We start from the raw sequence: 57,671 nt of genomic DNA, 5'->3' as shown, positions 1-57,671 counted from the left end.
TGAAAAAGTTATTGCTTATCTTAAACAGAAAGGCTTTACTAAAATTTACAAAGTTCCTGATTGGCCAGATACTCAACGTCAAACTCAAATTATTGTCCAAAAAGGCAATCGGCGAGTTGGAGTTGATTTGCAAAAAGTCTTAGGCTTAGGTCAAATTGAGGTGGCGGCTATTGGTGATTTAGAATCTGACCTCACAATTCGGATTGGTAAAGATTGGAAATAGTCATTGGTCATTAGTCATTAGTCATTAGTCATTGGTAAATGACAAGGGACTAATGACAAAGGACTACTGAAAAATAATAAAGTTATGAAAAAGATTTTACTGCGATTTTTGGGTTTGATTGGGATTTTGATACTGGCATTTTGCTGGATAATACTTAATCCCAAACCAGCGTTTGCTCAACTCAACACAATCAACTACAACAATATAAATTTAGAAAATCGTGATTTCTCTAATGCTGATTTGGCAGGTGTAACTTTTGTTGCAGCAGAAATGCGAGGGACAAATTTTCAAGGAGCGAATTTAAGCAACGCAATTCTTACTAAAGGAGTTTTATTAAAAGCAAATTTGGAAGGCGCGAATCTGACAGGTGCTTTAGTCGATCGCGTCACTATGGATAGTGCTAATCTAAAAAATGCCATTTTTACAGAAGCAACTTTGACGAGTAGCCGTTTTTACGATGCGGAAATTACAGGTGCTGATTTTACCGACGCTTTGATTGACCGTTATCAAGTGTCGCTAATGTGTGAAAGGGCGGATGGGGTAAATCCGGTTACGGGTATGTCAACGCGAGATAGTTTAGGTTGTAAGTAAAACTGCGGTTACTTATTCCGTAATTCGTGCGTGAAATGCTATTCAAACAGAAAAGTTGTGTAAAGCAAACAGTTAATCCTCAGACATTCTTGACTGTATTTGAGTGTATACCCTGATGACGTAGGATGCTCTAACGGTGAAAATTTGGTATAGGTAAATGCGTATCTTTCCTGACTCCAGATTTGTGACAAACATTTCTGGAGTTTTTTAATTAGAGAGTAGCGATCGCTCTTGAATAAAAGAATTATGAACACACACGCTATAACTGTGCGGGAAAATTACAGCGTATTGCAGGTAAATGAAGTACACGGGTAGGGGCACAACATGTTGTGCCCCTACGATGATCTGTACCTCACGCCTGTTGCAATCTGCTGTAATATAATGATTTACCTCTTCTATTGGACTACATTCTTAGTAATCCTTTAGATAGAGCTTATGAGGAGGATAATTTATTTGTCAGTAGTAAAAACCGTAAATATTTTCGATAAAGTTAGAGCAAAACTTTCAAGTATATAGTTAGATATTGAGAATTTTATCTAAGTAAATTTTGGGTCATGTAAAGAGAAAAACATGAAAAATTATATATAAAAACTTGTAAAATATGAAGGAAATAAACAGTGCGATCGCATCTAGCCTTATTTATTCGACTCAGCCGCAGGATGTTCCCCCATCGTATATAATATTAGGCGCAAATTAACTACACCATCTCGATTTAATTGTTTTCATTAAAGCAGTGAGTGAAATCCCGCGCAGACGGGCTAAATCTGCTAAATATTCAATGCGTTGTGTTTGCAGTTGTTCTATCTGTTCAGTTAAGTATAATAACTCTTTATGCTCATTATTTGTTAGATTTTCAGGCTCTCTTTTAGCAATTAATTCGTTGTAAGGGACTTCCAAATAAAAAAATATCCCAAATTTTCTTGTGGGATGGGCATCTTGCCCGTCCCCAATATTAGGACGGGCAAGATGCCCATCCCACAAAATGGATAATTTATTTCTTGGAAAGCCCTAATGCTATTGAATATCTGAAGGAATACCTTGATTAATTTTGAGTAATAATTCAGCTTCTGTCTGTGGTAAACTAGAAGCTTTTCTTTGCGCTTGAAGGTTGATAACTTGATATACAAAGCGCTCTAAGTCTACTTGGTTTAACTGCTGAACAGCCTTTATTAGTTCTTCAGAAGATAGTTGTACTTCAAGTTTTACTATTGACATTTTTTAGATTTCACCAGCTAACTTATTGATATTCTATCAACTTACTCATGTAAGTAAGACAAGTCAGATAGTTAAGCGATCGCACTTTAAATCTTGACTCAATCAAAGTGCGACACACTTAACCTCAATGCTTATTTAGTTGTATACGTCACAAAAATATCCTTTTTCATTTCAACTTCGGCTGGAGCATCGGGATTATAAGTTGGTGATAATAAAAAACTAGCAAATGAGGGTAAAGGAACTCCAGTTTTAGAACTACATGAGGGATAGAATAATGTGTAAAATGGTTCGGCTACAGAAGGGGTATCAAGTTTAACGCTCATAGCAGTTGCTAAAGCCTGAGCGCGACTTTGAGCGTCTTTCATCGCTGACAGATAAACTGAACTCTGCAAAGCCTGACAATCATTAACTGCGTACTCAACGCCCACACTCTTAACGGAAATATTTTCAAGTTGGATCGTGGCTTTCTTCGCTGTAGCAACAATTTCCTGAACGCGATCGCGTGTGGGCTTTTCCAGTCTCACCAGTATTTTGGCGTTATTTTCACTGGTATCAGGGCTAATTTGCACTTGAATTTTATCAGTACTAATCCCTTTGGCAACTAGGCTATTAACTACAGGCTGAAGAGTTGCTTTAGTTAAAGATTTTTTGCTTGGTGAAGATTCTGCTGCTGTTTTGTAATTTAAGAATAAAGTCCGTGAGGCAGCCCGGTTTTGTTGTTCCAGACTGCCGTTCGCCTTTGGCGTGCCGGAGGCATACCCGGAGGGTGAGGATATGCGACGGGTTTGCGGTAGAGATGAGGGTTGGGTTTCTAACTCATCATTGCTACTTGCGCTACTGAATACCAATTCAATATCGGCTGTATCTGCTGCTACTCTCACTACCCCTTGACCAATTACCATTAATGAATGGCGATCGCTTGCTGGTGGATAAAATAGTTGGGCATTAGTGACTTTGGGTGTTAATGCTCCCAGCCCGACAGTGACGGTAATACTGACTAACATTAGGGTAGTTATTTTTCTCATATCCTGGGAATGTCCTTTGAACCTAGTAATTGTCAAAGTTTACACTTCAAAAGCAGGATACTTAAAAAATATAGGACTTACGCAAAACTACACGCGGTAGGGGCACAACATGTTGTGCCCCTACGATGATCTGTACCTCACCAAGTTTCAATCTGCTGTATTTGTTGCACATTGATTTAGACAAATATAGACTCGCTAGAGCGCAAAATCAGTCTAGCGACTGATGAAATGATTGGGTAAAAACGTTTAGAAAGTTCACATTATCTAAAGGTAAACGACGCAACTGATGATTAATTTCATCCGCCGCAGCTAATCCAGAAAGCATCGCACCTTCCGCAAGATTGCCGCCACACCAATCACCACAGCAAACTAAAGGTAAGGGAGTTCTGGCAGACAAAAAAGCTTCGTGCCAAGGACGGCTAGGAAAGGCATAACGCCAACGATGTACTTGCATCCATTCAGAAGTATTCAGCCAAGGAAGGGACAGAGATTCAGCTGCTTGTTGCAACATAAGCTCTCCAACGGGTTGTAAATCCTGGATTTCTAGATGACGTTGGGCGAAATCAGCGCTACTTTGGACTACAAAATGTGGTTGTTGAGGGTTAGAACGCTTGCTACTGTCCAAACCAATCCATGCTAAATCAGCATGATCGACAAAAGTTAGGGCTTTCCACTGAGGGAGTGGTTGGGATGTGGGAGGATATCCCGCGATCGCACTAATTGAGGGATAAAATTCTACAGAACGCAAGTTATCAAGAAAAGCTTTATCCAATCCACTTTCACCCAAGGGTTCTAACAGCATGACCGCTTGGGGTGCAGGAATAGCAACCACTATAGCTTTTGCAGTTAATTCTTCATTGCCAGATTCGAGAGTCAAGCACCAACTATTTTCGGGAGTTGGGGTAATAGCAATGACACGCTGATTCAGTAATATTTCTAAACCTGGGGCGAGGGATTTAGCGATCGCACTCATTCCCGCAGGTGCAACATATCGCGGACTGCGGTTTTTTGGTTCAGATAAAGGAACGCCTGGGGTGAGTTCATAAACCTCCTCTGTCCAAACTTCGAGGATATGGCGCGATCGCAATATCTCCACAAAATGTCTAAATAATTCACCCTTTGGCTTCAGATAACAAGCCCCATGATCCGCGCAAGTTCCATGCAAGCGGCGTGTAGCTAATCTTCCTCCCAAACCACGGGACTTATCCACCACTCGCACCGAATACCCAGCTTGACTTAATTGCTGGGCGCAGACTAAACCGGCCATTCCGGCACCAATCACTACAATATCAGTCATGAGTCCATAGTCCTTAGTCATTGGTTATTGGTCATTAGGTTATTATCAAAGGACAAAATTACTACTAATGAGTGCTGAAAGCTAATAGTAGAATAAGGTACAGAAAGCTGCATGGAAGGGAGGAAGGGAAATTGGATGAAATGAGGGCGGCGCTAGAGTTAGCGACCGAAGAAGAATTGCAAGATTTAACGGCAATTCTATTTAGTCGTAAGTTCAATCCCCTAGACTATGTACATACACCCGAACCTATCGAAGTGCAAAGCCAAGACCGTAAAGCTTGGTTAGATTCACTAGAAGGACGCTTTCGTTTTTTGGCGGCAGATGGGATAACGGTATTACGGGGACGTACAGGCCAGGTAACTTACCGACAAGCTTTAGTTCAAGTATGTAAGTATCTAAAAATTCCCTATTCTCATCAGCTGCCAACCATTGATTTAGAAGCAGAAGTATTTTTGCATCTGCTGGGACAGGTATGGAAAAAATTACCTGAACAGGAAAAACAAAAATTGACTCTTGGAGTGCAGCGTCACCTTGTGCAATCAGAACTAAAAGAACCACTACCAATTTTGTTGCAGCCTGACCCCTTGGGGTTGCTTTTCAAAGGCGGTAGTGCGATCGCGGTTACTTCACTTCTCCAGCCACTTCTACTTAAGCAAATTGCCCGTCAATTTGCTATCCACTTTGCTACTTATGAAGTAGCTAGACAAGCGGCAATTACAGGCACAGAAGTAGCTACAACGCAATTCCAAAGCTATGTAGCTATGCAAATGGCGCAACGGGGTATGACAGTTAGTGCTGCTCGTTATGGGGCAACCCGCACGATGTTTGCTGTGATTGGCCCCATGATGTGGACTTGGTTTTTTGCAGATTTAGGTTGGAGAGCGATCGCCACTAACTATGGTCGGATCATTCCGACTATTTTCGCCCTAGCTCAAATTCGCCTCACCCGTGAGGAATGTTGGGAGCCAGCTTGAACAAAGTTTCTGACTATTTCAAGTCTCGTTGGCAATCTTCTTGGAACTACTCTCTATGGGCAATATTAATCTTCCCATTAAGTCCATTGTTGGGGGCTGTAACTATCGGTTTTGTCTCATTAATCACTTGGTTGAAACAATCCCGCAAAATTAATCGCCGCCCCCTCAACTGGGGATTTGCTCTTTTGAGTGCATTGCTGATCGTGAGTGCTGCATTTGCCGATGACAAGACAACAGCTTTCCTCGGCTTATTTAATTTATTACCATTCTTTTTACTTTTCGTTGCCCATAGCGCTCTCATTCAAACCTTTGTCCAATTGCGGCAAATGGCTTGGGTTTTAGCGATCGGTTCCATGCCGGTAATAATTCTTGGCTTGGGGCAGTTATTTTTAGGCTGGAGTTTTAAATTAGAGATTTTCTGGGTTGTATTGAGTTGGACGATCGCACCAGGAGGAAATCCACCAGGTCGCATAGCCTCATTCTTCTTGCACGCTAACACCTTCGCAGCTTATCTAACAATAGTTTTCATCCTTAGTTTAGGTTTGTGGTTAGAACAATGGCGATTGTTTATTGGGCATCGGGCATCGGGCATCGGGCATCGGGCATTGGGCATTGGGCATTGGGCATCGGGCATCGGGCATCGGGCATCGGCATCGGGTATTAGTTATTCTACCCCTACTCCCTCATCTCCCTCATCTCCCCCACTCCCTACTCCCTACTCCCCACTCCCCTTTCTCTTCCTAACCATTGCAGTGATTACAAATTTCATTGCCTTGATTTTCACTAACTCGCGCAATGGGTGGGCGATCGCTATTTTTGCCTGTTTAGCTTATGCACTCTACCAAGGCTGGCGCATTCTTGTGGGAGGTGTCGCTGCGATCGTTTCTAGTGTGCTTTTGGCAGCTTTTGCTCCCTCGCCAGTCGCTCAAATTTTTCGCCGCGTAGTTCCTGCCTTCTTTTGGGCAAGATTAAATGATGATATGTATCCAAATAGACCAGTCGCTTTAATGCGAAAAACTCAATGGGAGTTTGCCTGGTCTTTAGCTCAAGAACGTCCTTGGACTGGCTGGGGGTTACGCAGTTTTGGTAAACTCTACAGAGCGCAGATGCACATTGGCCTGGGTCATCCCCATAACTTTTTTTTAATGTTATCTGCCGAAACTGGTTTTCCCACTACTCTTTTATTTTGCAGCTTACTTGGTTGGATTTTGATTACAGGTATTCAATTACTACGAAAGTCAAAATATATAAATACAGAAGATAGATTAATCTTTTTCAGTTATCTTCTGGCTTTTGTTGGGTGGGTTCTATTGAATACAGTAGATGTAACTCTATTCGATTTTCGTTTGAATGTAATTTCATGGTTAGTTTTAGCTGCCATTTGTGGAGTATTACATCGTTATAACGAAGAAGACAGGTTTACATCTCGTTCAAATTAGTTAGGAAATGACAAACAGCAACTTAGAATATCATCAGTTCATTTTCAGTGTATGCACTGGAGACGTTTAGAGTTTGAAGTTAATAAGATTACTATATTCACGTCTGTGAGTGTGACTAATACCTAATTAGTCACTGTTGCTGATTGTTGGGAAGGTGTAGGGACAACCCTTTGGGGTTTTCCTGCATGACGGGCATCTCTTATAGATGCCCTTTTGTATATTTATTATTTTTCTTCAGTTAATTAAGCATAAATAAAACATGATTACTGAAATTAAATTAGGTCTTTGTAACCCGCCAGAACCTATTTATTTGCATGTCAAAAGCGGAGAAATAAACGGGGAATCTTACTTGTGGTATAACTACGATATCAATAACGATCAAACTATTCCTGTCCACAAAACAGGGCTAACTGGGTATATATCTGAACTGAAATTAAAATCGGGAGAATTTAAGGGAAATATAAACAATAAATTACACATCGTTGTTAGAGCGGATGAAGTTTATATTGTTAGGACTGGTATAGAAACGAACTTTGCTAAAACTTTCCTTTTAGCTATATCCCAAGTCCAGGACTTTTCCAAGCCCCTGATTATTGCTGCCATTGCTGGAAAAGAGAATGTGGTTTTTTGTAACCTCTACGATGCAGAAACTAAAACCAGGATTCGCTCTGAGTGGAACAAAGATGCTGATTGGCTAGAGATTATTGATAGTGTTCAAACTAAGCTGCAAACATCTAAAAATTCCCATCTCGTCTCTGGCGAGCAAATACTGTTTTGAACCAGTTTATTCATCCGCCACTCGTATAGAATTCAGAATGAATTCTGACTCCTGAATTCTGTTTGATAAACTTTCATTCCCAAAATCTTCAAAGCCACAGCTTCAGAGACAGGCATCACCGATAATCGATTTCCTTGTCTTACTAATATTAACTCTTCAGCGCTAAACTTTTCCTTGAGTATTGATAGCGAGATTGGGTTAGAAAAAGTCTCAACAAATTCTACTAAAACTGTTTGCCAGCGAGGAGATTCGGAGGTTGATTTGGGGTCGTAGTATTGACTTTCTGGCTCAAACTGTGTCGGGTCGGCAATATCTTTTTTTACCACACGCATTAACCCAGCAATCCCAGGAGTATTTGTGTTTGAATGATAGAAAAAAGCTAAGTCACCTTCATGCATAAGACGCAAAAAGTTGCGAGCTTGATAATTGCGAACACCATCCCAGATAGTCTGATTTTGCTGCTTAAGGTCAGTAATGCTATAGGATTCTGGTTCTGATTTCATTAGCCAATAATTCATCTAGAGAAATTATGTATATACAAAACTATTTTAATTTTGAGCAGGTAAGTAAGCTCGTAGTAAGGACTTTAGTCCTTATTTTCTAAGCGTTAAAGTCCTTATAGCGGTTCCCATTCAAATGCGGTACAAAATTATATCGCTTGGTGTAAGGGCACAGCATTGCTGTGCCCCTACGGGTGTACCTCACGCTTGTCGAGAAACGCTATACTACAAACCCTCTTGCACTATCTTAGACATTGTACTAGTAAATATTTGGCTTAACTACGGTAAGCTATAACTGCATAAAATGGATCTCCTCCAGCTGCACCCAACCACTGTAAAAAATTCGGTAATGTTGACTTATGAGCTATAACTTCTGCGGTTGTAAATCCTGGAACTGAGGCAAAGTAGGCTTTGACTAATTCTACTCGCTGTGCTTCTGAAACCTCACGCCAAGCTTGAATTGCTTTTTCAAAGAACATTCGATTAGAAAAACTGATAATTGCAACACCGCCAGGTTTCAATATGCGGTAAATTTCGGAAAATATTGCTTCTGGATATTGCATATACTGCACAGATACGCAATTGAGAACAGCATCAAAATCTTCATCTGGTAAAGGTAGCTGCGGGTTTTCGTTAAGATTTTGCACAAAGTAATGATTTAAGCGGGGATTTCGTGCCAATTCCTCAGCGTTGAGTCCATGTCCTTCTACATGCTCAAACTGCATCTCTTGTGGCAGATGGGATACCCAACTGCTCATCATATCAAAAATGCGGGTGTTGGGTTTGAGGCGATCGCTATATAAATCCGTTAGCTGTTGAATAAATCCTTCATCCACATGGGTAACAAAGCGAGGATAGGCATAAAATAGCTTATCGTCTTTGTCATCTAACTTCAGGCGTTGATTTGGTCTTAACTGCATAAATCTCTGTTTTGGAGAACTTCTTCGGAAAAATACGGCAATTGTAGGTATTTTTCAACAATCCCTATGTAAGATATTTTAATAACAACAGGACACATAAGAATTTGTAATTCGTAATTACGTTTTGCATCTGGGTTTAAATCTCTATCCATAATGGAGCGATTTATAGAGAGAGGTCTTTTATTATTACCCATTTTTTAATCCCGTTAGCGAATCTGTTTACTCTCATAGATAAGTAAGTTCAACACAGCATCATTCCGAATTACGAATTAATAAATGTTCTATCAACTACACTTCTTGCAGCATATTTGGCGACAAATCCGCCTAGTCGGATTATTACCATATTTTAGTTTGTTAGTTTTGATACTGCCCTTATTATTATTTACTTCTGGGCACAATAGTTTGATAGCACATGATGAAGGGCTTTACGCATCACGCGCACGTCTAATGTTTGATTCTGGCGATTGGATAGCTCCTTGGGATAAAGCACATCATAAAACTCCCGGCCCTTATTGGTTAATCGCCAGCTTCTACAAAGTTTTTGGTATCAGTGAAACTACTGCGCGTCTTCCTAGTATGATTGCTGGCATTTTTAGTTTATTGCTTGTGTATGAAATCGGCAAAATTATGCTGGGCAAAAAATTAGCTTGGCTAGCTACTGTAATTTTAAGTATGGAGTTTCTCTGGTTGCAATACTGCCGCTTAAGTACACCTGATGTGCCGATGGTTTTGTTGGTTCTTCTAGCTATTTGGTCTTTAATAAAAACAGAACTAAACCCTAAATATCATTATTTTTGGAGTTTTATAGCTGGTTTAAGTTTAGGTTTAGGCTTTTTAATCAGAAGCTTTATGATTTTTTTGCCAATTATAGCTTTATTACCTTATTTAATTTGGGAACATGGCCGTCATCGTCATCTTACTAACCCATTTTTGTATTTAGGTTTTTTTGTAGGTTTAATACCTACCTGTGTTTGGCTGTGGTTAAGCCAGTTGCACTACGGAAATCAAAGTTTTGAGGAGTTGTTAAAATTTGTTGTGCAGCAAGGTTCTAATGACCATTATGATAATGGCCTATTTTTCTATATATGGAATATTCTTTTAAAAGCATTTCCTTGGGCTTTTTTCGGAATTTTAGGTTTATTGTTGACTGTTCAGCGTCCTATTGAGCGTTACCATTTGATATTAGTTGGCTTTCCAATTGTCTTATTTGTAGAACTTAGTTTTTTTACTACTCGTTTATCTCACTATAGTCTTTGTATTTACCCGTTTATAGCTTTATTTGCATCTGTAGGTTTGAACTGGTTAGGTAATATTTACCGAACAGAAATGCACTCACAATTACCTCTTAAAAAAGCTAGAATAAATCTATTAAATATTTTTGCAAATAAGAATCTTCCCCGAAATTTGAGCTATACTTTTGGCGGATTAGGCGTTTTACTTGTAATAGCCAGTATTGTCGTTCTTAGCTGGGCTGGTTTTGACATCCGCAAGTATGCAATTATTGGCTTGGCTATGGGCTTAGGTTGGTTAATTTTGCCTGTGGTGTGGATTGGCCGTTACCACTTTGGCAAAAAGTTTCTCACAACTCGTTACTGGATTGCAGGTTGGTTAATTCCCTGTTGGCTAGCTTTGGCGGCGATGGGTAGTATAGGACTGTTGAGCGATTATAATCCTGTTTTGAGAACTTTTTTACAACAACCTGCGATCGCTTCAATTCTCCAAACTAATCCTATCTACTTTGTGCAAATAGACGCTAAAACCAAAGTACTGCTTAATTTTTATCTTTCTAGTCGCCCCCAACAGGTAGCTTCTATCTCCCAATTACCCGCTTTGAGCTATGCTTTAATCTATGCTAACCAGTTCTCTACATTATCTCGACCTTACCGCATTCTGGCTACAGTCAAAGAGTATTTGTTTATTCAAATCCTTTCCTAAGAGAGATTGAAATTTAGGTAGGGGTAATTCATGAATTACCCCTACATAGCTATATATAAAAAACTGCTGTAATTAAGCATTGTGTTCAATTCTTAGTTGCAAACTTGATACATTCTGCTTTGAGAAGGACTAAATTATCAGTCTCAAAAACTGTACAAGAGTTAATTAATGTTGCTAAAACAGGTAGAGAGTTATTCTGTAACTTGGTCTTTGCTTGTCGTGCTGCTGGCTGATATTGTTGTAGCCAAGTGTTTTTAGCTATATATTCTGGAACAAATGCAGAACGTTCTAATAACCAAAAAGTGACGTTGTATTTTTGGATAAAGTCTTTAATTTGGTTAATATCTTCACTATATTGGGCATTAATCAGGTCAAGCATCCGCTTACTAAATTGAGCATAATATTTTGTATGAATTGGTAAAGCGTATTCTTTACCCACCAAAATTGTTCTTTGAGCAAAGATAGGGATGTTATCTGCTTCTTCAGAAGTAGAGGCTATGACAATATTTTGTGGTTGCTTTTGCAAAAAATCATATAATGTTGGGGCTTGACCGACTACATAAGGAGTTTTAGGAAAAACTTTTAAGCTGAAGTTGCTAGGGTAAAAAACGAGTCCTGCACCAAGGATTATAATAGTTCCGAAGATTAAAATTTGTTTCCCATTTTCTCTTGACCATCGCAATGTAGCATCTAAAATCAAGATAATAGAGATTGCTGCTGCAACAGCAAGTACCATCTTAAAAGTATGATGCGTGTAGCGGCTAGGCCAGTGCAGTTTAAAAGCTAAAGCATGGGCAATAAAAAACATTATTAAACTAGCTATTGCTGTCTGTAGTAATAGTTTGACTTCATCCTTTAGTTCCTTAGTTAGGAAAAAGTGAGATTTAAATTTCAGGATTATTGGTAATAATAAACCTAATAATAACTGCGGAGGTGAAATTAAAGCAAAAAAACCGCTATCTCTACCATCAAACCAATAACTAATAATATTATGGCTAAAATAGCTAAATCTTCCTCCATGCCAGTATTCTGGCATAGTTCTCGCAACAGCAGCAGTAATTGTTGGGCCAAATTGTGATGATTGAATAGCATAAGGTAAAATTACAATTCCAGCAATCATTATGCTGGCTGTAAATAAAATAAAATCTTTTCGGTTCTGAGAAATAGTTATCTGCCCATTTTGCCAACGAAATAATCTCATTAATAAAATTAATAACTCGATAAAAGCTATTAAAGGGTATATTAAAGCTTGGAGTGCAAGGACAATTAATATACCAAACCTAGAAGACCGGATTAAATAATATAAAAAAGCTAAAAATAGAGGATAAATAAAATCTCTAGGAGTAGCAGAAAATAGGTCATCATGCATACAAAGACTTTGATTTAAAAGTAAGGATGCGATAAACCCCACTATTGGTACTGGTAATATCTCCATACAGAGAACAAAGCAATAGCTAGTTGTAATTAGTCCCAGTAGTATTGGAAAAATTTTGCTAAATAAAATTAAATCGATATTTAAAGCCGCAATTATTTTATAAAGAATACCATATCCAATTGGTGTCACTGACTGAAAATAATCAGCGATTAAATCCCCAGGAAATAAATCTGGGTTAATATAACGATACATCCAAGAAATATATTCTCGTGCATCGTCGCTTACGATATATTTACTGCTGAAAGCTTTTTGAAGCCCTATAAGAATATAAGCAATAGCAAAAGTTAGACTTAGAATGTACCAGAAGATGACGGTAAATCTATATCTATTGTGTCTACTTTTTTGATTAATAGGTGTTGTTAAAAGTTTTTGTAATTGTGGAATTAGCATTGTGCGCTTCTCTATCTAAATAAATCGTGTTAATGAGAAAAGTTAAGCTTGTAGCTTATCATATACACAAGAGGGAAGAGGATTCTACAAGTTTTTTAAAAATCGAATATAGGAGTCCTATTTGATTTTTGTAAAGTTAGGTATAATTCAATGAGCCTTCTTTACTGTTGCTTCTTGCCTATCTACGCAAAGAAATTTAGAAATCAAAGTGGACTACTGTAGCTTATTTAGTATCGGTGCTTCTTTTTACCACATTCTCGTACTATCAAAAATTTAAATTGATTCAATTTATTTCCTAAGACAGATGCAAAGAAACTATTGCTAAAAGAAGCTAAATTAGCTATGATAATAGTACGTACGCTAAGTATTATGTGAAATGGTTTCTACATCTAATCATTCCCCAGCTTTAGATTCGTGGCAGCAAAATCTGGCACCATACAATTTGGGCTACAGAATCAAATTAGTCTCACAACTGCTTGGACGCAAGTTTACCGAGAGGCTAGAACCTTTTGGACTTACGCCTTTTCACTGGCTGGTGTTGTGCTGTTTGTGGCAAGAAGATGGTTTACCTACCTCTTGCATTGGAGACAAACTCAAACAAGTAGGAGGGACTTTAACAGGTGTATTAGATCGCATGGAAGAACGCGGTTTAGTGCGTCGAGAACGCGACACTCACGATCGCCGCATCTGGCGAATTTGGTTAACGGATGCAGGTAAGGAACTCGAAACCATCTTACCGCCAATCGCCGCCGCAGTTCGTGATGAAGCGATGGATGGTGTTTCTTTTACCGATCGCGAACTGTTTTCCCAAATCTTGAATCGAGCGATCGCTAACCTCTCCTAAAGATAGTCTCACAATCACCCGACCGGGGGAAGTGACATCAATATTTGTTTTGAGATAATATTACGCATACTAAGGAAATAAGATTTTTTTCAGGAAATATTACGCATCCTAAATAAACGACTATCAATCAAAATTATCGAACGAGTGAGTTAAGGATCATGAAGGCTAACACTTTTAACGGACGCAACCAAAACAAAACCATAATTATAGAGAAAGAATTGATTCCTAATTCCGAAACTTTAGAAGCTGTAAGCACAGAAGCACCTGTTGTAACTCCTGACATCGAGAAAGAAGTTCCACCGAAGCGGAAAAAACCGACTGGTTTAATTTTGGCAGGATTAGGCGTAGGTGCGATCGCAGCAGGTGCTTTTGGTTATCACTATTGGCAATACGCCTCCACCCATCAGGAAACAGACAACGCCACTGTTGCTGGAAACATTCACCAAGTTAGTAGCCGCATTCCCGGAACTGTAAGCCAGGTGCTTGTGAATGATAACCAACTCGTGCAACCGGGACAGTTGTTAGTGCAATTAGATCCACGTGACTATGAAAGTAAAGTACAGCAAGCAGCAGCAGCCCTAGAAAATGCTCGTGGACAGGCGCAAGCCGCCCAAGCAAATATTGCCTTAACTTCACAAACCACCACTGGTAAGACAACTCAAGCGCAGGGAGATGTTAGCGGTGCGGTAGCAGCAATTTCTACAGCCCAAGCAGCAGTACAAGAAGCCCAAGCTGGGATACCAGCAGCGCAGGCTGAAGTTAGACTAGCCCAAGCAGGGATTCCCGCCGCCCAAGCCCAGGTAGCGCAAACAAATGCGAATTTGAAAAATGCCCAAGCAGATTACAATCGCTACAACCAATTGTATAAAAACGGTGCGATCGCTCGTCAGCAATTAGACACAGCCAAGGCAGCTTATGACGTGGCTACAGCACAAAAAAACGCCGCCATTCAGGGAGTAGAACAAGCTCAAGCTAAATTAGCCTCCGCCAAAGTTGGTGTCGCCAAAGCCCAGTCTCAACTAGCACAAGCGCAAGAAAATGTCACTAATGCCCAAGCTAAATTAGCAGCATCCAAGGGCGGATTACAACAAGCCACCGCAGGCGGACAAGATACAACAGTAAAACGTAGTCAATACGAAGCGGCAAAAGCTGCGATCGCGCAATCGGAAGCATCGCTAAAAGACGCGCAATTGCAACTATCCTATGCCAATGTTACCGCCCCCAGTGCTGGACGAGTCGGTAGAAAAAACGTGGAAATTGGCAACCGAGTAGCATCGGGAACACCATTAATGGCGATCGTTGATAACGAGTATTGGGTAATTGCGAACTTCAAAGAAACCCAATTAGAAAAGATGCGCCCAGGAGAACCAGTAGAAATTAAGTTGGATTCTTTCCCTCATCACACCTTTATTGGCCGTGTTGATAGTCTTTCACCAGCTTCCGGCGCTCAGTTTGCCTTATTGCCACCTGATAACGCCACAGGTAACTTTACCAAAGTTGTCCAACGCATCCCAGTAAAAGTAGTTTTTGATCAAAAGAGCATTCAAGGATACGAATCGCGGATTACTCCGGGGATGTCTGCGGAAGTTGTTGTGGAAGTTAAGTAGGGCATAGGGCATGGGGCATTGCTTACAATCAACAAATGACAAATAATGAAACAACACTATGGCTAATACAGGTGTAATTCGTCAGCAAGCACCACCAGAACGTGTACCGCTAAAAACCTGGATTGGTGTATTAGCCAGTATGCTTGGTGCATTTATGGCGGTATTAGATATTCAAATAACTAATGCTTCACTGCAAGATATTCAAGCAAGTTTAGGAGCAACCCTAGAAGAAGGTTCTTGGATTTCTACAGCGTATCTCGTAGCAGAAATTGTGGTAATTCCTCTAACAGGATGGTTATCACGGGTGTTTTCTCTCCGACGTTATTTGATAGTAAATACTGCACTATTTATTTTCTTTTCTATATGCTGCGCTTGGTCGTGGAACCTCAATTCCATGATTTTCTTTCGCGCCTTACAAGGTTTTAGTGGAGGAGTATTAATTCCCACTGCTATGACAGTTGTATTAACGACTTTACCCCAATCTAAGCAATCAATTGGACTGGCTGCATTTGGCTTTAGTGCAGTTTTTGCACCTTCAATTGGCCCGACATTGGGAGGTTGGTTAACAGAAAATTTTGGTTGGGAATACAACTTTTATATAAATGTAATTCCAGGGGCATTAATGCTAGCTGGTATTTGGTACGGAATTAAGGAAGAAAAACCCCAAATTAATTTACTGAAACAAGGTGATTGGTGGGGAATTATTACAATGGCTATTGGATTAGCTTCTCTACAAGTTGTTTTAGAAGAAGGTAGCCGCAAAGATTGGTTTAGTTCAGCGCTGATTGTCCGCTTAAGTGTGATTGCGGTAATTTTTTTGGCAATATTTTTCTATATTGAATTAACTCGTAAGCAACCATTTATTAATTTACGACTTGTGTTTAGGCGTAACTTTGGTTTAGCGAGTATTGTCAATGTGTCCCTGGGGGTAGGGTTGTATGGTTCAATTTATATTTTACCGTTGTATCTCACCCAAATTCAAAAATACAATGCGCTACAAATTGGTGAAGTGTTGATTTGGGCTGGTATTCCCCAACTGTTTATTATTCCCCTCATCCCCAAATTGATGCAACGCATTGATGTGCGTTTAATGGTGGCTGTTGGTGTAACTTTGTTTTCCATCAGTGCATTTATGAACTCTGGAATGACTAATCAAACTGGATTAGAGCAGTTACGATGGTCGCAATTTGTGCGTGCAATGGGACAACCCTTAATTATGGTGCCGCTAACGTCTATCGCCACTGCTGGATTGAGTCCAAAAGAAGCAGGATCGGCGAGTGGTTTATTTAATATGATGCGGAATCTGGGCGGTTCTATAGGAATTGCATCTTTAGCAACTTTATTAAGTAATAGAGAGCAATTTCACTCGAATAGATTGGGTGATGCAGTATCTTTATATAATCCAGAAACTCAACAGCGAATTGACCAAATGACACAGTATTTTGTCAGTCGAGGAGCCGATTTAAGTACCGCTCAAAATCAAGCGATCGCATCCATATCTAATATAGTCCGTCAGGAAGCTTATGTGATGGCTTTTAACGATTGTTTCTATTTTATTGGCATTGCTTTATTACTCAGCGGCCTTGCTGTTTTATTCTTCAAAAAGGTGAAAGCAACTGGTGGCGCTGTCGCTCATTAGATTTGTTCTAAGCTGATGTGTATTTAATTTGTATAATTAGGGCGGGCAAGATGCCCACCCCACAAGAGTTTTATTTGGGTTTTTATTAATCATTCATTAATGTTAAAGAGACCCGCATCGTAGGGGCAATTCATGAATTGCCCCTACGACGGATGTCGTTTTTCTAACGATGCATCAAAACGCGAAAGCGCTAAGAAAGCTTTGCCTCTTAGCGCCTTTGCATGAAATATTTTCTCTAGCTAGCTTTTTACACCATCTCAGATGATGCTTGCATCATCTGCTGTGGCTGCGGCTGGAACATAAACAACGAATAGACCACATCTCGGCGGATGTTCACCATCATATCCAAGAAGAGTTCGTAACCCTCGCTCTTATACTCAATCAACGGGTCTTTTTGACCATAACCACGCAATCCTACCGATTCGCGTAAGGCATCCATTTGTTGCAGGTGTTCCCGCCACAAAGTATCAATGCGTTGCAAAATAAAGAAGCGTTCAGCTTGGCGCATCAGTCCGGGTTGAACTTGGTCAATTTGCGCTTCTTTGAGATCGTAAGCAATTCGCACCTGTTCATGGAGGAAGGCTTTAATCTCGCCGACTGCCATATCTTCTAATTGATTTGGCTGCAAATCTGCTAGCAGATAGACGAATTCTTTGACTTTTTCGACCAACTTTTCTAACTCCCACTCTTCGGAGGGTAATTCTATGTTGATATAGTAGTCAACGATGTCATCCATCGTTTTTTCAGCGTACTTGATTACTTGTTCTTTCAAATCTTGGCCTTCTAACACCCGGCGGCGTTCGGCGTAAATAGCACGACGTTGATTATTCATCACCTCGTCATACTCAAACACCTGCTTCCGAATATCGTAGTAGTAGGTTTCAACTTTTTTCTGTGCGCCTTCCAAACTGCGGGTAAGCATCCCCGATTCGATGGGCATATCTTCTTCCACTTGGAAGGCTTCCATTAAACCAGCAACGCGATCGCCACCAAAAATCCGCAGTAGGTTATCCTCTAAACTGAGGAAGAATCTCGTGGTTCCAGGGTCGCCTTGTCTTCCTGCACGTCCGCGCAACTGGTTGTCAATCCGCCGCGATTCGTGGCGTTCTGTACCAATTACGTGCAAACCACCGATTCCCACTACCTCATCATGTTCGCGGGTAGTAAATTGTTCGTATTCTTGCTTAATCCGCTTGTAAGCTTCCCGTAATTTAAGAATCACCGCATCGTCTATGGGAGCTTTTTCTGCGGCTACCGCTACCTTGTCTTCTGCTTCGAGTTCCGGTAAACTGCGATCGCCATACTCACGAACTGCAACTTCTACTGCATCTTTGAGTAGTTTCTCTGTCTCTTTTGTCAATTGAGTAGGGAAAATTTCTGGTGAAGCCCGCCAAGTTCTAACTTTTTTACCAGGGACAAAGCCTTGACCACCACCATGTCCTGTAGGCAATCCGGCTGCTCTTTGAACGCCAAAGCTATCCTCATCTTCTGGCATGACGATGCGGGGCATGAAGTATTCCCGCAGCTTCAAACGTGCCATGTATTCGGAGTTCCCACCCAAGATTATATCTGTACCTCTACCAGCCATGTTGGTAGCAATAGTAACAGCACCTTTCCGTCCAGCTTGGGCGACAATTTCCGCTTCCCGCTCGACGTTTTCCGGTCTGGCATTGAGTAATTCGTGGGGAATCTCTAGCTGCTTCAGCAATCGGCTAAGAAGTTCAGATTTTTCTACACTAGTGGTTCCTACTAACACAGGTCTGCCGAGTTCGTGCATTTCGGCACATTCTTTAGCGATCGCACCCCACTTACCTGGTTCTGTCTTAAAGACCATATCAGATAAGTCTTCCCGTCTTCTGGTTTGGTTGGTGGGAATTACGGCAACTTCTAGTTTGTAAATTTTTTCAAATTCTGGTTCTTCCGTTTTTGCTGTTCCGGTCATTCCGCCCAATTTGGGATACAGCAAGAACATATTTTGATAAGTAATTGTCGCTAGAGTTTGAGTTTCTGGCTGAATTTCTACGTGTTCTTTAGCTTCAATAGCCTGGTGTAATCCATCACTCCAGCGCCGTCCGAGTAGCACCCGACCGGTAAATTCATCCACAATTACCACTTCCCCATTGCTATTGACGATATAGTTTGTGTCCTTAAGGAAAAGTTCTTTGGCTTTAATCGCATTAAAAACGAAATGTGCCCAAGGATCTTCTGGATCAAATAAATCTGTGACTCCCAAAAGATTTTCCGATTCTGCAAAGCCTTCATCTGTCAATAGCACGTTCCGGGCTTTTTCATCTACATCATAATGCTCGTCTTTTTTGAGCGTAAATGCGATTTCAGCCGCTTGCACATACTTTTCTGTAGGTCTTTCAACCTGCCCAGAAATAATCAGAGGTGTCCGCGCCTCATCAACTAAAATCGAGTCTACCTCGTCAATTACGCAATAATTGAACGGGCGTTGCACCACATCTGCCATAGATGTCGCCATGTTATCCCGCAGGTAGTCGAAACCGACTTCGCTGTTGGTGACATAAGTGATATCGCAATCGTAGTTTTTCTGGCGTTCACTAGGAGTCATGGTTGACTGGATTAGCCCCACACTCAGCCCCAAAAACCGATGCACCTGTCCCATCCATTCAGCATCCCGACGAGCCAGGTAATCGTTTACAGTGATGACGTGTACACCTTTACCAGTGAGGGCATTTAAATAACTTGGTAAGGTTGCTACGAGGGTTTTGCCCTCACCGGTTTTCATTTCGGCAATTTGCCCTACATGTAAAATGATACCGCCAAGCATTTGGACATCAAAGTGCCGTAAGCCTAACACACGCCGTCCTGCTTCCCGAACAACGGCGTAAGCTTCTGGCAAAAGGTCATCCAAGGCTTCACCTTTGGCAAGCCTTTGTTTAAATTCAACAGTTTTACCTTTTAACTCTTCATCAGAAAGAACTTTAATGTCTTCTTCTAAAAGGTTAATTTCAGTAACAGAAGGCTGGTATTTTTTAAGCTTACGAGCGTTGGGGTCGCCCAACAAAAATTTTAACATGGCAGGTTATAGAACTGAATCAAGGGGGATGGGGATTAAAGGGTCGGCATTGATTATAAACATTTAACCCAACCCAACCGTCTTGGTCGTGGATGGGTGTGTAATGAGAATTACCTCAAAAACAGGAGAAAAACTAGCCAATCAGTGCCTTAGATGATTGGTTTTAACTCTTATCTTATATTTACTCTTTCTTCATAGTATCATTTTGCCCCCAACTGGGACAGAGATAGGGGAATAGGTGAAAGAGTTACGAACAAAAAGATCCCCGACTTCTTGAAGAAGTCGGGGATCTGAGCCTCTCTCAAATAGGATTGCTATAAATTCTCACTTCCATTCTGCTGATAGGCGGCGAAAATTGTAGTCGCTAGCGCTGGGATGACAACTGACACAGCTGCCAATTTGGACGGGACGTGGTAACTTAACTCCTGGATGTAAAGCTTTGAAATAACGCGAGTTGTTGAGGCGATATGGTGTTTCTTCATCGTCTAGCTGGACACGGGAGAAAGTCGAAAGATATTTCCACACCAAAATACGTGGCGGATCGACTAAAGGCTTGAGTTGTGCGCCGTAGTGCTGCGAGTCTTGCAGGAGATTTTTCCACGTTTGGGTGGGTAAAACGGCTGGTGGTAAGGCAATGTGGCAGGTGGCGCAGTTTTCTAAGTACAGTTGTTGCGCTAGCTGATACTGTGCAGGCACTACGTCAACAGTACCAATTTCGGTGGGAGGAGTAGCACTTTGAGCATTAGTTGCCAAAGCTAGAAGCCAACCCATAGCTAGACTCCACGTTACAATTACCAAAAGTAAACCGAAAAATTGGCGTTTGAACTGGCGTTCGGCACTTTGATGTAATGTTTGGCGATCGCGGGTTTTGCGCTTAACAAAAATTGACATTCCTCACATTCCCAGATATTTACAAGTGGCGCTTGTGCTAATCATAGGACTTACGCAGTATTGGTAGTGTTTCTGTTACCCAATCAACACGATCCTTTCTCCAAAATCTCCCACCTTGGACTACCCAAGTCGGAACTCCAGGACAGCCAAACTGTTCGTATTCAGTTTTGCTGCTTCACTGTAGATTAACTCAAGAATGCGATCGCCATTCAACCCGACATCATTTGCAATTTTCCTAATCACAGACTCATCATTAACATCAAGAAGATCGATATACGTCGCTCGAAAAAAAGCTGCATCCAGCAGATGAGATTTATATCGTTTACAACGTCTACAACGTTGTTCATTTACCATACTTCTCGTTGGTGTTGAGTTAAGTCGAGGGGGAGCATTATCTCCACCCCTCCCAATTAGTTTTAAGTTAAATAAGTATTTTTACTAGTATTGTTTATATCCAAAATGTAATAGAATTAACAAGTTAAAACACAAAAATAAAATATGTCAAGTAAAGAATCGAGAGAATGGCATTTAACCGCCAATGGATGGGTTGCCGGAACATTGCAACATGATAGTGGACGTAATCCCATTTCGCTACCTGACAATAAAGTTCTAACTTGTATTTATAAAGAGACTATAGTTCCTGATGCTATGGCATTATCAGGTTATGGTGAGCCAGACTTTAATCTATCTAGTGATGTTAGCGTCATTTGGCGTTGTTCAGATCATCAGCTTACATCTGAGCTTTTAGATCAATTTGGTTCATGTCCTAAGCGTATATAAATTATCAAGTATTTATTTTTTTATAAACATATATGGATATATGGGTCAATTTATATTTGAAACCCTTCTTATTAGTGTTTTTTTAATTCCACTAGCTTTAGGTTTAGGTCATTTTTTAGATTTTGACAAAGTTCAAGGGATGAGCCAGAAAGAATATAATAATTATATGCAAATTATTATTTTTAAATGTTGGATAATTTTATTCTTACCTCTCATTCTGTGGCTACGATTCCAAGCAACTCATGAATGTACTAGAAATTTATTTTAAACAATAACATGAGTTAACTAATTCAAACAGAGATAAATAATATCTAGTTAAAATTGTAAACGTATTTTTGTAGCGCTATAGTTAATCATTTTTCTTTAGTTTCAAACTTTCTAGTGGGGACTGAGAAACCATTTCTTCAAAAGGAATCCATTCTCCTTCAGGTGTACAAACGTGCAACACTCCTTCAATTTTGGTTGAAGCTAAAACTAGTCTTTTAGATTGAGCAAGTCGGAACCATTCATTAAAAATATCTACTCCTGCTTTTTCCTCATACCCTTCATTAGGTATCCAAGTATTTCTGATAGCTTCTGCTAAAAACCCTGCTGGATTGCGTACCTTGGTGGTGGATAAAGCTTCTTTGAGCGTATTAATCGCTTTTAGTACTACCTCCTCTGGAACCTGTTCTATCAACTTTGACAAGGTTGCATTCATTTTTATTTTCAGTGCGTCGAGTTCAGATTTAATGTTGTCGCTGTTGTTGTTATTTAAAATTTGATAAGACATAATGCTCCTTCCCAGTTCCACAAGCAGCGTAATACGCTCTCGCAGGAAGTTCTTCCCTACCAAATTTCATTTTCTCCCAGCGCTTGACCCACCGACTAAATTCTTCTATTTCCTTGAGCCGAATTTCAATGCCGTACTTTTTCGCCCACCGCAGACAATCTTCTTTGTGATACGACGATAACAAAGCGCTTTCACTTCGTCCTTGTAAGTCGGCTACCTTTATACCTCGCTCCTTCGGTATGTAGATTGGTCTTCGTTCAATATCAACAGGTAAACCCTGTAAAGCTTTTTCGGCAAGAGCAATACCAATGTATGAATTTGACGAGTGGTATATCGAGTATGAATATACTTTGATTCGCTGCGACATCTGTCTAATTAACTCGCTATTTTGATATTAAATTTGGTTTCTAACCCATTGACGAAATTCTTTAACTAATTCCAAATAATCTTTTTCTCCCACTTGCTCTAAAAAGTTAGAAATCTCTGTTAATGGCAGATTGGGAAATGCTAAACTCTGTTCAACAGATATATATTTATGATTTTGTAAAACGTTAATACTAAAATCATTACCATCATATCGCCAGATTTCAGGCACACCCATATCAGCATAGACTTGAAAGCGATTTATAGAACTGCTAGTAATATCAATTTCTACTACCAAATCTGGCGGCGGATCTTGGGCTAAATCTATTCTTTTTTTGCCTTTTATGAAATTAATATTTTCAATGTAAAAGCATTCATCTGGTTCTGCACCACTCAGTTCTGGACGCTTGAAAGTAGTAGAACCAAGGCAGTCAATTCTAACTTCTAGTTCTTCTGCGAGAGTTTCAACAAATCGACCCGCAATTCTTTTGTATCGTTCATGTTCAGGTGAAGGAGCCATGATTTCTAGACTACCTCGATTGTATGTGAGCCGGAGGCGGCGACTAGCACTAAGTTCAGTTAGCAAGTTTTCATAAGTTTGCCAACTGATACCCGATAAGTGGATGATTTCTGTGGGTTGAAGCAGTGTGTTGCTAGTCATAGCGATATGTAATGTAGGTTCTCGCTGTACAATAGCCGTTCTTGCCCTCATTGTACTTTAAGCTGAATCTTCTATAAAGCTAGGTATCTGGTTGCTACAGTCGCGGTGAAAACTACTAAGCTGGTAAATAGCACGTTTAAAATTTAGCGGAAATTCCGAATCGCATTCATCGGCGGTTCAAGATTCCTCATTGGCGAACTACCTGTAATTACATTATGTTTGATGCTCTATCTGACCGTTTAGAATCCGCCTGGAAAAAACTGCGGGGACAGGACAAAATTTCTCAATCTAACATTCAAGACGCATTGCGCGAAGTACGCCGCGCCTTGTTGGAGGCAGATGTTAACCTCCAGGTAGTCAAAGATTTTATTAGCGAAGTTGAAACCAAAGCACAGGGAGCCGAGGTAGTTACCGGCGTGCGACCTGACCAACAGTTCATCAAAATTGTTCACGATGAACTGGTGGAGGTAATGGGAGAAGAAAATGTTCCCCTTGCAGAAGCACAGGAAAAGCCGACTATTATCTTGATGGCTGGGTTGCAAGGTACTGGTAAAACCACAGCGACCGCTAAGTTAGCCTTACATTTGAGAAAATTAGATCGTAGCTGTTTGTTGGTGGCAACAGACGTATATCGCCCAGCCGCGATCGACCAGTTGCTGACGTTGGGTAAGCAAATTGATGTACCAGTATTTGAACTAGGAAGCGACGCAGATCCCGTAGAAATCGCTCGACAAGGTGTAGAACGCGCTAGGGCAGAAGGGATAAATACAGTAATTATTGATACTGCTGGTCGGCTGCAAATTGACGAACTGATGATGGCGGAATTAGCCCGCATCAAGGCAACTGTTCAACCACATGAAACTCTGTTGGTGGTGGACGCAATGACTGGTCAAGAGGCAGCAAATCTGACTCGCACCTTCCACGATCAAATCGGAATTACTGGGGCAATTCTCACCAAAATGGATGGTGATAGCCGTGGTGGTGCAGCGCTGTCGGTGCGGAAGATTTCGGGAGCGCCGATTAAGTTTGTGGGCGTGGGTGAGAAAGTCGAGGCACTGCAACCCTTTTATCCCGATCGCATGGCATCCCGAATTTTGGGAATGGGCGATGTGCTAACCCTGGTAGAAAAAGCCCAGGAAGAGTTTGATTTAGCCGATGCTGAGAAAATGCAGGAGAAAATTTTGTCAGCAAAGTTTGACTTTACTGACTTTCTCAAGCAGTTACGGATGCTGAAGAATATGGGATCTCTGGGAGGCTTCATCAAGATGATCCCAGGGATGAACAAGCTTTCAGACGATCAACTCAAGCAGGGAGAAACCCAGCTAAAGCGCTGCGAGGCGATGATTAACTCCATGACTCGCCAAGAACGCCACGACCCCGATTTACTAGCCAGTTCTCCTAGTCGGCGACGGCGGATTGCTTCAGGTGCCGGTTATCGAGAGTCAGATGTGACTAAACTGGTGGGTGATTTCCAAAAAATGCGATCGCTCATGCAGCAAATGAGTCAAGGCGGCTTCCCTGGAATGCCGGGAATGTTTGGTGGTGGTGGCGGTATGGGCAACGCCTTCGCCGGTGCTGGCAATCGTCCCGCAGCCCCCGGATGGCGTGGCTATGGTGGTGATGCCGGTACGAAAAAGAAAAAACCCAAAGAGAAAAAGAAAAAAGGCTTCGGTAGTCTTTAATTATTGGGCATGGGGCATTGGGCATTGGGCATTGGGCATTGGGCATTGGGCATGGGGCATGGGGCATTGGTAATTTACAAATGACAAATGACCAATGACTAATAGCAGCAAATGCTAGGCAGTGCTAAAATTAGCATTTCGACCTCAGAATTTATCAGCAGAGGAAACTAACCCTCAATTTCTTGGCAACAGCCAGATTTAGGTTGCTTCCTCGCCGACTAGTTGCTAATTAATATCAAACAACAGGAGAATGATTCTTCAACCATGATCAAACTGCGCTTGAAGCGATTCGGTAAAAAACGGGAAGCAAGTTACCGTATTGTCGCCATTAACAACCTCGCTCGCCGTGATGGCCGTCCCTTAGAAGAATTGGGATTTTATAACCCCAGAACCGATGAAGTGCGATTAGACGTTCCTGGTATCGTCAAGCGACTACAACAAGGCGCTCAACCCACTGACACCGTACGTCGCATTCTAGTAAAAGCTAATGTTTTTGAACAGGTCAGTGCAACAACAGCCGCATCATAATTTCGGAACAAAATTGCCAACAGCCAGTCCCAACTATGTTGATCTGGTTCTATTTTTGGTACAGCCGTTTTTGGAATCTCCAGAGACTTTAAGCGTCGATTGTGAAATTTCTCAGGCCCTAAACCGGGTTTGGGTTCGCATCGCTTTTGAAAGCACAGATAAAGGGAAAGTGTTTGGTCGAGGGGGACGCAATATTCAGGCGATTCGGACAGTAATTGCCGCAGCCGCAGCCGCAGCTGGACAATCGGCATACCTGGATATCTACGGCAGTACCACTCCTGGCCGCGAGGGTATGTCTTTTGATGAAGACACAGAAGAGCGATCGCCACCGCCAAAAATGAGAGAAGCGCGTGGAAATGATGGGCCCAAACCCATTGTTAAACCCCGCCTCCGCTAGGTTAAAACTAGAGAGCAAATCTGAGCGGTTGTTGTTACCTCCGCTCAGAATTTTTGTAAAGATGGAAAGTAGCAAAAAGATTTTTGGATCTTTTTTTTAACTCTTCACCAGTAGGGGCATAAATCTTTATGCCCCTACAGATGATTAATTTGTTGCAAAGATTTTTCTAAAATGTAAGTAAAAAAGCGTAATTTCGCCTTTAGCGAGAAAGTATTAACCTTTGTCAAAAATAGATCCTTACGAATTAAAAAATACTATGGCAGGTGCATTCACAATTCAGCTGCCGAATGTTCCTAGCGCGATCGCTCTTGGGGGAGATGGAGAAGAAAATCTCAAAATCCTATCTCGCCAAACAGGAGCCACTTTAGTGTTACGCGGGCAAGAATTAGTGATTTCTGGTACGCAAGAGCAAATCGATCTGGCTTCTCGATTAGTGCGATCGCTTGAAAACCTCTGGATTAAAGGCAATACCATCACCAGTGCTGATATTTTAACAGCCCGTCAAGCCATAGATAGCGATCGCCAAGGAGAACTACAAGATTTACAGCGAGATGTTCTTGCCAAAAGTCGCCGAGGTGAAGAAGTCCGTGCTAAAACCTTCCGCCAGCGTCAATATATTGACGCACTCCGTAGGCGCGATCTTACCTTTGGGATTGGGCCTGCTGGTACTGGTAAGACTTATCTTGCCGTTGTTGTCGCTGTACAAGCACTCCTTGCCAACCAGATTGAAAAGCTAATTTTAACTCGCCCTGCCGTCGAAGCCGGTGAAAAACTCGGTTTTTTGCCTGGAGACTTACAGCAGAAAGTTAATCCTTATCTTCGCCCACTTTACGATGCTATTTATGAATTCATCGACCCAGAAAAAGTACCCAGTTTAATGGAACGCGGGGTGATTGAAGTCGCACCCCTCGCCTATATGCGGGGACGCACCCTTAATAACGCTTTTATCATTGTCGATGAAGCTCAAAATACTACACCCGCTCAGATGAAAATGGTTTTGACTCGTTTGGGTTTCCGTTCGCGGATGGTGATTACAGGCGACATGACACAAACTGATTTACCACTTCACCAACAATCGGGTTTAGGAGTGGCTTTACAAATTTTAAAACACGTTGAAGGCATTGCTTTTTGCGAATTCACTCAAAAAGATGTCGTGCGTCATCCTCTAGTTCAGCGCATTGTTGCGGCTTATGAACAATACGAAAAATAGGAATTGGGAATTGGGCATTGGGCATTGGGCATTGGGCATTGGGCATTGGGAATTGGGGATTGGGAATTGGGAATCAACAAATAACAAAGGATAATAATTTATGAGTACTACTTTGAAAGAATTTTTAGAAGCTTGCGAGAGTCTGGGAACCTTGCGTCTAATTGTTACTAGCAGCGCGGCTGTATTAGAAGCACGGGGCAAGATTGAAAAGCTATTTTATGCAGAATTACCAAAGGGTAAGTACGCGAATATGCACACCGAAGGTTTTGAATTTCACTTGAATATGGACAGAATTATTCAAGTAAAATTTGAAACAGGTGAAGCGAAAAGAGGCAATTTTACAACCTATGCTATTCGGTTTTTAGATGATAAACACGAATCCGCTTTAAGCTTATTTTTGCAATGGGGTAAACCTGGAGAATATGAACCAGGACAAGTAGAAGCTTGGCAGACTCTAAAAGAGAAGTATGGGGAAGTTTGGGAACCTTTACCAGCAGAGATTTAAATTAAAAAAATAAACTTGATTTAGGGTTTCCCAGATACCCGACTTCTTGAAGAAGTCGGGTGTCTAAATATGAAAAAATCAACAAAAAACTACTGATGCTTGTAATGAAGGTAATTTGGAGTTGTTGCTTGTTGGTTTTATTCCTGCTGTTTAGTGGTGAAGCGATCGCAGGAGAGTTATCTGAACGGTTAGCAAATTTTCCTCAGTGGGAAAAATTAACTTCAGTGCAACCGGCTTCGGGTGATTTGGTTTACCCGGAATGGATAGCTGGTAAATGGAAAGTTACGAGTACTTTAGTAGATTTAGCTGCGCCTTTAGCACCAGATATCGTAACTCCAGGGTTTGAAGGTAATCGCCGACAATTAAATCAGCCTGTGAGTTTTGTAGTAAGATTTGTAAAGGCTCAACCACATATATCCAGTTTAAAAATACTCCCTCAGATAGATTACAAATCTCCAAGCTTAGTAGCAGACAGAGCATTTAATAGTTTGAATTTGGCACGAGCTTATTTAGGGGATGAAGCAGTGTTGTCAGTCAAAGTAGATCCAGATTCACCTAATCGTCAGATTACATTCTTGCGTAGCAGTCGCCAATTAGTCTCCATTGTGACTGCACGGACTACAGAAACTATCCCTAATGGCAAATTTATCACTACAGAAGTGTTTCAACAATTATTTAAAGGTGGTTCACGCCCCTATTTAAACTCTGTAGAATCTACCACCGCCTATCATAAACTGCTAACAGCGAATCCGGCGATTGAGGCAGATCAAGTTACTGCTGTCTATCTTTCACCCCAAGATCCAGATTACTTTAAAGCTGGTTCTCGACCAGTTGCTCTCTATCGCTATCGCCTAGAGTTTGTTGCAGTACAAATGCCTAATATTCAGAAAGAATGATTTAAACTTAATAGACCTTGACTAATTTGTATTACGTTTGTAGTATATAAATTCCAAGCTCACGATCGCGCTCTTGGACGGTGTGTATCATGGCCAAATTTCAAGATATTGTCAATTATTTTCGCTATGACTGGAAACTGAGTCTTTTTAGTATTACGATATCCAGCATTTACGAAATTATTGATTTGGTTGTTCCTTATGCGATTGGGCAGATTTTAAACGTTTTGTCTGCTCAACCTTTGGATAAACCACTTCAAAGTGCGATCGCAACTTTTTCGCACTTTAGCAATTACCCAGTTAGTAAAACTCTATCTTTGGGTATATTACTGAGTTTAATATTTGTTGTCACAGTAGTGAAAGCGCCTGCACAGCCTTGGTTAACCCATTGGTTTCACTGGGATATAACCTTAAGGATGCGTCGCCAGAAAGCCCAAACAGCCATAGAAAAAATTCTCACTCTTCCACTAGAATTTTATGATGAAAATAACCCCGGACGCATTGCGGGAAGAATAGCTAGAGGTATTTCTAACCACACTTTTACTTATCCCGAAATTGCCGGACAGTTGATTCCTAGATTAGTTCGAGTACTCGCAATTTTTGGATTTATCTTGCTAATTGAGTGGCGAATTGCAATTTTATATTTGATTTCCTTTGTAGTTATTTTGAGCTTGAGCTTAAAGCATTTAAAGCAGCTGATTTGGCATGAAACTATTCTCGATAAATATTCAGAAGATACGGAAAGTCGCAATTCGGAATTAATCACTAACATCAAAACGGTGAAAGCATTTGCTACAGAAGCTAATGAACTGAAACGGCAAAAGCAACGTTTAGATCGGGAATTAATGGTAGTTGAGTATCGTGTCCACAAAGGATATACCAAACTAGCTACTTGGCAAAGGACTGTAATTCAGTTTTGCGTGTTTACTATCTTGGGTTTGACTCTAGCAGCAACCTTAGATGGAAGAATTTCTCTTGGTCATTTTGTCATGACCTTAACTCTTTCTAGCATGGCTTATGCGGAATTAGAACCTATTAGCACCTTGGGAGAAGTTTTTGCCCGTCGTTATTCTTCGATGATCCGGTTTCACGAATTTCTGCAAGAGCCAACTGCATCTGATTCAGCTAGTCTTTTAGAAGAGAGTAACCACACAGAATCACCTTATAAATTTACTGGAAAAGTTGAGTTGTCGCACCTCAGTTTTGGATATGATGCCAACCGTCAAGTTTTGCAAGATATTAACTTGTTGATTGAGCCATACCAAACAGTGGCATTAGTGGGGCGTTCTGGTTCTGGTAAGTCTACTTTAGTGAAGTTGCTGTTACGATATTTTGAACCTCAATCAGGTCAAATTTTGATTGATGGTCAAGATATTCGCACTTTGGATGTGGGTAAGTATAGACGAAGATTAGCGATCGTTCACCAAGAAGTAGACGTTTTCAACGGTACTATATTGGATAACCTCACTTATGGTAGGCGGGATGCCAGTTTAGAGCAGGTTAAGGAAGCCTGTAGAATTGCCAGAGTCGATGAAGTAGTGGAGCAGTTACCCAAAGGTTATTACACTGTTGTGGGGGAACGAGGTGTGAGGTTATCTGGAGGACAAAGACAACGTTTAGGAATTGCGAGGGCGTTGTTAGTTCAACCAGACGTGCTGATTTTTGATGAAGCCACCTCTAGCTTAGATTATGAATCTGAGCGTTCGATTCAGCTAGCGATGCAATCGATTCAGGGTACTTGCACCACTATTGTGATTGCTCACCGTTTAAGTACAGTGCGGGAAGCAGATAAAATTGTAGTTCTGGAGCAAGGAAAGATTGTAGAAGTGGGTAGCCATGATGAACTCTTGCGTCACGAGGGCATTTACCGCCGTTTACACTCCCTGCAAGAAACAGGAGAACTTCTGAGTTAGGGAATATAGACATTTTAGATTTTGGATTGATCCCATAAATTAATTCCCCTGATTAAATCGACCTTATTGACAATACAATAGGGTCGATTTTTTCAATCCATTTTATTTCAATACAGTTCACTTAAGGCTAAAACTTTTTACTAAAGTCATTTTTTTAACGTTCGCGGAGCGTGCCGGAGGCATTACCGCAAAGCAAAGAGAAGAAAGAAAGGCTTAACTGAACCGTATTGCATTTTATTTCTCTTTATTTTGCCCTTCGGGTGACGCTCCTTTAGGACGGGGAGTGTCAATCGGTAATTCTTAATCTTGAATTTCTATCTTAGTAATCAGCCATTCTTTGATTGTTTTCCCACAAGGCTCAGAACTTTGACAATCATTGACATCCTCTAGCTCATAAGACATCTTTACTTTTTGATTGACGTATTTATCTGGTTCGCAAATATCAAATATTGCCCCAACACCTTCATATAACTTACCATTCTCATCTACAACAGTAACATAGCATTTTAAGTCTCCATTTTGCATATCTTTGATCGTCCCAAATATCGGGTTATCGTTATCAATTTCATTAGACTTATTCTCTTTGATAGGTGTATTTTTATTTAATGTTGACTTACTACCTTTGTTAACAATTTCGGTATTATCTAGCTGGTTTGTGGAAATAGATTTAGAATTAAATTGAGTAGCTATTGCAATATTTCCTTGATTCAATTTATTCTTTATAGAAGTACTATTCACAGATTCACTAGAACTGATAATCAATACAGAACAAAAAACCAATGTAGTAGCAACGATTGTTTTTTTCATTTTATTGCTGTTCATAAAAGCCAATATACGGTTGTTTTGAGAAAGGCGTTGGAGTAATGGTTAATCGACCAATTATGGTGGTAGTTCCAGCAAAATAGGTTGTGTCTCTTATCAAAGATTCTGGACAATCATTGTTTATTAGAGTCGTCCATAGAAACAAAAAACCAAAGTCAATTACAATTACCCAGCCTAGAGATATAAAAAACTTTTATTAGGTTTTCTATAAAATTTCTTTATTATTAATATTTTATTTTTTGTCACTTATAAATGACATCGTGATATTTGCTGAATATGCTCGGCGTTATCTACATTTTTTGTGTATTATTCAGTAGAGTGCTTAAAAAGATTAAAATTCGAGGTTTGATCCAGGTAGTCCAGTAATTCCAACGACAATGTTGGATTATATCAAAAATAAACTCGTACCTGATATAGAAAAAAATACAAAATCTTATAACATTAACATCGTTGAAATTATTGGAGACACTGACGAGCAACCTATTGGTATTATCAGACTCTAATTTAGAGCTAGCTGCTAGTCAAGGTGGTTCAGTTAGTACACTTAAAGCAGGTTCTAACGCTGATTTAGGATTGATGCGTTCCCTTGCAGTGGTTAAAGAACTGGTGAAAATCCAGTAACAAAATAAGATGCCAGGAGTTCAATTTCGCGCTTATTCTGCGGCACAATTAATATTACCAACTGGTGAATTTGCTCCTATTCCCCAAGACAAGCGTCACCCAAAATCGAAGCGGCGACGCATTGAAATTCGTTTTACGCGCTTGGGTGAAGTGCGAGAAGTAAAGTAAATAATCCATTCACCACTGCGAGAACACTAATTAAAGAATCGAACTCTTCTAATAATAATAAAACTAAGATTTACTCTTATCGGCTTCTTTCTGCGCCGCTTCACTGTATTTCTTATATAGTTGAGTCCGAATTTTAGCTTCCTGATAACGGCTGTGTTTTTGTGGTACTGTACTCATTAAATCTGAAGCCCGTTGCCACTTAGCAGCGATTTCTAACCACTGAGTTGAGGTTGTGGCTGTTTTACCAGATGTGGAAGCAAGATTTGCAATTCGCACAGATGTTGCAAATGGATCATTAGATTGATCGTCAAAGATATTGTTAGGAATACGAGATGATATTGGGGCTTTATTCTCGTTAGTATTTGTAGTTAAAGATTTGGAAATTTCTGGTTGTATTAAGTTTTTCAGTTTATTACCTAACTGGGCATAAACAACCCAACTAAGCAACAACAGGGAGCATAAACCAACTGCCGCTAATATCTTTTTTTTAGGTTTACTTTGGTGTTTTTCTTTGTTAATAAGTACCAAAGGACGAGAAACTTGAGGTTTGGGGAAACTTGGTTTTCCTAGTTCAGCTTGAGCTTCTGTCAAATCTTTAATTAGTTGCTTTATAATATTAGGCTGAATTAAGGCAATTTCGTGCGACCAAAGCAATTGGCTGTCGCGATCGCTATCTATTTCTTTTAACCACAGCAATTGTTGTTCCCGAACAATCCGACTGTTGATATTGACTCGGCGAATGTGGCGTGGGGCAATGGACTCAAGAATTTGCTGGATTTGTTCTACAAGGGGAGATTGCTCAAGTTGCTCTATTCTAGCCGCCTCGCAGAGAAGTTGTAAGACACCATCAGAAAAAATAGCTCTAGTTCTGACACCAGATTTGGCTAGTTTCTCATTCAATAGCTGAATAATTGCAGCAACGCTACCTTGTTGAGCTTGCCAACCGATATCGTTTATCCGATCTACCATCTGAGGTTTGGTGATAACTCTTCCACCCTGACTGATTAACGTATTCATTAATTTAGGGACTCTTTTCTACTGACCTTGATCTTGTCTTCGATTTTACGAGTAAAAAGATGAGTTGCCAAATAAAATCATAAAAGTCGAGCCTCCCTTCTCGGTTCGCTAAAGATGCTCGATCGCGCTCAGTTAATTTGACACTCCCAAGCCTTAAAAGTGTAGGATTCTTGAACGTAAACTGCGCTTTCAGGTTAACGCCGATGCTGGCGGATATAGCTACCTGTTTGACATACTACATTATCATGTCTTTTAGCGATCGCACGAACTCAACTTGAGTTAGCTAAATATTATCAGGCTCAACACCTAGCGATCGCAGCTGTTTCTTCAACCTTTCCACCTGGGACTGTGCTTGTTCCTTGGCTAATTTTTCCTGTTTTAGCGCCTCTGCCAACTCCTCTGGAATCAGCAACTTTTCCCCAGTATCTTCTCGATAAAAACCAATCAGTTGCCCCTCTATTTGCAAACGCAGCTGCAAAGGTTCACATCGACTATCTGTAATTGGTTCATACACCTCGCCTCGCAGCCTATACCCTTGCAATTGCTCTTTAATCCATTCTCCCTTCGGGTCAAATAACCAGTATTCCAGTACCCCTAGCTGGTCATACAGTGTCTTTTTAAAGCCCATGTCCTGGTTTTTAGTGCCTTCCGAAGTCATCTCAAAGATGACTACAGGTACTTGTCCCTCTTCCCATATCTTGTAATTATCCCGGCCTCCAGGAGCAACATTAAAAATCACCATTACATCTGGAGCTACACGTAACCTCGGAAAACCCTGAGCATAGTAGAGAAACTGGTTACTTAAAACGGTTGCTTGCCTACTCAGTAAATATTGCCTCAATACTTCTAAAGTTGCCAATAGAGCGCATAAATGAACATAACTTTCTGCCAAAGGTTCACCATCCGAACTTGGGTAAAAAACTTCTGTTGATTGAGAACTGGATAAGAGGCTAGTCATAATTAGCCGCCTGATTGAGAAGATGGGTGCATGACTATATTATCTCAAAGACTTTCGCTGATATTTCTAGAACTTTGTCAGTAATTCTCGCTTTTTTTGCCATTTTGTCAGAATGGCAAGACTATTTAGTACAGCGATCGCTACATTAGAAGATATATAAATAAAAATCAACAATGATTTTTATTCTTCGCAGTTCACACAAAACCATGAGTGCAAGTACCATTATTTCCGAAAATCCCTTACTCCAAGGCGTTGGCTTACCTCCCTTTGCAGATATTAAACCAGAACGAGTAGTACCAGCCTTCAATCAGTTATTAGCAGAACTTGACGAGCAACTTGCCACTTTAGAGGCAAGTGTACAGCCTTCTTGGAGTGGTTTAGTAGAACCCTTAGAAAAGCTGACTGAACGGCTTATCTGGAGTTGGGGGGTGGTGAATCATTTAATGGGTGTTAAAAATAGCCCGGAACTGCGCGAAGCTCATGAAATCGTACAGCCACTAGTCATACAATTTATCAATAAGCTCGGTCAAAGCCAACCCATCTACAATGCTTTTAAAGCACTCCGTAACAGCGATAATTGGGCAACTCTAGAATTAGCCCAACAGCGTATAGTAGAAGCCGCCATTCGAGATGCAGAACTTTCTGGTGTTGGCTTAGAAGGAGAGGTAAGAGAGCGTTTCAACGCCATACAGATGGAGTTAGCAGAACTTTCTACCAAATTCTCTAACCATGTACTTGATGCTACGAAAGCCTTCAGCTTAACCCTGACAACACAAGCGGAAATTGACGGTTTACCACCAAGCTTAGTGAGTCTAGCAGCCCAAGTTGCTCGTGCATCTGGCGAAAGCAATGCCACACCAGAAAATGGCCCCTGGCGGATTACTTTAGACTTCCCCAGTTATGCCCCTTTCATGCAGCACAGCACCCGCCGAGATTTGCGTGAAAAACTCTATAAAGCTCATATCACCCGCGCTTCTACTGGCGATTTGGATAACAACCCCTTAATTGAGCGCATTTTGAAGTTGCGCCAAGAACTCGCAGATATACTAGGCTTTAAAAGTTTTGCCCAATTGAGCCTTGCTAGTAAAATGGCTCCCAACGTTGAGGCAGTCAACGCCCTATTAGAAGAACTACGCCGCGCTAGTTATGATGCGGCTGTTAAAGACTTGGTAGAACTCAAAGCTTTTGCAGCAGCACAGAGAGCAGCAGAAGCTGAAGATTTAAAACACTGGGATATCAGCTTTTGGGCAGAACGCCAAAGAGAAGCAAAATTTGCCTTTACTGCTGAAGAATTGCGTCCCTACTTTCCGCTTCCCCAAGTGTTAGACGGTTTATTTGGACTAGTTAAGCGATTATTTGGTGTTACTGTCACCTCTGCCGATGATCAAGCCCCAGTATGGCATGAGGATGTCCGTTATTTCCAAATTGCTGATAAAACTGGTTCTCCCATAGCCTACTTCTACTTAGACCCCTATAGCCGTCCAGCCGAAAAACGCGGTGGTGCTTGGATGGATGTGTGCATTAATCGGGGTAAAATTACTGAAAATGGTACTACTGCCATCCGCTTACCAGTAGCTTATTTGGTGTGTAATCAAAGTCCTCCCATCGATGGAAAACCTAGTTTGATGACCTTCTACGAAGTAGAGACTTTGTTCCACGAGTTCGGTCATGGATTGCACCACATGCTTACTAAGGTTGACTATCCCGGAGCCGCAGGCATCAATAATGTGGAGTGGGATGCAGTGGAACTACCTAGTCAGTTTATGGAAAACTGGTGCTATGAGCGGCTCACTTTGTTTGGTATGGCGAAGCATTATGAAACTGGTGAAGCCCTACCGGAGCATTATTATCAAAAGCTGCTAGCGGCGCGTAATTATATGAGTGGTACTGCCACGCTGCGACAAATTCACCTGAGCAGTGTGGATTTAGAACTACACTACCGCTATTACCCTGGTAGTAATGAAACCCCCTCAGATGTGCGCCATCGCATAGCCAAGACTACTACCGTTTTACAGCCACTTCCAGAAGATGCAATGTTATGTGCTTTTGGACATATTTTTGAGGGTGGTTATGCAGCAGGTTACTATAGCTACAAATGGGCTGAGGTACTGAGTGCTGATGCTTTTGCTGCTTTTGAAGAAGCTGGGCTAGAAGATGAAGAGGCTGTAAAAGCTACAGGTAGACGTTATCGGGATACGGTACTGGCGCTTGGTGGTGGTCAGCATCCAATGGAGGTGTTTAAAACTTTCCGGGGTCGTGAACCAAGCACGATCGCTTTGCTCAGGCACAATGGTTTAGTCAGTGCTGCTGTAAACTAAACAATACCTCCGTAGGGACATTGCATTGCAATGTCTCTTGCATCAAATCTTTGAAAACAGGCAACCACGAGTAGTTCACGAAGGAAAAGACCTAAGCAGAAAATTGATGAAAAAGAATAACTCGTCTGCGCCGGAGCCTACAATTACAAGTTTGGAACTACGTCGTTTCCGATTATCCTTTCTTTATTCCATACCAATTGGGCTGTTAGGAGGGCTGATTGGCTTGGGAGGTGCAGAGTTTCGCCTGCCAGTTCTTGCTGGAAAATTGGGTTATTCAGTGCGGCAAGCTGTGCCTCTGAACTTGGCTGTCAGCTTGATTACGATTGCTGCATCCTTGGTAATCCGGGGCAGTAAGCTTTCCTTTAGCACCGTTATTCCATTGCTGCCTGTGATCTTCTCCTTGATTGCCGGAGCGGTTATCACTGCTTTTTTTGGGGCGGCGATGGCGGGAAGGCTCTCAAACGAACAGCTTGAGCGAATCATTTTAGTGCTATTGGTAGTCATTGGCATTGCCTTGATAGTCGAGGGTTTTCTACCTCAACAAATACCAGCCCTTCTACCCCCTGCTTTAAGTTGGCGCATTTTAGCAGGTATCTTATTTGGACTAGCAATTGGGCTGGTAAGCAGTCTACTTGGGGTTGCAGGGGGTGAAGTGATTATCCCAACACTTGTTTTCGCTTTTGGCGCAGATATTAAGACAGCAGGTACAGCCAGCCTTTTGGTTAGTTTTCCAACTGTACTGGTAGGGGTTATCAAATATGCTAGTCGAGGTGCATTTGTAGATCGTACAACCTTGAGCAATACCATAGCGCCTATGGGAGTTGGTTCGGTAATTGGAGCCATCATTGGAGGAATGCTTGTAGGTATTTTTCCAGCATCGGTACTCAAGATTACACTAGGGGTAATCTTGAGTATCTCCGCGTTTCGGGTCTTTCACAAAGCCAAATCCTCTAATGAAAAGCTTGAAAGCTAGATATAGCAAAACTTTTCAGTCTAAATTGCACTTTTTTACACGGATATTCGATTCAATCTCAATAAGAAACCCCCTCTGCTTTGGTCATAGTAAAGTGATTACAAAACAGAAGGGGTTCATTTTTTATTATTTTATAGGCAGATTTTAAAGATAATACTGGCAAAAAACCAGTTTCTCCAATGTTGTGTTTATTTTTACCTGCCTATTCAGTTCAGCCTATTTCCAGTCGGGAATCTCAGCATCCTCTCCCCCAATCCCGATTCCAGTGTTAAATATCTCGGCATCAGTGAGATTAAGATCGTTCATTGATGCTTTGTACACATTAGAATCGTGAATCGTAGCGCGAGTAAAATTTACTCCGTTGAGATTGGTTTGCTTCATATTCACATTGGTTACATAAGCTGATGTTAGGTTGGCACCTGCCAAGTTTGCACCAGTTAAGTCAGCACCTTCTAGGTTAGCCCCTACAAGGTTGGCTCCTTGAAGCTTTGAGCCTCTCAAGTCAGCACCAATTAAATGAGCGCCACTTAGGTTAGCTCCCGATAGATTGCACTGGATACATTCCCCAGTTGAAAGCAGCTTTTGTAAATCCTGCGGATTTTCGGCTCTAACCGAGGTAGTGAAAAATAGGGGAGTTGCTAAGGCCATGGCCGCTAATAGCTGGAGTTTCATATATTTTCCCCCTTAATAATCAAGTTGCGTCCGTTCTGTCCCTCACAACTTTATTATCTCACTAAACTTCGTGAGGTCAATCTGTCTATCTACCAACAAGTTGGTTGTGATATGAAACAGATATAATAGCGAGATAATAAACGCCATATATCCTGTTTTTTGTCGATTTTTACCCGATAAACCTAAAAAGGTTCCAGTGTTAAATCTCTGTTAAATCTTTTTAAGAGCTTGCACTACTCGCAAAAATTTGGCTAATTTGATAAGTATAAATACTTGCCAAATGATTTAATCACAAATTAGGTTAAGTCTTTAGAAATTCTCGCATATACTGATTAACCAATTCAGGCTGTTCTTGCTGCACCCAATGGCCACAATTAGGAATGTACTTGATTTGAAAGTCCCTAACATAAGCTGCGGTATCGTAGGTTAGTTCCTTACCGAGTGCGGTGTCATTTTCTCCCCAAATCATCAGTGTTGGCACTTCCAGAACGCCCCAACTTGAATTTAGCATTTTCTGCTGAAAAATATTGCGGTAATAGTTCAACATTGCTGTGAGCGCACCGCGTTTTGCAGCAGCATTTTTATATGCGTCAATATCGGCTTTCGTGAAAGCACTTTTGTTAACTGCTGTACCTTGAAAAGCTGTTTCAATGGCTTGGTAGTCTGAAGATTGTAAAAGTAATTCTGGTAGCCACGGTAGTTGAAAAAGAAATATGTAGTTGCTACGTAGCAACTGTTGGGGAGTGCGTAACCCTTCGGCAAATTTAGCAGGATGAGGCAGGTTAAGGATAATTAGTTGCTCTAACATTTCCGGGTGAGCATAAGCAAAATTCCAAGCGATCGCACCGCCCCAATCATGTCCAACTAATACACATTTTTGATATCCTAATCCTTTAATTACTCCCTCAACATCTTTGATAAACTCATCCATTACATAAGCTGATTGCTCACTTGGTTTATCACTATCGTTGTAGCCACGCAAGTCAATGGCAACAACTTTAAAATTTTGGGCAAATTCTGGTATTTGATGCCGCCAAGAGTACCAAAACTCAGGAAACCCATGCAACATCAACATTAAGGGGCCTTCACCTTGAGTAACGTAATGTAGTTTTACCCCATTGGTAGTTACATATTCGTGTTTCCAATTCGTTTCAAATATAGTCATAGGTTGTGTTTTTTGTTGGTGATATTGATTATTTACAATTTTTTTGATGAAAACATCTATTAAAAGATACTTTTAAAATAGCAATTCACCTTTGGATAGATATTCGTAGTAAAATAACAGATTTTCATACAATTACTAGAATATAGTAACTAAGATAAAAAATCTCATTTATGAAATTTATTTAGCAGTTTCTTTAGTCAAGGCAAGAGCAATAATATGATTATTTGAGAGACAAATCAAATGAATACAATAGAAACGCGCGGTATCTGGTTGACCACTACTGATAGTAAAGTTCTCAGGTCAAAGGAACGCATTGCTGAGGCGATGGATTTTCTAGCCGAAACAGGATTTAATGTGGTGTTTCCCGTTGTTTGGAATAAGGCAGTAACTCTCTATCCCAGCCAAACAATGCAGCAAATTTTTGGGGTTGAAATTGACCCTATATTTGTAGGGCGTGACCCTTTAGAAGAAGTGGTAGTGGAGGCGCGGCGAGTTGGGTTGAAAGTTATTCCTTGGTTTGAATATGGTTTTGCCAGTTCCTACAATTTGAATGGTGGTGTGCTTTTACAAAAAAAACCGGAATGGGCTGCGCGTGATATTAAGGGCAACTTACTGAAGAAAAACGGCTTTGAGTGGTTGAATGCACTCGACCCACAAGTGCAGGAATTCTTGTTAAACTTGGTGCTGGAAGTTGCGAATAATTACGACGTGGATGGTATTCAAGGTGACGATCGCTTCCCTGCATTCCCGTGTGAAGGTGGCTATGATGAGGGAACTGTCAGCCGCTATCGTCAGCAATTCGATCGCAATCCGCCAAAGAATCCCAAGGATAGGCAATGGCTACAGTGGCGTGCAGATATTCTCACTGACTTTTTGGCGCGTCTCTATGGGGAGGTGAAAGCAGTTAATCCTAATTTGCTAGTAGCGATCGCACCTAATATCCATGATTGGGCATTCCAGGAATATTTGCAAGACTCACCCACCTGGCTGAATCGGGGAATAGTCGATATGATTCAGCCGCAGATTTATCGGCGTGATTTTGGGAGTTATAGTGCGATCGCTGATAAACTAGTAAGCCAGCAGTTCACTGATGCGACACTGCCCAAGTTAGCACCGGGAATATTGATGAAGCTTGGCAATTATTCTATTAGTCCAGAATATCTGGTGCAGGCAATTGAATACAATCGTCAACTTGGTATTCAAGGAGAGGTATTCTTTTTTTACGAAGGTTTGCGCGAAAATAACAATACCCTAGCTAAAGTTTTGCGAAATGGCCCCTATGCTAAGTCTGCATCATTTCCCACTCTGTCAGATTTCAGTGCGGGTGGTGTGATTAACAAGAGGACATCTTCTATTTGGCAAGGGATGGAAAAGCTATTAAAAAAGATTTTTTAAGGAAAAAGTCGCGTGGAATCTCAATTATCAGTGGAAAAATTAATTAAAATTCTCAAACAGGATTTACCAACGCTTTTTGAAAAAGATATTTCTTATGACATTTATACACAAGATATATATTTTAAAGACCCGGTAAATACATTCAAATACAAATTTAACTATCGCATTATATTTTGGACTTTGCGATTTCACGCTCGGCTATTTTTTACCCAAATTTACTTTGATGTGCATGATATATCTCAGTCAGCCGAAGATACGATTTTAGCAAAGTGGACAGTGCGGGGAGTGTTGCGTGTTCCGTGGAAAGCAGGTTTGCTTTTTAATGGCTATTCAACATATAAACTCAATCAAGATAATTTGATATACGAGCATATCGACACCTGGGATAGAAAGCCAGGGGAAATTTTAAAGCAGTTTTGGCAAAAGGGAGGAAAAAGCTAATTAGATACGAACGAATTAAGTCACAAAAATGCCAAACCTATGTTTTGGTTTGTAAGCAAATATCCTGTATAGTAAGATTCCCAAGTTTTTAGCTAAAACAGCAGAAGCCTCACACTCACTTTTAGGAGTGTGGGGAATCTGAGTTTTTCAATGGCTCTTTCGCAAACTCGATCATTGATCGGTTGGATCGTCAATGATTTCTGGTACTAAAGCTGGATTACTCTTACGTTCTTCTGGTGATTGCTCCCGAATAACATCGTCGATTTTCGCAGGGTGTTTGATTTTGTCGAGTACCTCTGGACTTAGTTCCGATGGTTCCCCTTGTGGATTAGATTTTTCAGCTTGACTAGGAACTGTTTCCTTATTCATCACTATTTCTCTAAACTTATACACCAAGCTTAAGTTGTTCTGTGGTGAGACACACACTATCTTGAGACTTATTTTGCACAACAGAAGGTAATAAAGGCGATCGCTCAATTCCTTTCAATATCAAAAATTGAGTATTTCTAACAAGAAAAATCCATTTAAATTACTTTTTAAAGAATCTTAATATTTCTCAATTAACTTTAAAAAATCTTACGATCGAGTTAAGAATGAATTAAGAGAAATTGCTTTGTAAAGGTTAATTGATATTACTTGTCAAATTGCTGGTGAAGTTAGACACTAACAATACAACACACGCAATTATTTTATGACCGCTATTTCTAACATTGAATTCAAACGACCAATTTGGCAAACCGCTATCATATTGACTTTGGGCTTTTGGCTCAGTGCTAGTTTAGTTTTAGACTGGGTAATTATGCCTAGCCTTTATCTTTCCGGCATGATGAGCCAAGCTGGTTTTACAACAGCAGGTTATACGATTTTTTGGAACTTCAATCGTATGGAATTATTATCTGCTGCTGTAGTATTAACTGGGGCATTAGCTTTGGGTAAAACCCAATATCACTGGCAGATTGGCAGTATTATTTTATCTGGGTTGCTGCTAACTATAGCTATACTTGACACCTACTTCTTAACTCCGCAAATGTGCGCGATTGGGGTTCAACTCAATCTATTTGAAGCTACTGCGTCTATTCCATCAACAATGAATTTACTACATGGTAGTTATTGGTTACTGGAAGTTGTCAAGCTGGTGGCTGGTGGCACACTTTTAAGCTGGTGCTGGCGGGAGCAATTTTAAGTAGATGGAGAACTATAAGAGTGAGAATGTCCAGTTCTAAATCTCACGCCAAAGACGCAAAGAAATTTCTTTGCGTCTTTTTGCTACATATAGCTTATGGATTAATAAATGCAATATTTACTACTGGCTACTGCTACGGGGAGAATTTTGTATTTATATTTGTGACTTTTAAAACTTGAGATTATTCGGTCAAATTGCTATTATAAAATGATTCACTTATTTATAGGTGTAATTAAATAAGTAGACTATATTATCTTTTACTGTACATTTTCAGCCTTCCCGGATATTAGACCAAATAAATACTGAAACATAATATTAATTAGTTTTTCTGTTTACTTTACTGATTTATCATGAAGTTTATATATTGCTGCTAACTTTTTTTTGAAAGTTATAGTAATCTGAATTTTAGTGAGTATGTTACTTGTTATCTACCATCTAGCTAAAAATAGCTATTTCGCAGGTATGTACTACTAGTCTGTCAAGCTAGTAATGAAAAGTTTGTAGTAAGCACAAAGCTTGCTGAGAAAATAAGGACTGAAGTCCTTACTACGAACTTTCTTACCCATCAATTTAAACTTGACAGACTACTAGCAATCAAGAATTTAGCTGTAAGTTCTTGAATTTTTCACTTCAAATTGTACAGGATGACTATTTAGCCCGACACAACATTAAAACCCGTTTCCATCACTTATGAAGAGATTCCCCTGTGCTGAACTGGTCGCTTATGCATCTCACCACACACCATTATGGCGGCAATTATAGCAAGGGACTGGGGACTAGGGACTGGGGACTGGGTGAAAAGTCTTTTTGTGTCTAAGTTTCATCAACAGATGATGTCCTAACCACCTTGGCTCTTGCTATATCAGCTAACTCATCCTTGCTGGGGGTTTAGTGTCCTTGTTCTGCAAGCGCTCATTTTGCCCAATTCCAGCATTAAGAGTTGCTCTCAGTAAGTCGATAGGAATAAATCAAACAATGTTACGAAACGTAAACAGGTTTAAAACTTTTGCTAATGCCTAATAACAAAAGACAAATGACAGATATCTCCTGTCGAAGACGCGATGCGAATTCCGCCCACTTATTTACACTCAGAAACCTAAGTAAGACATTGAGTTTTTTAATGCTTAGTTGTTAATAATACTTATGCTCTTGGTGAAGTTTCCTTCAAGAATAAACTTCTAGCAAAAGTACCCTACGACTCTTCTCACGGCTACAAAAACATCGTTTATTAAAGAGGATTTAAGCTATAGAATGCCTCTTGTAGAAGGATTTTCGTCTAAGTTGCAGGAGATTTAGGTTGCTCTAGAATTTAGCATTATGGGCAAAAAAACCTTTCTAAGAGAACTAAAGAATCTGCTATTTTAGGTTGCAAAATACGGAAAACAATGATGCTTTTGTGACTGATGGGCGAGAGCCAATAGTCTGTTTGTTGTATTTGAGCTACTGTTAGATTGGCTAGATTAGCGAAAGATACAGAAAACCAATCTAATTTTTGAAATACTATATCCTGGCAACCAGTCGGGCGATTTTGCTATGGAGCAATAATATGAATTGGTTTAATTGTAATTCGTGATTTCCAGCTTAACAGAGATTGGTTAATTAAGAGTTGGGGGGTGTGAAATCTCTGTACTAACTCAAATGTGACCGCTATATTTATTTGATAGTGTTTCCAACAAAGTCACGGTGAATTCCGAAAAGGTAATTCACTAATTTTGCCTGCAAATGTTAATTTGATTCTAGAGCCATTCTAATGAAGACACTTCCGATTAGTAGATACAGATTTTTTCAAAAGCTCCAGCCTTTATCTTTATTGAAAAAAATCACTGGTAAGTCGGTTACTGGTTGTTTGCAAGTGTTTAGCACTTCAGGCTCTTGGTCATTATATGTAGACGAAGGTAAACTAATTTATGCCTGCTACTCAGAGAAAATGTTTGAGCCACTTTACAGGAATTTGCAAAGCTTGAGTCAGCAAATTTCTACTCTCCCTCGTGAAATTCACCAACAGTTGCGGGCGATATTTGAAACTGGGATTGAAAATCAAGCGATACCGAACCCAGATTATCTGGCTATTTGCTGGTTAGTCAATCAGAAATATATTAGTCCTTCTGAAGCGGCGATGCTGATAGAGCAATTGGCGCTAGAAGTTCTGGAGTCATTTCTGAACTTACAAGAGGGTAGTTATGAATTTATTCCTGAAAGTTTTCTGGATGACATGCCAAAGTTTTGTCATCTGAATCTCCGCTTACTGGTTGAACAATGCCAAACACCCCGAAGCGTTAGTGTCTCTGAAAGAGAAGCCTCTCATAGAGAAGCTGTTTATCGTCGAACACCACCAACTTCTCAGTCGCATCCCTCAGAATTGTTCAAAATAAATGAGCTAAAACCTAAAAGTAAAAGTACACCAAATTCGTCTAGAACAAACAGCTATAAACCATCAGCCTACTCTATTAAGAGTAATGAATATAGGGGTCAGCAAATCATCCAACAACCTGCTGACAAAAAAATCTACACAATCTTTTGTATTGATGACAGTCCTACTGTATTGAATGTTATTCAAAGTTATTTAGATGAACAAATGTTTTCTGTTGTCGGAGTTACCGATTCTCTAAAAGCTTTAATGCAAATTGTTAATACCAAACCCGATATAATTTTGTTGGATATTTCAATGCCTAATTTAGATGGATATGAACTATGCTCTTTGCTGCGTAAAAACTCAAATTTTAAAAATACACCTGTGATTATGGTGTCAGAAAAAGTAGGATTTCTAGACAGAGCTAGAGCTAAAATGGTTAGAGCCTCTGGTTATTTAACTAAGCCTTTTACACAAGGAGATTTACTCAAAACAATCTTTAAACATATTATTTAATTTGCTATTATAATAAATAACTCACTGTAGTCAACATATTTTTTTGGAATTTAAGGTTGATTATTATCTGAATGACTACTATTGTGGTAATAGACGATTTTCTGGCTGAATTAAAATAATTATTCATTAGAATTTATTGTAAAGATGGCGATTACTCGCGTCTCTTTTCTTAACCGAACAGTATTGATTGAAAACTATCCTATTGGCTTGAGATAAAAAAATTCCCCACAGCTACAAGTTGGGGAATTGTTAAAAGTTACTAATTACCTCATTTTGGAAACGTTTTCAGTAAATCATCGCCAGGAATTACGGTAGTGTAAAAAGTATATTTGCGATTAGCAACATAACGGCGGTCTTGTTTAATAATCGCCATAAACTCTCTATGTCCGTCACGAGTACGTCCCACTAAACAACCTGCGCTAGCAAGGCGAATATCATTTCTGGGGAAATCAAAGCCGTAGTGTTGATTCACATAAAAATCATCACCTGTATCAAGCTTGTCGCCAGTCCGTTTAAAATCTTGGTTGAAATCTCTACAAACAGTGATATCTCCAACTTGCACTAATGCTTCGTGAGGTTCTGCTGTACCGTGAATACCAACAGCCCAAGCTTTGTATTGCCCAAACTGAATTCTTGCTGCTCCTTTGGGATTCATCGGATTATAAGTGTAGTATTTCCCTGGTTCTGTAGTCGCTTCCCAGTGATCTACGATTTTAGGAACGCCATTTACTACTTCAATCACAATCCGGCGATCGTTAAATTCATTGGGTGTATCACTGTTGAGATTCCAGTCTGCATTTATACCTTCAATATAAACAATGTTATATTCTTTGGGATTGGTAAATACCTGATAATCTTTGGATAGCAAGTATTTCACAATCCTACTAGCTATGTCATTACCAAGTTTTAACGGAGGTTGAGGAAGATCGTCTATTTTGGTTTCAATCAGTTTCTTGGCTGTGACTGCTCCTAAAAAGCCACTCTCTTCAGTCTTTGCTAATTCTTGAAATTTTTTGAGAGATATCACAGAAACAGGGCCAAATTTCCCATCGGCTGGAGGTTCTAGCAAACCTAAGCCGATTAGCAGTACCTGAATTTGACTAGACAAATCTGGATCTTGTGCGATCGCATCAAATGACCATTTCTCATTTTTTCCCAAGAAATCTTGTAGTTTCATTATGCACCTGCTCTAATTTACTTACTTCTAAGTATAAACATCATTTTAAAATTTGATGTTGTTTGAAACTATACTCTTGGCTAGAACACGATGTCATAATTTTTACTATTAATTTATGATTTAGCACACAAAAATTCACAGAGATTACACAGAAAAAAACTATTTACTGGCAATACATACCAGTCCTAAATCACTCGTGAAAAGTTAGATCCCCGACTTCTCAAAGAAGTCGGGGATCTGGACACTGCGAATTTTCACAAATCAGATGGGATTGCGATTAAGTTTTTTTGATGAAGAGTGCTGAGAAACGAAATGCTGTACGCAAAACTACACATCACAACAAACTAAGGTTAGGTGTAGCTGTGGTTTTAGTCTGGTAAGCCTTTTTGACACCAACCCAGTTACTAGCAATTGGCATTCGCCAACCAGTTCCGAAGGCGCGATCGGTGATTTTCAATCCGGGGGGTGCTTGTCGCCGTTTAAATTCAGCCCGCGCCACCATTTGAATTACTCTGTCTACAATTACCGAATCGTGACCGGCTGCAACAATTTGCGTTGCTGATTGGTGGTTGTGAACCAGGCGTTGCAAAATATCGTCCAAAATTTCGTAAGGCGGTAAAGAGTCTTGATCCACTTGTCCTGGTTTGAGTTCGGCGCTGGGTGCTTTTGTCAAGACGTTTTGCGGGATGATTTCTTTATTGCGATTTAACCATTGGCAAAGTGAATACACACGGGTTTTCGGAACATCTGCAATCACTGCTAATCCGCCATTCATATCGCCGTAGAGAGTACAGTAACCCACAGCCATTTCTGACTTGTTACCTGTAGATAAAAGGAGATAGCCAAACTTATTAGCGATCGCCATTAATAAATTACCCCGAATCCGAGACTGTATATTTTCCTCAGCCAGTCCGAACTCTGTACCCGCAAACAAATCGCCTAAAGTTTGATCGAAGCCTTGCATTAACTCGCCAATTGGTAAAAGATTAGTCTTAATCCCCAAATTATCGGCTAATGCCACAGCATCACTGATGGAATGCTCCGAACTGTAAGGGGAAGGCATGAGAACACCGAGGACATTTTCTTTACCAAGTGCAGCAGCTGCGATCGCAGCTACGATTGCCGAGTCAATCCCGCCACTTAAACCCAAGACTACTTTAGAAAAACGACACTTACGAGCATAATCTTGCACTCCCAAAACCAAAGCTTGCCAAATCTCCTCATCTTCTGATTCATAAGCAGGTTCTACAGAACCCAACTGTAAATCCCGTAGTTCCTCATCAAATTCAACCAACACTAAATCGGTGTCAAAGCCACGGGCGCGACACATAATTTCACCTTGACGATTTAAGGCAAAACTACGCCCATCAAAAATTAGATCGTCATTTCCGCCAACCTGATTAGCATAAATAATCGGTTGTTGAAAACGGACTGCACTATGCTTGAGCATTGTTTCTCGGAGTTGCTGCTTGCCGACCGTGTAAGGCGAAGCAGACAAATTGACAATCAAATCTACACCCAAAATTGCTAAATCAGCAATTGGATTTACTGCATAAGTACGCTTGCCCCAAAATTCCTCATCATTCCATAAATCTTCGCAAATAGTTACGCCAATATGGATATTATCTAAAGTGAAATAATTAGCTTGTAACCCTGCTTCAAAATAGCGACGTTCGTCAAAGACATCGTAAGTAGGCAAAAGGCGCTTGTGAAAAGCTTGCTTGACCTTGCCATTCTCTAACAAAGCCATGCTATTAAATAAAGTCTTACCACCACTAATATGTGCTTGTATATTCTGTTCAATAGTTCCTACCAACACAGCTAAATTTGGTGGTAAATCTTGAGCCAAGTTTTGTAAAGTGATGCCCATCGCTTCCACAAAACTAGGATTTAGTAATAAATCTCTTGGTGGATAGCCACATAAAGAAAGTTCTGGTGTGAGCAACAAACGCGCACCGCTAGATGCTGCGCGTTGTGCCGCCTCTAAGATTGTTTGGGCATTTAAAAGCAAATCACCAATTGTCGGATTAATTTGAGCGATCGCAATTTTCATATTATTTGTTATGGGGCATTGGGCATGGGGCATTGGTTATTCTGACTTTTCACGGTATCTGGAAAACCTCTCTCTAAATCTCTCTCCTAAAAGGAGAGAGACTTTGAATTTTCCCCCTTCCCGCGACGAGTTGGGGGTTAGGGGGTTAGGTTTTTCGGGGGTTTTTCCACATGACGTTAAAAGTCAGATTGGTTATTCTCCCTTATGCCTTTCTCTCACCTAAAGGTTGGTTAAATAAACACCAAGGGTTTATCTTTTAAGGGAGCAAAAGCTTCAGCGTCAAACTTATACAAACTAGCAGGACGACCAGCACCTCGTGATACCTTAATTCTGGTATCGCATAAAAAACCCAACTTGAGTAGACGCGCCCGAAAATTAGAATAGTCGGAAAAGTTATCACCTAAAACTGTGGCGTATAACTGATATAAATCATTTAAGGTAAACATTTCTGGTAAGACTTCAAAAGCCACCGGGCTATACTCTAATTTATTTCGTAACCGTCTGTGTCCATAAGCCAGAATTTCATTATGGTCAAAAGCTAATTGCGGCACTTGTTTTACTGGATACCAAGCTATACCAGTCATGCGATCGGCAATTAATTCGGCTTCTTCAAATCGCACTAGGGCAAAGTAACTAACTGATAGATAACGCACACCATAACTATCAGTTGCTTCTCGTGGATCGCGATTTGGCCCGCCAAATGTATAGAGTTGTTCTAAGTAGAGATTGTTGACCTTAATTTTCTCTGCCATAATGCGATAAGCGGCATCTTCTAAAGACTCTCCGGGACGTACTAAAGTACCGGGAAGACTCCAATGATTTAAAAATGGTTCTTGCTGTCGCATTACTAGTAGAACTAACAGCCGATTTTGTACAGTATCTACAGAAAAAATTACATTATCCACACCAACCTTGAAATCAGCCAAAGGTTGTTGGTTTAACGGAGTTGATATCTTTTTTTGGGAACGTCCTGGCATTCGTACAAATGCTCTCGATTAATATAGGCAACTACAGGGGCTGTGAGGGCTTCAGAATCTCCATGTTCGCGGTATGCTGTTGAGGAAACATCTAGACCGGTCAGACTAGCGATCGCAATTTTCCCTCCCAGCTTTTGCACTACCTCTGAACTAGACTCATCTATTGCATATCCGGGTCGCGGTACAATGAGTAGTCGCACTTGCTGCAACAAATCTTCAATGCGATACCAACGTGGCAGTTGACTCAGTAAATCTGAACCAATAATCATCGTTAATTCAGCGTCTTCACCCCAAGTAATCTTAGCTTTCTCAACTGTTTCCAGCGTTCGGAAGCTACTTAATTCTTGTTCCAAAGCAATATTGTGCTGTGGTGCGTCTATATTCGCAATCAACAGTTGCAACATTGCCGCCCGATGTTCTAGGAGTGTTTGATGAGACTTAAATGGATTATCTGCTGCCCAAACCGCTACCCAATCATAGCGTGCAGACAACCAACTCAGAATTTCTTCATGTCCCGCAGTTGGCGGATCGGCACTCGTTCCAAACAAAGCAACTCTCATAATAATTCGTAATTAGTAATTAAGACAGACTGAAATAGTACTTCTTACCTCTGTGTTCTCTGTGCCTCTGCGGTTCGTTTCTTAGTCTCCTCCGTCAACACCCGTAACTCCTCAGAAATCTCCACTTCTACAGCCACCGGATAATCCAAACGCCGTGTCTGTTGTGGCAAACTCACAACTGAGGCGGCGGTACGCTGACGAATTGTTGCCAAAGATTCCAAGGGCTGCACTCGTTCACCTTCTTGCACTACCAATTGCAACAAAGGTTCTTCTTCTTGAGGAATTTCACCTAAAAGTCCCAACCTGTCTGCTTTTACCTTACCTCCCGTAAACGAACGAAAAATCTGCTTACGCCCTGGATAAGTAAGCTTACCACTCGACTGCTTCATCACTGGGATACCATCAATGTCTACAAGTTTATAGACTCCATTTACAGGCGAACCTGTAACTAATCGAGTTCCCAATCCGTAACCATCAATTTGCGCCCCAGCAGCTTTTAATCTGGCAATTTCCCACTCATCCAAATCGCCACTGGCAAAAATTGGTACACCGGGAAGGAGCGATCGCACCTGTTTTGATAAGGTAACTAAATCTCCTGAGTCTAATCGCACTCCTGATAATTGCATTTCTCCGGAATTTACTTTTTCGGCCAAGCGCTGGGCAGCAGCAATGGTATCGTAAGTATCAATCAACAACGGCGCACCCGGAAAATATCGATGAAATGCACTAAAAGCTTGTTCTTCAGTGCCTTCTATTGCTGATAACGCCATCACCAGGGCGTGAGCCATCGTACCACTCGGCTTTTCTCCCAGTTGTAGCGCTGCTAACACATTGGAGGTGGAATCTAACCCACCTGCCAACGCCGCCCGCGCTGCCCACAAAGACCCTTGGGGACTAAATGCTCGTCTTGTGCCAAATTCTAAAAGTGTTGCTTCTTCCCCCGCTACATCCCGCAACCTTGCTGCTTTTGTGGCAATCAAAGTCTGGTAATTAATAGTATTTAAGAGGTAAGTTTCTACTAATTGTGCTTGCCAAAGTGGTGCTTCTACTCGCAAAAGTGGCTGATTGGCAAATACGGCTGTCCCTTCTGGTACTGCCCAAACATCACCAGTAAACTTTCCCTCCGCTAAAAGTGACCAAAAGCGATCGCTTGCGTGAGCAAAAATTCCCGTTGCCTGTAATGCAGCAATTTGTGCGGCACTAAAACGGATTTTGGCTAAATATTCCAATGCTTGCGTCAGCCCCATTGCAATTAAATAACCAAAACCCTCTGGCAATCGTCTGACAGACAACTCAAAGCTAGCCCGTCGTTGTTCGATACCAACGCCAGTGTAACAAGCTGCCATTGTCAATTGATAAAGATCCGTCAGCAAGCTATAGTCATCAGCCGAGAGGTTTAATTCCTGGTTCTGCTGACTTTGTTGTTTATATACATAGTCCAAATCTGGCAAAGTTGTCATGCAAGAGATTCCTTACAAGCTGCTTCTTTCATTTATGGTAATATTTACCATAAATAATGTCAACTACCATTAAGGATATTTTACAGATTGCTGTGGAACAGTAGATTCGTAGGTAAATTTATACTAGATTTACAAAATACTTAATATTTTTTAATAGTAAAAGCTAGCAATAATGTTTAGTTTGTTTGATCGGGAGGATAGTAAAAACTGATTGGTGAGAAATCTGGGTTAAGTAACCGATAGAAGGCAAGTTTGTTTTCCTGCTTATTTACCAGTCTGGGGTTGAATAAATGGCTAAGTTTGAATTAGAATCGAAGAGGGAAATTTGACTTGTTGACAAAATAAAGTATTACAAAGTTATCTGAATAAAGATTGCATTAATTCTCAATATATTGAGAATTAATCTTAGTCAATAATATGAGTATTAGAATATAGCTAGCACAATTAAAGCGACTCAAAAATAAGGAGTCCAAATATTATGGCTATTTCCAAAATCCTTGCCAATATAACTCGGTATATTTCTGAGGCTGCAATGCGGATTTTTAGCCCTAATGATGATGCTTATCCTGCTAGTGGGGTACAACCTTTTACAGGTGAGCCTTACGATAAGCGTAAAGATGATAATAATTAGGTGCTGACATAGCATTGATAGAGAATACAGGAGTCAAAATTCAGAATTCAGCTTGGGCAATGAGTAGGAGATTCAGATAAACCATATAATTGAAAACCACTCAATGTAGATTTAGCTCTGTACTTAAATCTCTTTATTTAAAAGTGGTGGCGTATTATGCAATATGCCACCACTTTTAAATTTATTCTGTATTCCTGCTCTTGACTTATCAACTACGCTCAATATAAGAGCGGAGAGCGGAGTTAATTAGAGATTGGTAGCCTTTTCCTTTGCTTTTAAACCAATCCAAAATATCTTGATCTAGTTGAATTAATGTAGCTTCTTCGCTAACAGGTTTTACCATTTTGGCTGTTTCCCAGAATTGCCGATCTAATTCAGGAATATCTGAAGTATCAATTGCTGTATCAGGGATATTTTGGAGTTCTTTAAGTCGATTGGGCGAGATACTCATAGTAGGTTCTCTTTTCTTTGGGGGTGGCTTTTCGGGCAGAGATTAATCGAATTTTGCCGTTTCTATCTGTATGGGCGACGGTAATAATTATAACGCCTTGGATTGAGCCAATACTAATCTCTCGAATTTCTTCATAGTCGTAGCGTTCATCAATTGAGGTGAAAACAACACCTTCAAATATTTCTGTAGCTTCTTCAAAACTAATGCCATGTTTCTGAATATTTTGTTGGTTTTTATTTTTGTCCCATTCAAATTTCATTCAACTATACATAATCCATATAGAGTCAAGTGTAATAAATAAGACAAGGACGTGAGTTTTTTCCTCACGCCTTTTTACTTTAAACTTTTTTCCCACCGACTGCTAGGAGTTCTAGAATGACTCCATTTGTCCAGCCGAAGCCAACTTCGTTAGAACTATATCCAAAGGAAATGTCGTCAGAAACGTTGGCAGAACAGCGTTCAACATCATATTTTTCAACTAGGGTGTTGTGACGCTCGAATTCTTTAACTACCATCGCTAAAAATTTGTTGGCAATGCGATCGCCTTCTGTATGAAATCCATAACGGTGAAGTCCTTGCACAGCAATTAATGTCAATGGTGCCCAACCGAAGGGGGCATCCCATTGGTTGCCGGTGACACGAGTACTGGTAAGAATTCCGCCTGGGGCTTCAAACAAATGGAGATTGTCAACAAGTCGCTGGGCTTGGGCTTGAGAAGCAATTCCCAACCACAGGGGATAAAAGGTGGTAGCAAATTCGTAGCGGCGGCGTTCTCCACTCTGAAAGTGATAGTCAAAATAGAGTCCTTGTTCTTCATCCCAAAGACATTGATCGATGCGATCGCGGCGGATATCTGCACGATCGCGCCATTGCTGTTTTAGTTCTTCATTCCCCAAAATACTGTTAATTTGGGCTAAATCTTGTTCCATCTGATATATCAAACTGTTGAGGCACACAGCAGCATAGTGGAGGATATCAGCGCTGAAAGGGCCAAAACGGTTGGTGATATCAAAACCGGACTCGCGCATGGTGCGATCGCCCTTGTAAAATAAATTGGTCAGTTCGTCATTTTCGCGATCGTAGTAAAGATTAACGTCGTAATCTTCAACTTCATGGGTTTGATAATATTCCTTGACGCGATCGTAATGACTTTTTCCCTCCTCATCCCGCTCGGAAAACAAAACTTCTGGCGCGGGGCCGTCCCCAAGGGCATAAAATCTAGATAAGCCTGTTGCCGGATTCAAATGGGGCGGTACTACCCAGTAATAGTAAAACTGCTCTAAAAGCGGTACGGTTGACTTTAACCACTCTTCATCTTTGGTGTGCTGGAATAATGCCAAAACCATCATGCTGAGAACGGGAGGCTGCGATCGCGATAGCATATAAGTCCGGTTGGAATTGAGGATAGTACCGTAATGCTTCACCTGGTACAGTAATTGGTCAACCTGACTTTGTGCTAGTTCCCATTCTTCATCGTGCAGAAGTCCCAGTAATATAAAGTAGCTATCCCAGCCATACATTTCGTTAAACCGACCACCTGGTACAACATAAGGCCCTGGTAGGTATAATAGTCCATGCTCTTCAATCGCTTCGACTTCCGACGGTAAAGTGCGAATTTCAATTCTTTGCATATCCTTGGGAGATAGCGATCGCTCTAATACAGCCTGAATGTTAGGACAATCTTCTAAGGGGGAAATGTAGACTAACCAAGGAGTATCAGTTTCGTGGTCTAGCTTGGTATCCTTTGCAGATTTTAATAAGTCTTGGTGCGATCGCGTTAAGGTTTTCCAGGTTTTTTTGATGTGGGCGCGTACAGTGTCAATCTGTATGGTGGTGGGTGTTGGGGGAGTGGTCATAATTTCAATTTGGCAGGGTGTTGAGGAGTCAAGAAAAGAATTTTTTAACGCAGAGAAGTGCAGAGATACGCAGAGGCTTTATCCCACATTTCTCTGCATAACTATAGATACATCGTAATTCGTAATTACTAATCACGCCCACAGACTCGCAGGAGTGTAATTACGAATTACGTTAGCGTAGCGGGGCGTAGCCCATTACGAATTATTTACTCGGCAGTACTAACTAACAAAGCAACTGGAAAATGGGCAAGGGCAGATCCGATAGATAGGATTTCTGTAGTCTGTAAAGGTTGCTGAGTGAGAACGTTTGTCCAGTTGAGGGGAGTTCCAGAGGGTAATTGTAGGTGGGTATCTTGCCAAACTGACTCACCCAAGGGGTTTTCTCCGGGTTGGATGAGGCTGGTTAGAAAGCGTGGGGCGATCGCGATCGCTGTTTGATTTCCTTCCCGTCGCGCAAAGGCGATAATGTGATTGGCGTAGGTTCCCTGAACTTCTAACGGCAGATAGTCGCCATCCTGGAATAATGAGACATAGTTTGTTCTGGCTTGGAGTAATTGAGCCGTTAAAAATAGTTTAATTCTACCGTCTGTTTTGTCGTTCAGTAACTCCTGAATTAGTCTGAGAATATCTGTTTTCACCTCTTCGCGCATGGCGCTTAAGTAACTACGTCGCTGTTCAAAATCCACGGGACGGCGATTATCTGGATCGACTAGACTTAGTTCCCAAAGTTCTGTTCCTTGGTACAAGTCGGGTACGCCGGGTACGGTAATCTTTAGTAGAGTTTGGGAAAGGGAATTGAAGATACCATACTCTGCAATTCGCTGCTGAAAGGGACGAAAGGCTTTTAGAAATTCCTCGGAGATGGAAGGATCGAGTATTTTCTCAATAAACGAAGTACAGGCTTCTTCATACTCGCTATCAGGGCGCAACCAAGCTGTATGCACTTTCGCTTCTCGGATTGCCTTAATTATATAATCCTTCATCCGTTCTACAAAGGATGCGTGTTCCTGTTCCACAAAGGGAAACGCCCCGACTAGGGTTTGATAGATAAAATACTCATCGTTAGCATCGGGTATAGCAAAGCCGTGGCGATGAATGCGACTTCCTCGATTAATGGCACTCCAGGTATTTACCTGCTGATCCCATTCTTCGGGGATTTCTGACAACACATTTAATCTAGCCCGCACATCTTCGCCGCGTTTGGTGTCGTGGGTAGCTGTGGTGTTCATTGTATGAGGCCAGGTAACTTGGTGCTGTTTGTTAAAGCCATGAAATTTGGCTAAATCAATCCCAAAATGCCCCGGATTTCCCCCGACTTCATTCAGCGACAGCAAGCGATTGTAAACATATAAGGTGGTGTCTTCTACACCTTTGGCCATTAGCGGGCCGCTATATTGCTGCATCCGCAAGACGAAATATATCCACTGTTCGCGTTCTGTTTGAGTCAGAGAATTATCAAAATCTAGCACCATTAACTTCTCAATAAAGGTCAGTTCGTGCTGCAACAGGGGCGTTTGTTCTTTGGCTTGGCGAATTACTTCTTGAATGGTAGCGCGATCGCTATCCCCAATTCCATCTGGTGTAATATATGTACGGTAAATCGGGAACAGGGTCAAAACTTCGGCGATCGCTCTTTTCAAGCCATTGAGGGTAAAATCATTGCCATAACGATATTTGCTGGAAATGTTCTTTAACAAAAGAGCCAAATTGTCAATATCACCGGCTAAATTCTTTTCTAGTATCAAGTGCTTTTTATCCTTCACTACTGATGAATAATCTACTCTTGAACCAATAAAGTTATGGTAAATTTTATCGAAGGATGATTCATTTTCAGTTTGACAAAATACACCATTTACATAGTTAAGAAAGTCATATCCCGATGTCCCTTCAATTTCCCAGTTTTCCGGCAGTTCTTCGGTGATTTCTAAAATCTTCTCGACTGTAATATAAACATCTCCCGTCTTTTCGCGCAGTCTTTCTAGATACTGGATTGGGTTATAGAGTCCATCAATATGATCGATGCGTAAGCCTGTAAATTTGCCTTCTTCAACTAGCTTTTGAATCAGGCTGTGGGTATTATTAAAAACTCGCATTTCTTCAACTTTAACGGAAATAAGTTCGTTAACGGTAAAGAAGCGGCGGTAGTTCATTTCTTCCGCCCCAACTTTCCAGAAGGCGAGACGGTAAAATTGATCGTTTAGTAATTCATCTAGCAAGTTAAAGCTTTCGGAATTACCTGGTTCTCCGTTGAAGGTTTGGATATTTTCGTCAATGAACTCGTGGATGGCTTCGTTTGTGGTATAAAGTTCCCAAACCAATCCTTTAATAAATGCGATTTGGTCTTGTCGCTGTTTTCCCGCAACTTCTGAAGGCACACTTTTGAGAATATACAAAATACCCAATAGCTTAATAAAATCGGGATGATTGCGTCCGAGTGTGCGGGTGAGTCTGCCCAGATTATGGGTAATAAATTTTGTATAAGATTCTAATCGTAGCGGCAGTTTTAAGCTGTAATAGTTTACGGTTAAACCGTTTTGTTCGTATTGGAGTTGAATGTGTCCGTTTTCTAAGGATGCACCATAGAAATCTCCCAAGAGAGGAGCGAGAATTCGCTCTTGGCGATCGCCAAAGGGAGCATTCCAAGAAAGATCGAAGTAGTCAGTATAACTGGAATCTGGGCCGTGTTCCAATATGTCCATCAAGTAATCGTTTTCGCTGCTATAGGCCATGTGGTTTGGCACTATATCTTGTAACCAGCCCATACCAAGGGATTGGACTTCAGCAACTAATGCCTCAAAGGATTCATTAGTTCCCAGTTCTGGGTTGAGTTGAGTCGCATCTACTATATCGTAGCCGTGGGTACTGCCAGATCGAGCTTTGAAAATTGGGGATGCATATAAATCAGAAATACCTAAATCTGCTAGATAAGCTGCGATCGCTTTAGCGTTGTCAAAGCCGAACTGGGGTGTAAACTGAATTCGATAAGTTGCGGTAGGAATTCGCATATTTTTTTTTGAGTGGGGAGTAAGGGGGATGAGGGAAATGAGGGTAAACGCTAAACTTTTTAGAGGATGTTTGAAAAATCTTCTTCTCGGTAGCATAAAGCGTATTACCCCCCTTAATCCCCCCTTATAAAGGGGGGAAACAAGAAATCTAGTTCCAGTTCCCTCCCCTTTACAAGGGGAGGGTTAGGGTGGGGTAAATTTTAAGGGGGTTTAGGGCGGATCAATAAGTGTCTAACATCACAGCTAACCATTTTTCAAACAACCTCTTAGCTCGGACGTTGAGCCTTTTTACTCGGACGTTGAGCTTTTTTGCTCGAACGTTGAGCCTTTTTGCTCGAACGTTGAGCCTTTTTGCATGAACGTTGAGCCTTTTTGCATGAACGTTGAGCCTTTTTGCATGAACGTTGAGCCTTTTTGCATGAACGTTGAGCCTTTTTGCATGAACGTTGAGC

General features: G+C 40.8%; 57 protein-coding genes (1 of these 57 running past the window's edge). 27 read left to right on the top strand and 30 right to left on the bottom strand.

Annotation, left to right across the window (positions count from 1 at the left end; all coding sequences use genetic code 11):
• Both V7K98_RS03955 and V7K98_RS03950 read left to right on the top strand, forming a co-directional pair.
• Positions 1-223, top strand: the 3' end of a protein-coding gene (locus V7K98_RS03955) for an LCP family protein (RefSeq protein WP_335019526.1). 1,298 nt of this gene lie to the left of the window's left edge; the window shows 223 of its 1,521 coding nt (coding positions 1,299-1,521); its start codon lies beyond the left edge, outside the window; its stop codon occupies positions 221-223.
• Positions 224-307: 84 nt separating this feature from the next.
• Positions 308-814, top strand: a complete 507-nt coding sequence (locus tag V7K98_RS03950; protein WP_335019525.1) for a pentapeptide repeat-containing protein — start codon at positions 308-310, stop codon at positions 812-814.
• A 693-nt stretch (positions 815-1,507) separates the two neighbouring features.
• On the opposite strand, the gene V7K98_RS03945 is transcribed toward V7K98_RS03950, so the two are convergent.
• The 4 genes from V7K98_RS03945 to V7K98_RS03930 all read right to left on the bottom strand — a co-directional run bounded on the left by V7K98_RS03945 (position 1,508) and on the right by V7K98_RS03930 (position 4,351).
• On the bottom strand, positions 1,508-1,795 hold the full coding sequence (locus tag V7K98_RS03945; RefSeq protein WP_335019524.1) for a hypothetical protein: 288 nt from the start codon (positions 1,793-1,795) through the stop codon (positions 1,508-1,510).
• Positions 1,796-1,828: 33 nt separating this feature from the next.
• On the bottom strand, positions 1,829-2,029 hold the full coding sequence (locus V7K98_RS03940; protein ID WP_335019523.1) for a hypothetical protein: 201 nt from the start codon (positions 2,027-2,029) through the stop codon (positions 1,829-1,831).
• 131 nt (positions 2,030-2,160) lie between these two features.
• A complete protein-coding gene (locus V7K98_RS03935) occupies positions 2,161-3,054 on the bottom strand; it encodes an SIMPL domain-containing protein (RefSeq protein WP_335019522.1) in 894 nt (297 codons plus the stop codon).
• Positions 3,055-3,262: 208 nt separating this feature from the next.
• On the bottom strand, positions 3,263-4,351 hold the full coding sequence (locus tag V7K98_RS03930; protein WP_335019555.1) for an NAD(P)/FAD-dependent oxidoreductase: 1,089 nt from the start codon (positions 4,349-4,351) through the stop codon (positions 3,263-3,265).
• A gap of 131 nt (positions 4,352-4,482) precedes the next feature.
• Between V7K98_RS03930 and V7K98_RS03925 the strand changes: the two genes are divergently transcribed.
• From V7K98_RS03925 to V7K98_RS03915, 3 genes are all read left to right on the top strand, one after another.
• Positions 4,483-5,325, top strand: coding sequence for a YaaW family protein (locus tag V7K98_RS03925; RefSeq protein WP_335019521.1), 843 nt, complete (start codon positions 4,483-4,485; stop codon positions 5,323-5,325).
• Entirely contained in the window at positions 5,307-6,764 is a 1,458-nt protein-coding gene (locus tag V7K98_RS03920; RefSeq protein WP_335019520.1) for an O-antigen ligase family protein, read from the top strand. Before V7K98_RS03925 ends, V7K98_RS03920 begins: the two co-directional genes overlap by 19 nt.
• Before the next feature lie 259 nt (positions 6,765-7,023).
• Positions 7,024-7,542, top strand: a complete 519-nt coding sequence (locus tag V7K98_RS03915; RefSeq protein WP_335019519.1) for a hypothetical protein — start codon at positions 7,024-7,026, stop codon at positions 7,540-7,542.
• A gap of 32 nt (positions 7,543-7,574) precedes the next feature.
• Here V7K98_RS03915 and V7K98_RS03910 read toward each other — a convergent pair whose 3' ends face one another.
• The 3 genes from V7K98_RS03910 to V7K98_RS03900 all read right to left on the bottom strand — a co-directional run bounded on the left by V7K98_RS03910 (position 7,575) and on the right by V7K98_RS03900 (position 9,156).
• Complete coding sequence (locus V7K98_RS03910; protein ID WP_335019518.1) at positions 7,575-8,060, bottom strand: EVE domain-containing protein; 486 nt, start codon at positions 8,058-8,060, stop codon at positions 7,575-7,577.
• Between the two features lie 257 nt (positions 8,061-8,317).
• Positions 8,318-8,962: a class I SAM-dependent methyltransferase gene (locus tag V7K98_RS03905; protein WP_335019517.1), complete on the bottom strand. Its 645-nt coding sequence runs from the start codon at positions 8,960-8,962 to the stop codon at positions 8,318-8,320.
• Entirely contained in the window at positions 8,953-9,156 is a 204-nt protein-coding gene (locus V7K98_RS03900; protein ID WP_335019516.1) for a hypothetical protein, read from the bottom strand. Before V7K98_RS03900 ends, V7K98_RS03905 begins: the two co-directional genes overlap by 10 nt.
• A gap of 82 nt (positions 9,157-9,238) precedes the next feature.
• Between V7K98_RS03900 and V7K98_RS03895 the strand changes: the two genes are divergently transcribed.
• The gene (locus V7K98_RS03895) at positions 9,239-10,897 is read left to right on the top strand and encodes an ArnT family glycosyltransferase (protein ID WP_335019515.1); all 1,659 of its coding nucleotides are present in this window, start codon (positions 9,239-9,241) and stop codon (positions 10,895-10,897) included.
• Between the two features lie 85 nt (positions 10,898-10,982).
• On the opposite strand, the gene V7K98_RS03890 is transcribed toward V7K98_RS03895, so the two are convergent.
• Positions 10,983-12,722, bottom strand: a complete 1,740-nt coding sequence (locus V7K98_RS03890) for a hypothetical protein (RefSeq protein WP_335019514.1) — start codon at positions 12,720-12,722, stop codon at positions 10,983-10,985.
• Between the two features lie 376 nt (positions 12,723-13,098).
• On the opposite strand from V7K98_RS03890, the gene V7K98_RS03885 reads away from it, so the two are divergent.
• The 3 genes from V7K98_RS03885 (at position 13,099) to V7K98_RS03875 (ending at position 16,812) form a co-directional block, all read left to right on the top strand.
• Complete coding sequence (locus V7K98_RS03885) at positions 13,099-13,566, top strand: MarR family winged helix-turn-helix transcriptional regulator (RefSeq protein ID WP_335019513.1); 468 nt, start codon at positions 13,099-13,101, stop codon at positions 13,564-13,566.
• 158 nt (positions 13,567-13,724) lie between these two features.
• Positions 13,725-15,173, top strand: a complete 1,449-nt coding sequence (locus V7K98_RS03880; protein WP_335019512.1) for an HlyD family secretion protein — start codon at positions 13,725-13,727, stop codon at positions 15,171-15,173.
• Positions 15,174-15,231: 58 nt separating this feature from the next.
• The gene (locus V7K98_RS03875) at positions 15,232-16,812 is read left to right on the top strand and encodes a DHA2 family efflux MFS transporter permease subunit (protein WP_335019511.1); all 1,581 of its coding nucleotides are present in this window, start codon (positions 15,232-15,234) and stop codon (positions 16,810-16,812) included.
• A gap of 247 nt (positions 16,813-17,059) precedes the next feature.
• Here V7K98_RS03875 and secA read toward each other — a convergent pair whose 3' ends face one another.
• The 3 genes from secA to V7K98_RS03860 form a co-directional block, all read right to left on the bottom strand.
• The gene (gene secA, locus V7K98_RS03870; protein ID WP_335019510.1) at positions 17,060-19,855 is read right to left on the bottom strand and encodes a preprotein translocase subunit SecA; all 2,796 of its coding nucleotides are present in this window, start codon (positions 19,853-19,855) and stop codon (positions 17,060-17,062) included.
• Positions 19,856-20,179: 324 nt separating this feature from the next.
• The gene (locus tag V7K98_RS03865) at positions 20,180-20,746 is read right to left on the bottom strand and encodes a cytochrome C (RefSeq protein ID WP_335019509.1); all 567 of its coding nucleotides are present in this window, start codon (positions 20,744-20,746) and stop codon (positions 20,180-20,182) included.
• 120 nt (positions 20,747-20,866) lie between these two features.
• Positions 20,867-21,100: a hypothetical protein gene (locus V7K98_RS03860; protein WP_335019508.1), complete on the bottom strand. Its 234-nt coding sequence runs from the start codon at positions 21,098-21,100 to the stop codon at positions 20,867-20,869.
• A gap of 144 nt (positions 21,101-21,244) precedes the next feature.
• Here V7K98_RS03860 and V7K98_RS03855 point away from each other — a divergent pair, with 144 nt between their 5' ends.
• Complete coding sequence (locus V7K98_RS03855) at positions 21,245-21,526, top strand: hypothetical protein (RefSeq protein ID WP_335019507.1); 282 nt, start codon at positions 21,245-21,247, stop codon at positions 21,524-21,526.
• 349 nt (positions 21,527-21,875) lie between these two features.
• On the opposite strand, the gene V7K98_RS03850 is transcribed toward V7K98_RS03855, so the two are convergent.
• From V7K98_RS03850 to V7K98_RS03840, 3 genes are read right to left on the bottom strand one after another with little or no spacing between them, the layout of a single operon-like run.
• Positions 21,876-22,298 (bottom strand): hypothetical protein, encoded by a 423-nt coding sequence (locus V7K98_RS03850; RefSeq protein WP_335019506.1) that lies wholly within the window; start codon positions 22,296-22,298, stop codon positions 21,876-21,878.
• Positions 22,276-22,665 (bottom strand): hypothetical protein, encoded by a 390-nt coding sequence (locus tag V7K98_RS03845; protein ID WP_335019505.1) that lies wholly within the window; start codon positions 22,663-22,665, stop codon positions 22,276-22,278. Before V7K98_RS03845 ends, V7K98_RS03850 begins: the two co-directional genes overlap by 23 nt.
• A gap of 27 nt (positions 22,666-22,692) precedes the next feature.
• Positions 22,693-23,373: a Uma2 family endonuclease gene (locus V7K98_RS03840; protein WP_335019504.1), complete on the bottom strand. Its 681-nt coding sequence runs from the start codon at positions 23,371-23,373 to the stop codon at positions 22,693-22,695.
• A gap of 164 nt (positions 23,374-23,537) precedes the next feature.
• Here V7K98_RS03840 and ffh point away from each other — a divergent pair, with 164 nt between their 5' ends.
• The 7 genes from ffh to V7K98_RS03805 all read left to right on the top strand — a co-directional run bounded on the left by ffh (position 23,538) and on the right by V7K98_RS03805 (position 30,450).
• Positions 23,538-25,004, top strand: a complete 1,467-nt coding sequence (gene ffh, locus V7K98_RS03835; protein ID WP_335019503.1) for a signal recognition particle protein — start codon at positions 23,538-23,540, stop codon at positions 25,002-25,004.
• Positions 25,005-25,268: 264 nt separating this feature from the next.
• On the top strand, positions 25,269-25,532 hold the full coding sequence (gene rpsP / locus V7K98_RS03830; protein WP_094328165.1) for a 30S ribosomal protein S16: 264 nt from the start codon (positions 25,269-25,271) through the stop codon (positions 25,530-25,532).
• Positions 25,492-25,929, top strand: coding sequence for a KH domain-containing protein (locus tag V7K98_RS03825; protein ID WP_335019502.1), 438 nt, complete (start codon positions 25,492-25,494; stop codon positions 25,927-25,929). The genes rpsP and V7K98_RS03825 overlap by 41 nt, the downstream gene beginning before the upstream one ends.
• A 256-nt stretch (positions 25,930-26,185) precedes the next feature.
• Positions 26,186-27,139, top strand: a complete 954-nt coding sequence (locus tag V7K98_RS03820; RefSeq protein WP_335019501.1) for a PhoH family protein — start codon at positions 26,186-26,188, stop codon at positions 27,137-27,139.
• Between the two features lie 100 nt (positions 27,140-27,239).
• Entirely contained in the window at positions 27,240-27,644 is a 405-nt protein-coding gene (locus tag V7K98_RS03815; RefSeq protein WP_335019500.1) for a ChuX/HutX family heme-like substrate-binding protein, read from the top strand.
• Between the two features lie 95 nt (positions 27,645-27,739).
• A complete protein-coding gene (locus V7K98_RS03810) occupies positions 27,740-28,540 on the top strand; it encodes a DUF6816 family protein (protein ID WP_335019554.1) in 801 nt (266 codons plus the stop codon).
• An 89-nt stretch (positions 28,541-28,629) separates the two neighbouring features.
• Positions 28,630-30,450 (top strand): ABC transporter ATP-binding protein, encoded by a 1,821-nt coding sequence (locus tag V7K98_RS03805; RefSeq protein WP_335019499.1) that lies wholly within the window; start codon positions 28,630-28,632, stop codon positions 30,448-30,450.
• Positions 30,451-30,750: 300 nt separating this feature from the next.
• Here V7K98_RS03805 and V7K98_RS03800 read toward each other — a convergent pair whose 3' ends face one another.
• Entirely contained in the window at positions 30,751-31,272 is a 522-nt protein-coding gene (locus tag V7K98_RS03800; protein ID WP_335019498.1) for a hypothetical protein, read from the bottom strand.
• 483 nt (positions 31,273-31,755) lie between these two features.
• On the opposite strand from V7K98_RS03800, the gene V7K98_RS03795 reads away from it, so the two are divergent.
• Together V7K98_RS03795 and V7K98_RS03790 are read left to right on the top strand one after the other, a co-directional pair.
• On the top strand, positions 31,756-31,893 hold the full coding sequence (locus tag V7K98_RS03795; RefSeq protein ID WP_335019497.1) for a hypothetical protein: 138 nt from the start codon (positions 31,756-31,758) through the stop codon (positions 31,891-31,893).
• 9 nt (positions 31,894-31,902) lie between these two features.
• Complete coding sequence (locus V7K98_RS03790) at positions 31,903-32,061, top strand: hypothetical protein (protein WP_335019496.1); 159 nt, start codon at positions 31,903-31,905, stop codon at positions 32,059-32,061.
• A 63-nt stretch (positions 32,062-32,124) separates the two neighbouring features.
• Here V7K98_RS03790 and V7K98_RS03785 read toward each other — a convergent pair whose 3' ends face one another.
• Together V7K98_RS03785 and V7K98_RS03780 are read right to left on the bottom strand one after the other, a co-directional pair.
• Positions 32,125-33,078, bottom strand: a complete 954-nt coding sequence (locus V7K98_RS03785; protein WP_335019495.1) for a hypothetical protein — start codon at positions 33,076-33,078, stop codon at positions 32,125-32,127.
• A 283-nt stretch (positions 33,079-33,361) separates the two neighbouring features.
• Complete coding sequence (locus V7K98_RS03780) at positions 33,362-34,036, bottom strand: Uma2 family endonuclease (RefSeq protein WP_335019494.1); 675 nt, start codon at positions 34,034-34,036, stop codon at positions 33,362-33,364.
• 26 nt (positions 34,037-34,062) lie between these two features.
• On the opposite strand from V7K98_RS03780, the gene V7K98_RS03775 reads away from it, so the two are divergent.
• The 3 genes from V7K98_RS03775 to V7K98_RS03765 all read left to right on the top strand — a co-directional run bounded on the left by V7K98_RS03775 (position 34,063) and on the right by V7K98_RS03765 (position 37,327).
• Positions 34,063-34,185: a hypothetical protein gene (locus V7K98_RS03775; RefSeq protein WP_335019493.1), complete on the top strand. Its 123-nt coding sequence runs from the start codon at positions 34,063-34,065 to the stop codon at positions 34,183-34,185.
• 57 nt (positions 34,186-34,242) lie between these two features.
• Positions 34,243-36,354: a M3 family metallopeptidase gene (locus tag V7K98_RS03770; RefSeq protein ID WP_335019492.1), complete on the top strand. Its 2,112-nt coding sequence runs from the start codon at positions 34,243-34,245 to the stop codon at positions 36,352-36,354.
• A gap of 106 nt (positions 36,355-36,460) precedes the next feature.
• Positions 36,461-37,327 carry a sulfite exporter TauE/SafE family protein gene (locus tag V7K98_RS03765; RefSeq protein WP_335019491.1) on the top strand — a complete coding sequence of 289 codons (867 nt, stop codon included), beginning with the start codon at positions 36,461-36,463 and terminating at the stop codon, positions 37,325-37,327.
• 216 nt (positions 37,328-37,543) lie between these two features.
• Here the strand turns inward: V7K98_RS03765 and V7K98_RS03760 are convergent, their stop codons facing one another.
• Both V7K98_RS03760 and V7K98_RS03755 read right to left on the bottom strand, forming a co-directional pair.
• Entirely contained in the window at positions 37,544-37,999 is a 456-nt protein-coding gene (locus V7K98_RS03760; RefSeq protein WP_335019490.1) for a pentapeptide repeat-containing protein, read from the bottom strand.
• Positions 38,000-38,300: 301 nt separating this feature from the next.
• A complete protein-coding gene (locus V7K98_RS03755; RefSeq protein ID WP_335019489.1) occupies positions 38,301-39,164 on the bottom strand; it encodes an alpha/beta fold hydrolase in 864 nt (287 codons plus the stop codon).
• 240 nt (positions 39,165-39,404) lie between these two features.
• Here V7K98_RS03755 and V7K98_RS03750 point away from each other — a divergent pair, with 240 nt between their 5' ends.
• A complete protein-coding gene (locus tag V7K98_RS03750) occupies positions 39,405-40,559 on the top strand; it encodes a glycoside hydrolase family 10 protein (protein ID WP_335019488.1) in 1,155 nt (384 codons plus the stop codon).
• Between the two features lie 12 nt (positions 40,560-40,571).
• Positions 40,572-41,000, top strand: coding sequence for a DUF2358 domain-containing protein (locus V7K98_RS03745; protein ID WP_335019487.1), 429 nt, complete (start codon positions 40,572-40,574; stop codon positions 40,998-41,000).
• A 171-nt stretch (positions 41,001-41,171) separates the two neighbouring features.
• Here V7K98_RS03745 and V7K98_RS03740 read toward each other — a convergent pair whose 3' ends face one another.
• Positions 41,172-41,369, bottom strand: a complete 198-nt coding sequence (locus V7K98_RS03740; RefSeq protein ID WP_335019486.1) for a hypothetical protein — start codon at positions 41,367-41,369, stop codon at positions 41,172-41,174.
• 322 nt (positions 41,370-41,691) lie between these two features.
• Here V7K98_RS03740 and V7K98_RS03735 point away from each other — a divergent pair, with 322 nt between their 5' ends.
• Positions 41,692-42,183 carry a hypothetical protein gene (locus V7K98_RS03735; RefSeq protein ID WP_335019485.1) on the top strand — a complete coding sequence of 164 codons (492 nt, stop codon included), beginning with the start codon at positions 41,692-41,694 and terminating at the stop codon, positions 42,181-42,183.
• 1,750 nt (positions 42,184-43,933) lie between these two features.
• Entirely contained in the window at positions 43,934-45,049 is a 1,116-nt protein-coding gene (locus V7K98_RS03730) for a response regulator (RefSeq protein ID WP_335019484.1), read from the top strand.
• Between the two features lie 268 nt (positions 45,050-45,317).
• Here V7K98_RS03730 and V7K98_RS03725 read toward each other — a convergent pair whose 3' ends face one another.
• From V7K98_RS03725 to V7K98_RS03705, 5 genes are all read right to left on the bottom strand, one after another.
• Complete coding sequence (locus V7K98_RS03725; protein ID WP_335019483.1) at positions 45,318-46,226, bottom strand: peptidoglycan-binding domain-containing protein; 909 nt, start codon at positions 46,224-46,226, stop codon at positions 45,318-45,320.
• Between the two features lie 334 nt (positions 46,227-46,560).
• The gene (locus V7K98_RS03720) at positions 46,561-48,279 is read right to left on the bottom strand and encodes an NAD+ synthase (RefSeq protein ID WP_335019553.1); all 1,719 of its coding nucleotides are present in this window, start codon (positions 48,277-48,279) and stop codon (positions 46,561-46,563) included.
• A gap of 230 nt (positions 48,280-48,509) precedes the next feature.
• Complete coding sequence (locus tag V7K98_RS03715; RefSeq protein ID WP_335019482.1) at positions 48,510-49,256, bottom strand: NUDIX hydrolase; 747 nt, start codon at positions 49,254-49,256, stop codon at positions 48,510-48,512.
• Positions 49,217-49,816 (bottom strand): nicotinate-nucleotide adenylyltransferase, encoded by a 600-nt coding sequence (locus V7K98_RS03710; RefSeq protein ID WP_335019481.1) that lies wholly within the window; start codon positions 49,814-49,816, stop codon positions 49,217-49,219. The genes V7K98_RS03715 and V7K98_RS03710 overlap by 40 nt, the downstream gene beginning before the upstream one ends.
• Before the next feature lie 44 nt (positions 49,817-49,860).
• Entirely contained in the window at positions 49,861-51,276 is a 1,416-nt protein-coding gene (locus tag V7K98_RS03705) for a nicotinate phosphoribosyltransferase (RefSeq protein WP_335019480.1), read from the bottom strand.
• A gap of 478 nt (positions 51,277-51,754) precedes the next feature.
• Between V7K98_RS03705 and V7K98_RS03700 the strand changes: the two genes are divergently transcribed.
• The gene (locus V7K98_RS03700) at positions 51,755-51,907 is read left to right on the top strand and encodes a hypothetical protein (protein ID WP_335019479.1); all 153 of its coding nucleotides are present in this window, start codon (positions 51,755-51,757) and stop codon (positions 51,905-51,907) included.
• Positions 51,908-52,115: 208 nt separating this feature from the next.
• Here the strand turns inward: V7K98_RS03700 and V7K98_RS03695 are convergent, their stop codons facing one another.
• From V7K98_RS03695 to V7K98_RS03675, 5 genes are all read right to left on the bottom strand, one after another.
• Positions 52,116-52,358 (bottom strand): BrnA antitoxin family protein, encoded by a 243-nt coding sequence (locus V7K98_RS03695; RefSeq protein WP_335019478.1) that lies wholly within the window; start codon positions 52,356-52,358, stop codon positions 52,116-52,118.
• Positions 52,333-52,617, bottom strand: coding sequence for a BrnT family toxin (locus V7K98_RS03690; RefSeq protein ID WP_335019477.1), 285 nt, complete (start codon positions 52,615-52,617; stop codon positions 52,333-52,335). The genes V7K98_RS03695 and V7K98_RS03690 overlap by 26 nt, the downstream gene beginning before the upstream one ends.
• A 79-nt stretch (positions 52,618-52,696) precedes the next feature.
• The gene (locus V7K98_RS03685) at positions 52,697-54,214 is read right to left on the bottom strand and encodes a trehalase family glycosidase (RefSeq protein ID WP_335019476.1); all 1,518 of its coding nucleotides are present in this window, start codon (positions 54,212-54,214) and stop codon (positions 52,697-52,699) included.
• 206 nt (positions 54,215-54,420) lie between these two features.
• Complete coding sequence (gene treY, locus V7K98_RS03680; protein ID WP_335019475.1) at positions 54,421-57,219, bottom strand: malto-oligosyltrehalose synthase; 2,799 nt, start codon at positions 57,217-57,219, stop codon at positions 54,421-54,423.
• 220 nt (positions 57,220-57,439) lie between these two features.
• Positions 57,440-57,671: DUF3540 domain-containing protein (locus tag V7K98_RS03675; protein ID WP_335019474.1), on the bottom strand; the 232-nt coding region annotated here is incomplete at its 5' end.

This window comes from Nostoc sp. (assembly GCF_036917435.1).
Classification (GTDB): Bacteria; Cyanobacteriota; Cyanobacteriia; order Cyanobacteriales; family Nostocaceae; genus Nostoc.
This window is presented reverse-complemented; position numbering and strand designations above follow the sequence as displayed.

Bases quoted from the DNA above. Each gene is read 5' to 3' on its own strand.
- V7K98_RS03950 (WP_335019525.1), top strand. From the start codon at position 308: ATGAAAAAGATTTTACTGCGATTTTTGGGTTTGATTGGGATTTTGATA.
- V7K98_RS03940 (WP_335019523.1), bottom strand. From the start codon at position 2,029: ATGTCAATAGTAAAACTTGAAGTACAACTATCTTCTGAAGAACTAATA.
- V7K98_RS03935 (WP_335019522.1), bottom strand. From the start codon at position 3,054: ATGAGAAAAATAACTACCCTAATGTTAGTCAGTATTACCGTCACTGTC.
- V7K98_RS03930 (WP_335019555.1), bottom strand. From the start codon at position 4,351: ATGACTGATATTGTAGTGATTGGTGCCGGAATGGCCGGTTTAGTCTGC.
- V7K98_RS03920 (WP_335019520.1), top strand. From the start codon at position 5,307: ATGTTGGGAGCCAGCTTGAACAAAGTTTCTGACTATTTCAAGTCTCGT.
- V7K98_RS03915 (WP_335019519.1), top strand. From the start codon at position 7,024: ATGATTACTGAAATTAAATTAGGTCTTTGTAACCCGCCAGAACCTATT.
- V7K98_RS03910 (WP_335019518.1), bottom strand. From the start codon at position 8,060: ATGAATTATTGGCTAATGAAATCAGAACCAGAATCCTATAGCATTACT.
- V7K98_RS03905 (WP_335019517.1), bottom strand. From the start codon at position 8,962: ATGCAGTTAAGACCAAATCAACGCCTGAAGTTAGATGACAAAGACGAT.
- V7K98_RS03900 (WP_335019516.1), bottom strand. From the start codon at position 9,156: ATGGGTAATAATAAAAGACCTCTCTCTATAAATCGCTCCATTATGGAT.
- V7K98_RS03895 (WP_335019515.1), top strand. From the start codon at position 9,239: ATGTTCTATCAACTACACTTCTTGCAGCATATTTGGCGACAAATCCGC.
- V7K98_RS03890 (WP_335019514.1), bottom strand. From the start codon at position 12,722: ATGCTAATTCCACAATTACAAAAACTTTTAACAACACCTATTAATCAA.
- V7K98_RS03885 (WP_335019513.1), top strand. From the start codon at position 13,099: ATGGTTTCTACATCTAATCATTCCCCAGCTTTAGATTCGTGGCAGCAA.
- V7K98_RS03880 (WP_335019512.1), top strand. From the start codon at position 13,725: ATGAAGGCTAACACTTTTAACGGACGCAACCAAAACAAAACCATAATT.
- V7K98_RS03875 (WP_335019511.1), top strand. From the start codon at position 15,232: ATGGCTAATACAGGTGTAATTCGTCAGCAAGCACCACCAGAACGTGTA.
- secA (WP_335019510.1), bottom strand. From the start codon at position 19,855: ATGTTAAAATTTTTGTTGGGCGACCCCAACGCTCGTAAGCTTAAAAAA.
- V7K98_RS03865 (WP_335019509.1), bottom strand. From the start codon at position 20,746: ATGTCAATTTTTGTTAAGCGCAAAACCCGCGATCGCCAAACATTACAT.
- V7K98_RS03860 (WP_335019508.1), bottom strand. From the start codon at position 21,100: ATGGTAAATGAACAACGTTGTAGACGTTGTAAACGATATAAATCTCAT.
- V7K98_RS03855 (WP_335019507.1), top strand. From the start codon at position 21,245: ATGTCAAGTAAAGAATCGAGAGAATGGCATTTAACCGCCAATGGATGG.
- V7K98_RS03850 (WP_335019506.1), bottom strand. From the start codon at position 22,298: ATGTCTTATCAAATTTTAAATAACAACAACAGCGACAACATTAAATCT.
- V7K98_RS03845 (WP_335019505.1), bottom strand. From the start codon at position 22,665: ATGTCGCAGCGAATCAAAGTATATTCATACTCGATATACCACTCGTCA.
- V7K98_RS03840 (WP_335019504.1), bottom strand. From the start codon at position 23,373: ATGAGGGCAAGAACGGCTATTGTACAGCGAGAACCTACATTACATATC.
- ffh (WP_335019503.1), top strand. From the start codon at position 23,538: ATGTTTGATGCTCTATCTGACCGTTTAGAATCCGCCTGGAAAAAACTG.
- rpsP (WP_094328165.1), top strand. From the start codon at position 25,269: ATGATCAAACTGCGCTTGAAGCGATTCGGTAAAAAACGGGAAGCAAGT.
- V7K98_RS03825 (WP_335019502.1), top strand. From the start codon at position 25,492: ATGTTTTTGAACAGGTCAGTGCAACAACAGCCGCATCATAATTTCGGA.
- V7K98_RS03820 (WP_335019501.1), top strand. From the start codon at position 26,186: ATGGCAGGTGCATTCACAATTCAGCTGCCGAATGTTCCTAGCGCGATC.
- V7K98_RS03815 (WP_335019500.1), top strand. From the start codon at position 27,240: ATGAGTACTACTTTGAAAGAATTTTTAGAAGCTTGCGAGAGTCTGGGA.
- V7K98_RS03810 (WP_335019554.1), top strand. From the start codon at position 27,740: ATGCTTGTAATGAAGGTAATTTGGAGTTGTTGCTTGTTGGTTTTATTC.
- V7K98_RS03805 (WP_335019499.1), top strand. From the start codon at position 28,630: ATGGCCAAATTTCAAGATATTGTCAATTATTTTCGCTATGACTGGAAA.
- V7K98_RS03800 (WP_335019498.1), bottom strand. From the start codon at position 31,272: ATGAACAGCAATAAAATGAAAAAAACAATCGTTGCTACTACATTGGTT.
- V7K98_RS03790 (WP_335019496.1), top strand. From the start codon at position 31,903: ATGCCAGGAGTTCAATTTCGCGCTTATTCTGCGGCACAATTAATATTA.
- V7K98_RS03785 (WP_335019495.1), bottom strand. From the start codon at position 33,078: ATGAATACGTTAATCAGTCAGGGTGGAAGAGTTATCACCAAACCTCAG.
- V7K98_RS03780 (WP_335019494.1), bottom strand. From the start codon at position 34,036: ATGACTAGCCTCTTATCCAGTTCTCAATCAACAGAAGTTTTTTACCCA.
- V7K98_RS03770 (WP_335019492.1), top strand. From the start codon at position 34,243: ATGAGTGCAAGTACCATTATTTCCGAAAATCCCTTACTCCAAGGCGTT.
- V7K98_RS03765 (WP_335019491.1), top strand. From the start codon at position 36,461: ATGAAAAAGAATAACTCGTCTGCGCCGGAGCCTACAATTACAAGTTTG.
- V7K98_RS03760 (WP_335019490.1), bottom strand. From the start codon at position 37,999: ATGAAACTCCAGCTATTAGCGGCCATGGCCTTAGCAACTCCCCTATTT.
- V7K98_RS03755 (WP_335019489.1), bottom strand. From the start codon at position 39,164: ATGACTATATTTGAAACGAATTGGAAACACGAATATGTAACTACCAAT.
- V7K98_RS03750 (WP_335019488.1), top strand. From the start codon at position 39,405: ATGAATACAATAGAAACGCGCGGTATCTGGTTGACCACTACTGATAGT.
- V7K98_RS03740 (WP_335019486.1), bottom strand. From the start codon at position 41,369: ATGAATAAGGAAACAGTTCCTAGTCAAGCTGAAAAATCTAATCCACAA.
- V7K98_RS03735 (WP_335019485.1), top strand. From the start codon at position 41,692: ATGACCGCTATTTCTAACATTGAATTCAAACGACCAATTTGGCAAACC.
- V7K98_RS03730 (WP_335019484.1), top strand. From the start codon at position 43,934: ATGAAGACACTTCCGATTAGTAGATACAGATTTTTTCAAAAGCTCCAG.
- V7K98_RS03725 (WP_335019483.1), bottom strand. From the start codon at position 46,226: ATGAAACTACAAGATTTCTTGGGAAAAAATGAGAAATGGTCATTTGAT.
- V7K98_RS03720 (WP_335019553.1), bottom strand. From the start codon at position 48,279: ATGAAAATTGCGATCGCTCAAATTAATCCGACAATTGGTGATTTGCTT.
- V7K98_RS03715 (WP_335019482.1), bottom strand. From the start codon at position 49,256: ATGCCAGGACGTTCCCAAAAAAAGATATCAACTCCGTTAAACCAACAA.
- V7K98_RS03710 (WP_335019481.1), bottom strand. From the start codon at position 49,816: ATGAGAGTTGCTTTGTTTGGAACGAGTGCCGATCCGCCAACTGCGGGA.
- V7K98_RS03705 (WP_335019480.1), bottom strand. From the start codon at position 51,276: ATGACAACTTTGCCAGATTTGGACTATGTATATAAACAACAAAGTCAG.
- V7K98_RS03700 (WP_335019479.1), top strand. From the start codon at position 51,755: ATGGCTATTTCCAAAATCCTTGCCAATATAACTCGGTATATTTCTGAG.
- V7K98_RS03695 (WP_335019478.1), bottom strand. From the start codon at position 52,358: ATGAGTATCTCGCCCAATCGACTTAAAGAACTCCAAAATATCCCTGAT.
- V7K98_RS03690 (WP_335019477.1), bottom strand. From the start codon at position 52,617: ATGAAATTTGAATGGGACAAAAATAAAAACCAACAAAATATTCAGAAA.
- V7K98_RS03685 (WP_335019476.1), bottom strand. From the start codon at position 54,214: ATGACCACTCCCCCAACACCCACCACCATACAGATTGACACTGTACGC.
- treY (WP_335019475.1), bottom strand. From the start codon at position 57,219: ATGCGAATTCCTACCGCAACTTATCGAATTCAGTTTACACCCCAGTTC.